At 69.7% G+C, this 57,671-nt stretch carries 47 protein-coding genes (2 of these 47 cut by a window edge); 28 read left to right on the forward strand and 19 right to left on the reverse strand.

Translation table 11 applies throughout. The features are described 5' to 3' along the window. The 4 genes from H9658_RS09700 to H9658_RS09715 all read left to right on the forward strand — a co-directional run. Positions 1 to 506: the final stretch of an OmpA family protein gene (locus tag H9658_RS09700; protein WP_191825192.1), read on the forward strand. Its footprint begins 514 nt before the window's first position; the window shows 506 of its 1,020 coding nt (coding positions 515-1,020); its start codon lies off the left edge, out of view; the stop codon is at positions 504 to 506. Positions 507 to 1,057: 551 nt separating this feature from the next. Next, positions 1,058 to 1,861, forward strand: a complete 804-nt coding sequence (locus tag H9658_RS09705) for a C40 family peptidase (RefSeq protein ID WP_179567529.1) — start codon at positions 1,058 to 1,060, stop codon at positions 1,859 to 1,861. A 198-nt stretch (positions 1,862 to 2,059) separates the two neighbouring features. Continuing rightward, positions 2,060 to 4,321: a methyl-accepting chemotaxis protein gene (locus H9658_RS09710; protein ID WP_191825322.1), complete on the forward strand. Its 2,262-nt coding sequence runs from the start codon at positions 2,060 to 2,062 to the stop codon at positions 4,319 to 4,321. A gap of 423 nt (positions 4,322 to 4,744) precedes the next feature. After that, positions 4,745 to 5,206, forward strand: coding sequence for a hypothetical protein (locus tag H9658_RS09715; protein WP_179567527.1), 462 nt, complete (start codon positions 4,745 to 4,747; stop codon positions 5,204 to 5,206). 37 nt (positions 5,207 to 5,243) lie between these two features. Here H9658_RS09715 and H9658_RS09720 read toward each other — a convergent pair whose 3' ends face one another. Next, positions 5,244 to 5,969, reverse strand: coding sequence for an SOS response-associated peptidase (locus H9658_RS09720; protein ID WP_191825193.1), 726 nt, complete (start codon positions 5,967 to 5,969; stop codon positions 5,244 to 5,246). A 219-nt stretch (positions 5,970 to 6,188) separates the two neighbouring features. Between H9658_RS09720 and H9658_RS09725 the strand changes: the two genes are divergently transcribed. Further along, complete coding sequence (locus H9658_RS09725) at positions 6,189 to 6,830, forward strand: DUF6766 family protein (protein ID WP_191825194.1); 642 nt, start codon at positions 6,189 to 6,191, stop codon at positions 6,828 to 6,830. A 294-nt stretch (positions 6,831 to 7,124) separates the two neighbouring features. Here the strand turns inward: H9658_RS09725 and H9658_RS09730 are convergent, their stop codons facing one another. From H9658_RS09730 to H9658_RS09740, 3 genes are all read right to left on the reverse strand, one after another. After that, positions 7,125 to 8,027, reverse strand: a complete 903-nt coding sequence (locus H9658_RS09730; RefSeq protein WP_191825195.1) for a manganese catalase family protein — start codon at positions 8,025 to 8,027, stop codon at positions 7,125 to 7,127. Between the two features lie 123 nt (positions 8,028 to 8,150). Then, complete coding sequence (locus H9658_RS09735; protein WP_185815178.1) at positions 8,151 to 8,657, reverse strand: YciE/YciF ferroxidase family protein; 507 nt, start codon at positions 8,655 to 8,657, stop codon at positions 8,151 to 8,153. Between the two features lie 53 nt (positions 8,658 to 8,710). Then, positions 8,711 to 9,223 carry a ferritin-like domain-containing protein gene (locus H9658_RS09740; RefSeq protein WP_191825196.1) on the reverse strand — a complete coding sequence of 171 codons (513 nt, stop codon included), beginning with the start codon at positions 9,221 to 9,223 and terminating at the stop codon, positions 8,711 to 8,713. A gap of 279 nt (positions 9,224 to 9,502) precedes the next feature. Between H9658_RS09740 and H9658_RS09745 the strand changes: the two genes are divergently transcribed. Together H9658_RS09745 and H9658_RS09750 are read left to right on the forward strand one after the other, a co-directional pair. Further along, on the forward strand, positions 9,503 to 10,258 hold the full coding sequence (locus tag H9658_RS09745) for a histidine phosphatase family protein (RefSeq protein ID WP_318241282.1): 756 nt from the start codon (positions 9,503 to 9,505) through the stop codon (positions 10,256 to 10,258). Next, positions 10,255 to 11,121 carry an NAD(P)H-hydrate dehydratase gene (locus tag H9658_RS09750; RefSeq protein ID WP_191825197.1) on the forward strand — a complete coding sequence of 289 codons (867 nt, stop codon included), beginning with the start codon at positions 10,255 to 10,257 and terminating at the stop codon, positions 11,119 to 11,121. Before H9658_RS09745 ends, H9658_RS09750 begins: the two co-directional genes overlap by 4 nt. Positions 11,122 to 11,295: 174 nt before the next feature. Here H9658_RS09750 and H9658_RS09755 read toward each other — a convergent pair whose 3' ends face one another. The 5 genes from H9658_RS09755 to fabR form a co-directional block, all read right to left on the reverse strand. Then, entirely contained in the window at positions 11,296 to 12,162 is an 867-nt protein-coding gene (locus H9658_RS09755) for an SDR family oxidoreductase (RefSeq protein WP_191825198.1), read from the reverse strand. A gap of 115 nt (positions 12,163 to 12,277) precedes the next feature. Further along, on the reverse strand, positions 12,278 to 13,879 hold the full coding sequence (locus H9658_RS09760) for a diguanylate cyclase domain-containing protein (protein WP_191825199.1): 1,602 nt from the start codon (positions 13,877 to 13,879) through the stop codon (positions 12,278 to 12,280). Between the two features lie 6 nt (positions 13,880 to 13,885). Continuing rightward, a complete protein-coding gene (locus H9658_RS09765) occupies positions 13,886 to 15,355 on the reverse strand; it encodes an ATPase domain-containing protein (protein ID WP_191825200.1) in 1,470 nt (489 codons plus the stop codon). Further along, positions 15,352 to 15,789: a hypothetical protein gene (locus H9658_RS09770; RefSeq protein WP_191825201.1), complete on the reverse strand. Its 438-nt coding sequence runs from the start codon at positions 15,787 to 15,789 to the stop codon at positions 15,352 to 15,354. The genes H9658_RS09765 and H9658_RS09770 overlap by 4 nt, the downstream gene beginning before the upstream one ends. A gap of 269 nt (positions 15,790 to 16,058) precedes the next feature. Continuing rightward, a complete protein-coding gene (fabR, locus tag H9658_RS09775; RefSeq protein ID WP_191825202.1) occupies positions 16,059 to 16,709 on the reverse strand; it encodes an HTH-type transcriptional repressor FabR in 651 nt (216 codons plus the stop codon). Between the two features lie 94 nt (positions 16,710 to 16,803). On the opposite strand from fabR, the gene H9658_RS09780 reads away from it, so the two are divergent. The 11 genes from H9658_RS09780 (at position 16,804) to H9658_RS09830 (ending at position 28,571) form a co-directional block, all read left to right on the forward strand. Further along, complete coding sequence (locus H9658_RS09780) at positions 16,804 to 17,880, forward strand: ferredoxin reductase (protein WP_191825203.1); 1,077 nt, start codon at positions 16,804 to 16,806, stop codon at positions 17,878 to 17,880. Between the two features lie 11 nt (positions 17,881 to 17,891). Further along, a complete protein-coding gene (locus tag H9658_RS09785) occupies positions 17,892 to 19,022 on the forward strand; it encodes a fatty acid desaturase family protein (protein WP_179567496.1) in 1,131 nt (376 codons plus the stop codon). A 176-nt stretch (positions 19,023 to 19,198) separates the two neighbouring features. Continuing rightward, complete coding sequence (locus H9658_RS09790; protein ID WP_191825204.1) at positions 19,199 to 19,582, forward strand: type II toxin-antitoxin system RelE/ParE family toxin; 384 nt, start codon at positions 19,199 to 19,201, stop codon at positions 19,580 to 19,582. Continuing rightward, on the forward strand, positions 19,566 to 19,868 hold the full coding sequence (locus tag H9658_RS09795) for a helix-turn-helix domain-containing protein (RefSeq protein ID WP_191825205.1): 303 nt from the start codon (positions 19,566 to 19,568) through the stop codon (positions 19,866 to 19,868). Before H9658_RS09790 ends, H9658_RS09795 begins: the two co-directional genes overlap by 17 nt. Positions 19,869 to 20,093: 225 nt before the next feature. Further along, positions 20,094 to 20,534 carry a low affinity iron permease family protein gene (locus H9658_RS09800; protein ID WP_191825206.1) on the forward strand — a complete coding sequence of 147 codons (441 nt, stop codon included), beginning with the start codon at positions 20,094 to 20,096 and terminating at the stop codon, positions 20,532 to 20,534. Positions 20,535 to 20,654: 120 nt separating this feature from the next. After that, complete coding sequence (gene poxB, locus H9658_RS09805; protein WP_191825324.1) at positions 20,655 to 22,364, forward strand: ubiquinone-dependent pyruvate dehydrogenase; 1,710 nt, start codon at positions 20,655 to 20,657, stop codon at positions 22,362 to 22,364. Positions 22,365 to 22,445: 81 nt separating this feature from the next. Further along, complete coding sequence (locus H9658_RS09810) at positions 22,446 to 23,885, forward strand: sensor histidine kinase (RefSeq protein WP_191825207.1); 1,440 nt, start codon at positions 22,446 to 22,448, stop codon at positions 23,883 to 23,885. After that, complete coding sequence (locus H9658_RS09815; protein WP_191825208.1) at positions 23,870 to 25,210, forward strand: sigma-54-dependent transcriptional regulator; 1,341 nt, start codon at positions 23,870 to 23,872, stop codon at positions 25,208 to 25,210. The genes H9658_RS09810 and H9658_RS09815 overlap by 16 nt, the downstream gene beginning before the upstream one ends. 376 nt (positions 25,211 to 25,586) lie before the next feature. Further along, the gene (locus tag H9658_RS09820) at positions 25,587 to 26,387 is read left to right on the forward strand and encodes a hypothetical protein (protein WP_191825209.1); all 801 of its coding nucleotides are present in this window, start codon (positions 25,587 to 25,589) and stop codon (positions 26,385 to 26,387) included. A gap of 94 nt (positions 26,388 to 26,481) precedes the next feature. Further along, entirely contained in the window at positions 26,482 to 27,132 is a 651-nt protein-coding gene (locus tag H9658_RS09825; RefSeq protein WP_191825210.1) for a hypothetical protein, read from the forward strand. Between the two features lie 170 nt (positions 27,133 to 27,302). After that, a complete protein-coding gene (locus H9658_RS09830) occupies positions 27,303 to 28,571 on the forward strand; it encodes an MFS transporter (RefSeq protein WP_191825211.1) in 1,269 nt (422 codons plus the stop codon). Between the two features lie 27 nt (positions 28,572 to 28,598). Here the strand turns inward: H9658_RS09830 and H9658_RS09835 are convergent, their stop codons facing one another. Further along, positions 28,599 to 29,585, reverse strand: a complete 987-nt coding sequence (locus tag H9658_RS09835) for an NAD(P)-dependent oxidoreductase (protein WP_191825212.1) — start codon at positions 29,583 to 29,585, stop codon at positions 28,599 to 28,601. 93 nt (positions 29,586 to 29,678) lie between these two features. Between H9658_RS09835 and H9658_RS09840 the strand changes: the two genes are divergently transcribed. Beyond that, complete coding sequence (locus tag H9658_RS09840) at positions 29,679 to 30,251, forward strand: ANTAR domain-containing response regulator (RefSeq protein WP_100225477.1); 573 nt, start codon at positions 29,679 to 29,681, stop codon at positions 30,249 to 30,251. A 7-nt stretch (positions 30,252 to 30,258) separates the two neighbouring features. Beyond that, positions 30,259 to 31,374 carry a CmpA/NrtA family ABC transporter substrate-binding protein gene (locus H9658_RS09845; RefSeq protein ID WP_191825213.1) on the forward strand — a complete coding sequence of 372 codons (1,116 nt, stop codon included), beginning with the start codon at positions 30,259 to 30,261 and terminating at the stop codon, positions 31,372 to 31,374. Between the two features lie 304 nt (positions 31,375 to 31,678). Here H9658_RS09845 and H9658_RS09850 read toward each other — a convergent pair whose 3' ends face one another. Next, entirely contained in the window at positions 31,679 to 32,785 is a 1,107-nt protein-coding gene (locus H9658_RS09850) for a hypothetical protein (protein WP_191825214.1), read from the reverse strand. Positions 32,786 to 33,218: 433 nt separating this feature from the next. Here H9658_RS09850 and H9658_RS09855 point away from each other — a divergent pair, with 433 nt between their 5' ends. From H9658_RS09855 to cobA, 5 genes are all read left to right on the forward strand, one after another. Further along, a complete protein-coding gene (locus tag H9658_RS09855; protein WP_191825325.1) occupies positions 33,219 to 34,388 on the forward strand; it encodes a nitrate/nitrite transporter in 1,170 nt (389 codons plus the stop codon). A gap of 61 nt (positions 34,389 to 34,449) precedes the next feature. After that, complete coding sequence (gene nirB / locus H9658_RS09860; protein WP_263604325.1) at positions 34,450 to 36,867, forward strand: nitrite reductase large subunit NirB; 2,418 nt, start codon at positions 34,450 to 34,452, stop codon at positions 36,865 to 36,867. A gap of 3 nt (positions 36,868 to 36,870) precedes the next feature. Beyond that, positions 36,871 to 37,236, forward strand: a complete 366-nt coding sequence (nirD, locus tag H9658_RS09865) for a nitrite reductase small subunit NirD (RefSeq protein ID WP_191825216.1) — start codon at positions 36,871 to 36,873, stop codon at positions 37,234 to 37,236. Further along, positions 37,236 to 40,028 carry a molybdopterin oxidoreductase family protein gene (locus H9658_RS09870; RefSeq protein WP_191825326.1) on the forward strand — a complete coding sequence of 931 codons (2,793 nt, stop codon included), beginning with the start codon at positions 37,236 to 37,238 and terminating at the stop codon, positions 40,026 to 40,028. Before nirD ends, H9658_RS09870 begins: the two co-directional genes overlap by 1 nt. 481 nt (positions 40,029 to 40,509) lie before the next feature. Continuing rightward, positions 40,510 to 41,247, forward strand: coding sequence for a uroporphyrinogen-III C-methyltransferase (cobA, locus tag H9658_RS09875; RefSeq protein WP_318241299.1), 738 nt, complete (start codon positions 40,510 to 40,512; stop codon positions 41,245 to 41,247). A 509-nt stretch (positions 41,248 to 41,756) separates the two neighbouring features. Here cobA and glgX read toward each other — a convergent pair. From glgX to glgA, 7 genes are all read right to left on the reverse strand, one after another. Continuing rightward, entirely contained in the window at positions 41,757 to 43,931 is a 2,175-nt protein-coding gene (gene glgX / locus H9658_RS09880; RefSeq protein ID WP_179567463.1) for a glycogen debranching protein GlgX, read from the reverse strand. Positions 43,932 to 43,940: 9 nt separating this feature from the next. Then, positions 43,941 to 44,129, reverse strand: a complete 189-nt coding sequence (locus H9658_RS09885; RefSeq protein WP_179567461.1) for a DUF2934 domain-containing protein — start codon at positions 44,127 to 44,129, stop codon at positions 43,941 to 43,943. 44 nt (positions 44,130 to 44,173) lie between these two features. Beyond that, positions 44,174 to 46,795 (reverse strand): malto-oligosyltrehalose synthase, encoded by a 2,622-nt coding sequence (gene treY / locus H9658_RS09890; protein WP_191825218.1) that lies wholly within the window; start codon positions 46,793 to 46,795, stop codon positions 44,174 to 44,176. Further along, on the reverse strand, positions 46,792 to 48,747 hold the full coding sequence (malQ, locus tag H9658_RS09895) for a 4-alpha-glucanotransferase (RefSeq protein ID WP_191825219.1): 1,956 nt from the start codon (positions 48,745 to 48,747) through the stop codon (positions 46,792 to 46,794). Before malQ ends, treY begins: the two co-directional genes overlap by 4 nt. Before the next feature lie 154 nt (positions 48,748 to 48,901). Continuing rightward, complete coding sequence (gene treZ / locus H9658_RS09900; protein ID WP_191825327.1) at positions 48,902 to 50,638, reverse strand: malto-oligosyltrehalose trehalohydrolase; 1,737 nt, start codon at positions 50,636 to 50,638, stop codon at positions 48,902 to 48,904. A 61-nt stretch (positions 50,639 to 50,699) separates the two neighbouring features. Next, positions 50,700 to 52,949 carry a 1,4-alpha-glucan branching enzyme gene (locus H9658_RS09905; RefSeq protein WP_225209867.1) on the reverse strand — a complete coding sequence of 750 codons (2,250 nt, stop codon included), beginning with the start codon at positions 52,947 to 52,949 and terminating at the stop codon, positions 50,700 to 50,702. After that, positions 52,946 to 54,517, reverse strand: coding sequence for a glycogen synthase GlgA (gene glgA, locus H9658_RS09910; RefSeq protein ID WP_191825220.1), 1,572 nt, complete (start codon positions 54,515 to 54,517; stop codon positions 52,946 to 52,948). Before glgA ends, H9658_RS09905 begins: the two co-directional genes overlap by 4 nt. Before the next feature lie 247 nt (positions 54,518 to 54,764). Between glgA and H9658_RS22925 the strand changes: the two genes are divergently transcribed. Further along, positions 54,765 to 55,112, forward strand: coding sequence for a hypothetical protein (locus H9658_RS22925; protein ID WP_225209868.1), 348 nt, complete (start codon positions 54,765 to 54,767; stop codon positions 55,110 to 55,112). Positions 55,113 to 55,165: 53 nt separating this feature from the next. On the opposite strand, the gene H9658_RS09920 is transcribed toward H9658_RS22925, so the two are convergent. Continuing rightward, positions 55,166 to 55,540 (reverse strand): response regulator, encoded by a 375-nt coding sequence (locus H9658_RS09920; RefSeq protein ID WP_179567453.1) that lies wholly within the window; start codon positions 55,538 to 55,540, stop codon positions 55,166 to 55,168. Positions 55,541 to 55,652: 112 nt separating this feature from the next. Between H9658_RS09920 and H9658_RS09925 the strand changes: the two genes are divergently transcribed. Continuing rightward, complete coding sequence (locus tag H9658_RS09925; protein ID WP_179567451.1) at positions 55,653 to 56,948, forward strand: two-component system sensor histidine kinase NtrB; 1,296 nt, start codon at positions 55,653 to 55,655, stop codon at positions 56,946 to 56,948. 642 nt (positions 56,949 to 57,590) lie between these two features. Continuing rightward, positions 57,591 to 57,671 carry the beginning of a glucans biosynthesis glucosyltransferase MdoH gene (gene mdoH, locus H9658_RS09930; protein WP_179567447.1) on the forward strand. 1,851 nt of this gene lie beyond the right edge of the window, so 81 of the gene's 1,932 nt are visible here — the first part of the coding sequence; it begins with the start codon at positions 57,591 to 57,593; its stop codon lies off the right edge, out of view.

Below are 57,671 nucleotides of genomic sequence, written 5' to 3' on the forward strand. Positions count from 1 at the left end.
AATGGCGCCATTCCAAGCCGTACATCCAGATCGCCGAGGACCTGGTCAACGACGCCGAGGCGCTGGCACGGCAGTGCGGCGGGCCGGAGCGGCCGGACATGCCGGCGGCGGCGCCGATCCCGCTGGTGGCCAACGTGCTGTTCGAGTTCGACCGCGACGGCTACAAGGACATCCGCACCCACTCGCTGGAAAGCCTGGATCGCGCGCTGGCACGCATCGCCGAAGAGAAGCTGACCCTGCAGAAGGTGGAGCTGGTCGGCCATGCCGACCGCATGGACGGCCGTGGCCACGACTACAACCAGGGCCTGTCCGAGCGTCGCGCGCGCACCGTGCGCGAGCTGCTGATCGGCCGCGGCGTCGCCGCCGACCGCATCCGCTACGAATACCGTGGCGACAGCCAGCAGGTGCAGCAGTGCGCCGGCGTGAAGCCGCGCGCGGCGCTGCTGGAATGCCTGCTGCCGAACCGCCGCGTCGAAGTGCGACTGGTGGTCGGTCGCGGCGACTGACGGCACCTAGAGCCCCTCTCCCCCCGGGAGAGGGGTTGGGGTGAGGGTACGGCGCGAAAGCGTCTCGCGGAGTTTGGGTGCACGAGGCTGCGCCCGTCCCCTCATCCGCCCCTTCGGGGCACCTTCTCCCGACGGGAGAAGGGAACAGCGCTAGCCCCTCTCCCCTCGGGAGAGGGGTTGGGGTGAGGGTCCGGCGCGAAAGCGCCTCGCGGAGTTTGGGGGCACGAGGCTGCGCCCGTACCCTCATCCGGCCCTGCGGGCCACCTTCTCCCGCTGGGAGAAGGGAACAGCGCTAGCCCCTCTCCCATCGGGAGAGGGGTTGGGGTGAGGGTACGGCGCGAAGCGTCTCGCGGAGTTTGGTGCAGGAGGCTTTGCCCGTACTCTCATCCGCCCCTGCAGGGCACCTTCCCTCGAAAACGGGCCATGGTCCCGCCGGCAGAAGGAGGCGCGGCCGGCCGGGCAGCGCTCAAGAATTCCCGCGCAGCGCCGCCATCATGGTGAAGCGAAGTCGCTTTCGCCGCCCGGATCGGGCTGTCCATGAGGGAACGCGCATGCTGTCCTTGCCACGCCTGCTGGGTCGTCACCTGGCCAAGTTCCTGTCCAAGCCGCGCCGGCACCGCTCGGAACTGCCGACCAGTCCGCCGCAGCTGCTGCAGGCGACCTTGCGCAAGGGCGACGTGCTGCTGGTCGAGGGCAACAGCCGCTTCTCCACCGCGATCAAGTACCTGAGCCAGTCCACCTGGTCGCACGCCGCGCTGTACATCGGCGATCACCTGGGAACGGCGGCCGACGCGGACGCGCCGACCTTCTGCGACGTGGACATCAACGTCGGCGTGCGCGTGGTCGGGCTGAGCGAATTCGCCGGCCTGCACACGCGCATCTGCCGCCCGGTGGGACTGGGCGCCGACGAGATCGATGCGGTGGTCGACTACATGGTCAGCCGCGTCGGCAACAGCTACGACCTGAAGAACATCTTCGACCTGGCGCGCTACCTGATCCGCACCCCGCCGCTGCCGTCGTCGGTGAAGCGCCGCTTCCTGGAACTGGGCAGCGGCGAGCCGACCAAGGCGATCTGCTCGACGCTGCTGGCGCAGGCCTTCGGCGCGATCCGCTATCCGATCCTGCCGGAGATCGGCAGCGTGCCGGTGTCCGACGCGCAGGATGCGGAGATCCTGCACAACCGTCATTACAGCCTCTACCTGCCGCGCGACTTCGACGTCTCGCCCTATTTCAACGTGGTGAAGCCGCGCCTGCAATCCGGCTTCGATTTCCATCGGTTGGTGTGGCATGGCGATGCCGATGCCGATGCCGATGCAGACGTGGCGCAACGTCAGCGCGTTGCACAGGTTGCCTGAAAGCGGTTGCAGTCTTCGCACCGCTCGGACCTGAATGCGGAGGTTCACCGCCGCGGCAGCGCGAAAACCGGCGATTCGATCACAACGCCTTCAGTTTCCTGCACCGCCAGGCGTCAAGTTTGCGGCGATCGCGGCCGATATCGGTGGATATACATCACCGGCATCGCCCTCAGGATCGCTATGAATCCCGTCCATTTCCTGCGTCGTCGCATCGCCAACCTGCCGATGACGCGCAAGTTCGTGGTGCTGTGCACCCTGCTCGCCATCGGCGTGATCCTGCTCGCCGTCGCCGCCGCGCGTCTGCAATACCTGGACCTGGTGGACGCGCGCAAGCAGACCGTGAAGACCCAGATCGACATGGGCATGAGCGTCATCGAACACTATGCGGCCAAGGCCAAGCGCGGCGAACTCACCGAGGCGCAGGCCCAGGAAGCGGCCAAGTCGGCGCTGGCCGACATGAAGACCAACGGCGGCGTGGACTACTTCTTCATGCTCGACCCGCAGATGCGCATCCTGATGCATCCCAAGCGCAAGGTCGGCACCGACATGAGCGACTACAAGAGCGATGCCGGCGAATACGTGTACCGCGACATCCGCACCGCGGTGACCAGCGGCGACGGCTTCAGCTACTACAGCGCGCCCAAGCCGGGCAAGAAAGAGCAGCTGCCGAAGATCAGTTACGCCAAGCTGTACCCGCAGTGGAACTGGGTGCTGGTGATGGGCGTGTACGCCGAGGACATCCAGGTCGAGGCGCTGGGCTTCACCAAGATCCTGACCGTGATCGGCGCGGCCCTGGTCGGTCTGGTGGTCGGGCTGTGCTGGCTGATCGCCAGCGCCATCGTCACCCCGCTGCGCGCCGCCACGCGCACCGCCGAGGCCATCGCCTCGGGCCGTTTCGACAACACGATCAAGGTGGAATCGCGCGACGAGACCGGGCAGCTGATGACCAGCATGCAGCAGATGCAGACCCAGTTGCAGCGCTTCAACGGCGAGATGCAGACCCTGGTGCAGCTGCAGCAGGGCGACGACATCAGCCACCGCATGCCGGAGGATTTCCCCGGCGATTACGGCACCCTGGCGCGCGGCATGAACACCGCGCTGTTCGAACACCTGGACGCGATCATCGAGGCGATGACGATCATGGGCGAATACGGCCGCGGCGATCTGCGCCGCGACATGCGCCGCCTGCCGGGCCAGCGCGCCGCGCTGCACGAAGCGCTGGATGCGGTGAAGAGCAACCTGTCGGCGATCAACGGCGACATCGCGCGCCTGGCCGATGCGGCGGCGCGCGGCGATTTCTCCGCGCGCGGCGACGAGGCGCGCTACCAGTTCGCGTTCAAGGAAATGGTGGAAGCGCTGAACCGGCTGATGCGGCAGGCCGAAAGCGGCCTGGCCGACGTGGGCCGGATCATGGGCGCGATCGCCGACGGCGATCTGTCGCAGCGCGTGGACGTGCGCTACGAGGGCGCCTTCGGCCAGCTGGCCGAGGCCGCCAACCGCACCGCCGAGCAGCTGACCACGATCGTGCAAGGCATCCAGCGCTCGGCCGAATCGATCAACACCGCCGCCGGCGAGATCGCCAGCGGCAACAGCGACCTGTCGGTGCGCACCGAGCAGCAGGCGGCGAGCCTGGAAGAAACCGCCGCGTCGATGGAAGAGCTGACCTCCACGGTCAAGCAGAACGCCGACAGCGCGCGCCAGGCCAACCAGCTGGTGCTGGGCGCCGGCGAAGTGGCCGAGAGCGGCGGTCGCGTGGTCGAGGACGTGGTCACCACGATGGCCTCGATCAGCGCCGCCTCCGCACGCATCGCCGACATCATCGGCGTCATCGACGGCATCGCGTTCCAGACCAATATCCTGGCGCTCAACGCGGCGGTGGAAGCCGCGCGTGCCGGCGAGCAGGGCCGCGGCTTCGCGGTGGTCGCCTCGGAAGTGCGCTCGCTGGCGCAGCGCTCGGCGGCGGCGGCCAAGGAAATCAAGACCCTGATCTCCGACTCGGTGCAGGAAGTGGAGCAGGGCTCGACCCTGGTCGCGCGTGCCGGCACCACCATGGCCGAGGTGGTGACCTCGGTGAAGCGGGTCACCGACATCATGGCCGAGATCTCCGCGGCCAGCGCCGAGCAGAGTTCGGGCATCGAGCAGGTCAGCAAGACGGTGATGCAGCTGGACGAGACCACGCAGCAGAACGCGGCATTGGTGGAGGAAGCCACCGCGGCGGCGAAGAGCATGGAAGACCAGGCCTCGGACCTGACCCGTGCGGTGGCGGTGTTCCGCCTTGCCGGCGCCGCCAGGCCGGTGGCCGCGGTCGCGCCCAGGCCGGTGACGACCCAGGCCGCGGTCCGTCCGGTCGCCGCCGCACGCGCGCCGATCAAGAAGGCGCCGGCAGCGGCTGCACGCCCGCTGGCGCGGAGCAAGCCCGGCGGCGCGCTGGTGGAAAGTTCGGAGTGGGAAGAGTTCTGAGCCAGCGCCACGACGTCCGTAACGGACGCCATGGCCGATGACGACGCCGATGCCTTAGCGCATCGGCGTCTTCGTTTCTGCGCCGGCCGCTGTCGGCGGCGGCGGCATCACGGTGCGCTCGCGGCGATGTCATGCCACGCCGCGAGCGAGGTGTGGTGCTCCAGCGCAACCCGATCAAGGCGACGCCACTACGTGTGGGAGCGACTTCAGTCGCGACGCGGCGTTGTCGAGGGAGTCTGTCGCGGCTGAAGCCGCTCCTACATGGGGTTGCGCCGTGCCAGTCCGAGCGCATTGCAGGAAGGGTGGCAGCGGTGCTCATGCGGCCCACGCGTTGCGTTGTGCCATCCAGCTGCGCGGCGTGGCTGGCGACTCCGTGGTCGCATCTGCCACACTGCGCCGCCCCGTTCAAGGAAGACTCGCCGGATGCATCTTCGTGCCGTGCTCGCTGCCGTACTCGCCGTGCCCAGTTCCGTCGCCGCTGCGCAGGACACACCCGCATCCGCTGCCGCGCCGCTGCTCACCCAGGTCGCGTTCGCCGGTGGCGACATGCAGTTGGGCGAGCGCGGCGGCCACTGCGCACTGCTGCGCGGCGAGACCGAACTGCTGGCGTTGGCGATCCCGGCGCCGTGCGGGTTCAGTCCAGACCGACACGGCAAGGTGCGCATCGAGCCGTTCAATCGCGGCAGCCGCATCGTGCTGGTCGAGCACATCCGCCCGGATCCGCGACCGCCGCTACGCGGCAGCGTGGGGCCGGAGTGCATCCGCGAGACGCAGGCCGTGCGCGCGATCGGCGGCACGCTGGAGGCCGGCCATGTGATCGCCTCGGCCGGCTGCGATCGCGGCCCGACCGACCAGAAGCTGTTCGTCGCCGGTTTCGGCTGGTGACGGTCGCGCGCGTGACGCGACCGCGCCGGTGCACGTGTCACTCGCCTTCGTCTTCCTCCTCCTCGTCCACTTCGGCATCATCGCCACGCCCGGGTGCATCGGCATCCACCGGTTCCAGCAAGGTGTAGTCGTTGTGCTCGCGGCGCTGGTAGGCCGACGAAACCGGATAGGCCAGCAGCGGCGGCTGCGGCGCCCGTGCCAGGAACGCGGTGGGAAACAGCCGCGGCCCGCGCAGCCAGCTGCGCCAGCGGTCGCCGCTCAGGAAGATCGGCCCGTCCGCGGTCAGCGGCGGCGGAATCGCGGCGTTGGCATGGGTCAGCACGCTGAAGCTGAGCAGTGCCGGTTCGCCGCGTTCCCAGCGTTCCCACAGCCCTGCCGCCAGCAGCACCTGGCCGTCCGCGTGGTGGATGTAATAGGGCTGCGCCGGTTTGCGGCTGCGGTCCCACTTGTAGTATCCGGACAGCGGGATCACGCAGTGCTGGCTCTTCCACGGCGCGGCGAAGATGCGGCTGCGCGCGGCGCGTTCCAGCCGTGCGGTGACGGTGGTGTAGGGCGTGTCCGGCGTCTTCGACCAGCGCGGCACGATGCCCCATTGCAGGCGCTCCACCTGCGCGACGCCGTCGCGGCACAGGAGTGCGGTGGCGAGGTCGCCCTTGCCCAGGTTGTAGTGGTCCGGATAGGCCGCCAGCGCCGCACGCAGCGACGTGTCCAACTGCGCGGGCAGGGCGTCCTCGATGCCGAAGGCCTGTACGAAACGTCTCATCGGTCTCTCGCGTTGCGTGCCTGCAGCTTAGGGCGCACGGCGGGCAAGCGCGGGTGAAGAAGTGGGGCGCGCCGCGATGTGCGCGCATGCGCTCGGCGACGGCGTCGCCGCCGCCGCTGACGGTTTCTTCATGCGTTCTTCCCGCGCGCGCTCGCATATTCCTGGCCCGATATCCGCGATCGCACGACCGTGCGTAGCGCAGGAAGGAGGCAATCGCTCATGTTCTGGAAACGCAATGGCCTGTCGCTGGTGCTGTTGGGGCTGACCCTGCTGTTCATGGGCGGCCAGGCGCTTAGCGGCCACCTCGCCTACAACGACGAACTGCGCCAGCAGGGACTGGCGCCGCTGATGTTCTGGGAATACCTGCACAGCGGCCATTTCGTCGGTGCGCTGTTCGAGAACTGGGAGAGCGAATTCCTGCAGATGGGCATGTATGTGGTGCTGACGGTGAAGCTGCGGCAGTGGGGCTCGGCCGAATCGCGGCCGCTGTCGCCCGAGCAGGAAGACGACAGCGTCGCGCCCGGCACGCCGCCGTGGCCGGTGCGTGCCGGCGGCATCTGGCTGTGGCTGTACGAACGCTCGCTGGCGCTGGCGTTCGGCTTGCTGTTCCTGACCAGCTTCGTGCTGCATGCGCTGGGCAGCTGGCGGCACGAACTGGCCGAGCGGGCGATGCAACGGCTGCCGGCGATCTCGCTTTTCGAGCACGCGACCGGCGCGCAGTTCTGGTTCGAGTCGATGCAGAACTGGCAGAGCGAGTTCCTGGCCGTGTTCGCGCTGGTGGTGCTGACCATCTGGCTGCGGCAGAAGGATTCGCCGCAATCCAAACCGGTGCATGCGCCGCACACGCAGACCGGCGATTGAGCGGGCGCGTGGCTGCCGAGCCTGCTGCGTTCCGAGGCGACGGCGTATTCGTGTGCTGCTGGAGTGCGTCACGCGCGCATGGCCGACACGAGCGAGCTGGCGTATCGGGTTGGAAACAGCTTCGATTCCGATGATGTTAGATATCGTAGGAGCGACTTCAGTCGCGACAGGATGCTATCGAAAGTGCCTGTCGCGACTGAAGTCGCTCCTACAAGTGCCCACGCTGCGGGCGTGTCCCGGTCGGGTCCTGGCGAATCTGCAGCGGCGAAGGACTCGCCGCTGCGGACCGTGTGCTCACAGCTTGATGTCGCCCTTGGTCGAACCGGCGCCCGGACCCGCACCCAGATCGGCGCCGGTGGTCGGATCGCTGTCCTGCTGCGACATGGTGCGCGCCGCAAGCGCCTGCAGCGCGCTCTCCTCGGCCGGACTCAGGCCGACGCTGGGCACGCCGCTGCCGCCATCCACGGCCGCCTGGCGGTTGCGGTCGGAGACCTTTTCCCATTGGCTGCCGCTGTTCCAGGGGCCGTTGATGTCGCCATCGCCCTGCGACATGTCGTAGAACGTGTCGGTGAACGCCGGATCGCCCGGCAGCTTGCCCGGCGGGAAGTTCGGCTCGATCGCGTACAGCGCCTTCTCGAACGACTTCTGGTGCGCTATCTCGCGGGTCATCAGGAACTTCAAGGCATCGACGATGCCCGGATCGTCGGTGACGTTGATCAGGCGCTCGTAGACGATCTTCGCGCGTGCCTCGGCGGCGATATTGGAGCGCAGGTCGGCGGTGGGTTCGCCGATGGAATCCACATACGCCGCACTCCACGGCACGCCGCTGGAGTTCACCAGCGCCGGGCCGCCGCCGTACAGGATCTGCTGGGTCTGGCTGGTGTTGTTGTTCCTGGTCAGGTTGCGCATCTCCTCGGCTTCGACCATGCCTTCGGACAGCACCGCCTTGGGTCCCTGGTTGAGCATGGCGATGATCGAACCGATGATCTCCAGATGGCTCAGTTCCTCGGTGGCGATGTCGTACAGCAGGTCCTTGCGGCCCGGATCGACCTCGCCGATGGCCTGGGTGAAATAGCGCATGGCGGCGGCCAGTTCGCCTTGCGGGCCGCCGAACTGCTCGAGCATCAGCGAGGCCAAGGCCGGATCCGGCTTGGCCACGTGCACCGTGTACATCAACCGCTTGTTGTGCATGAACATGAAAATCTCCTGGAGTGCGCCCACGGCAAAGCCACGACGACCTAGCGATCAGGCGTCGTGGCCAGTGGGCGCGTCTGGGTATAAAAAGCCGCGGCGCCGGCAATCGGCGCCGCGGTCGCGCGGTCAGGCCGCCTTGCGCTTCTGAGCGGCTTCCTGGTTGCCGCCCTGCTCGGCGAGCATGGTCAGCTTCTCGTCGGTGGACTTTTCCTCTTCCAGCGTTTCCAGCAGCAGCTTGAGCGCGTCGGTCTTGCCCAATTGCTTGGCCATCGCGGCCAGCGTGCCGTAGGACGCGATCTCGTAGTGCTCCACTTTCTGCGCGCCGCCGATCAGCGCCGCATCGCGCACCGGGCCGGCCTCGATCGATTCGATCACTTCCTTGCCTTCCTCCACCAGGCCCTCCATCGCCGCGCACTTGATGCGCTTCAGGCGCAGTTCGAGTTTTTCCACGATCTGGTCGATGCGTTCGATCTGGCCCTGGGTCTCTTCCAGATGGGCTTCGAAGGCCGCGCGCAGGGCCGGATTGGTGGAAGCGCGGGCCAGTTTCGGCAGCGCCTTGGTCAGTTGCTTTTCCGCGCTGTAGATGTCGGAAAGTTCGTGCAGGAACAGGTCGTCGATGGTCTTGATAGCCATGTCGGTGGATCTCCGTGATCGGGTAGTGGGATGGTGCAGGGTGGGCGTGCGGACTAGCGCTTGGCGGTCTGGCCCTCGGTCCGTTCGCGTTTCAGGAAGGCCAGGATCGTGGCCTCCTGGTGTTCGATCAGCCACTCGGCCATGGCGATTTCCTGGTCGAGAATGGCGGCGCAGATCTCGGCGATCTGCGTTTGGCCCGCCTCCTTGGCGGCAATGACCAGCGCGCGATAGCTGGCGATTTCCATGTGTTCGAAGGCGTAACTGATCCCGAGGCTCTTGGCCACTTCGTCGCTCATCATCGAATTGCCGGCGGCATGTACCGTCGCCATCACGCTGGCCACGGCCCCCTTGATGGTCGGGATGGAACCGTCGAGCAGTTCGATGCAGCGCTTGACCTGGTCGGACTGGTCGCGGGTCTCGGCGATGTGCTGCTCGATCCGCGCCTTGAGTTCGGGGTAATGCTCCAGGCGGCCGGCGGTGGCGGTCAGCATGGTGTTCGCCTCCTGCTCCATCGCGTAGGCGTCCTGCAGCCATTTCAGCAAACGCTCGGGGTTGCTTCGCGTCATGAACTTCCTCCAAAAGGATTCGTGGATCTTGATAGCGCCGCGCACTCGCGGAGTGCGCCACGTATCGGCTGTTTTTTCCCCTGTGCAGGCCAAGCTAGACGCACGCCCGTTAGCGCGGATGCAATGAAGGGTGAACGCCTTGCGAGGAGCGGAGCGCGTCAACGTCGCGCTGAAAACGCTGAATGCGGCAGCGCTCTCCGCCACCGTCGGGCGTGCGGCGACCGCGCGTTCACGGCGCCCGCGCCAGGCTCGTGCAGGCCATCGATACAGGAGACCCTCGTGCCGAAACTCGATCACGCCGATTGGCCGCAACGTCTGTGGCTGGTGCGGCATGGACAGAGCGCGGGCAATGTCGCCCGCGATATCGCCGAAGCCTCCGGGCAGGAGCTGATCGACATCGCCACGCGCGATGCCGACACGCCGTTGTCCGCACTGGGCGTGCAGCAATCGCAGCAGCTCGGGCAGTGGTTCGCGGCCTTGCCGGCGACGGCGCGGCCCCAGGTCCTGCTGACCTCGCCGTTCCTGCGCGCGCAGCAGACCTGCGCCGCGATCGGCGCGGCGCTGCAGGTGCCGCCGATGGCGCAGCTGCTGGACGAGCGCCTGCGCGAGAAGGAGTTCGGCATCCTCGACCGCTACACCCGGCACGGCATCGTCAGCCGTTTCCCGGAACTGGCCGAACAGCGCGCCTCGGTCGGCAAGTTCTACTTCCGCCCGCCCGGCGGCGAAAGCTGGTGCGACGTGATCCTGCGCCTGCGCAGCGTGGTCGAGGAACTGCGCCGCGATCATGCGGGCCAGCGCGTGTTGATCGTCGCCCACCAGGTCATCGTCAACTGCATGCGCTACCTGCTCGAACGCCTCGACGAGGCGGCGATCCTGGACATCGACCGGGGCGGCGACGTGCCCAACTGCAGCGTCACCGAATACGGCGTCGGCGACGCCGACGGGACGCTGCATTTCGGCCTGGTCCAGGCCAACGCGGTGCCGTTCGAGGTGCCGGTGACCACCGCGGCCGACCAGCCGGGCGGGCCGCGGTGACCCAGGCGCGCGCGATCCCGGTGACCGCGACGCTGTTGCGGCGCTGGCCGTTGCCCAGCGCCGCGGGCATCGCCGGCAAGGAGCAGCGCGGGCGCGTACTGGTGATCGGCGGCAGCTGCGAAATTCCCGGCGCGGCGTTGCTGGCGGCAGAGGCGGCGTTGCGCGCCGGCGCCGGCAAGCTGCAGGTGGCCACCGCGCGCCCGGTGGCCACGGCGATGGCGATCGCCCTGCCCGAGGCCAGGGTGGTGGGCCTGACGGCGGCCGCCGACGGCGAACTGCGCATCGGCGGCCAGGCGCTGCACGCCGATGCCGCGCGCGCCGACGCGCTGTTGCTCGGTCCCGGCATGCGCGCCCGCCCAGCGTTGCGCAAGCAGATCGCGCGGCTGCTGGAGGACACGCGCTGCGGCGTGGTGCTCGATGCCGGGGCGCTGGTCGACACCCGCGACATGGCCGATCCGGCGCGCATCGTGCTGACCCCGCACCATGGCGAGATGTCCGCATTGAGCGGCGTGCCGATCGAGCGCATCGCGGCGGACCCGGCGACCATCGCGCTGCGCTACGCACGCCGCAGCGGCGCGGTGGTGGTGCTGAAGTCGGCGACCACGGTGATTGCCGCGCCGGATGGCACGCACTGGGTGCACCGCGGCGGCAGCGCCAGCCTGGGTACCTCCGGTTCCGGCGACGTGCTGGCCGGCATCATCTGCGGCTTGCAGGCGCGTGGCGCCGGCAGCACGCAGGCGGCGGTGTGGGGCGTGCACCTGCACGCACGTGCCGGCGCGCTGTTGGCGCGGCAGATCGGCCCGCTGGGGCCGCTGGCGCGCGAGATCGCGACGCGGATTCCGGGCCTGCTCGCCGCCGGATGAGGTTGAGGCCGGGCGAGAGCGAAGTGTCGCGGTGCGAGGTGCGCGCGTGGCGCTCGCGCGTAGGCAACGCCGCTGCCGCGCTCACGCGGCGGCGGCGCGGTGGCGGCTATCACTAGTCGGTACTGCGTTGTCGCAGCGATCCGCCAATCGCAGCATGGCCGCCGTTACGGCCCATCACAGCGTCGCGGCACCGCCGGCGATGGTGAGCAGCGTGCCGGAGGTGTAGCTGGAGGTGTCGGCAGCGAGCATTACATAGGCCGAGGCCAGTTCCGCCGGCTGTCCGGGGCGGCCGAACGGCGTCTGCGAGCCGAACTCCTTGACCGAGTCTTCGTCCATGCCGGCAGGAATGAACGGGGTCCAGATCGGCCCCGGCAATACCGCGTTGACCCGGATCTTCTTGTCGGCGAGCAATCCGGCCAGGCCGATGGTCAGATTGGCGACCGCGCCCTTGGTGGTGGAGTAGGGCAGGATGTTGGGCGTGGGCTTCTTCGAGTTGACCGAGGCGGTATTGATGATCGAACCGCCTTCGGGCATATGCGGCACCGCCAGCTGCACCAGATGGAACGGCGCATGCACGTTGGTGGCGAAGGTCTTCTCCCACTCGTCCAGGGTGATTTCCTCGAAGCTGTGGAAGTAGCGTTGGTAGGCGGCGTTGTTGACCAGTACGTCGAGTCCGCCGAAACGCTCGGCCACGGTCGCGATCAGCGCCTGCGCCTGTGCGCGGTCGCTGACGTCGCAGGGGTACAGCAGCACGCGCACGCCGGCGGCCTCGACCAGCTTGCCGATGCGTTCGGCATCGTGCTGTTCGCTGGGCAGGTAGGCGATGGCCACGTCGGCGCCTTCGCGTGCATAGGCGATGGCCACCGCGGCGCCGATGCCGCTGTCGCCGCCGGTGATCAGCGTGCGCTTGCCCTGCAGCAAACCGTGGCCGACGTAGCTGTCCTCGCCATGGTCCGGCTTCGGATCCATCTTGTCGGTCAGGCCGGGGAACGACTGCTGCTGCGGCTTGAAGGGCGGATAGGGATAGTTCGGAACCGGCATGGCGATGTCCTGCTTCGGGGGGAAGGGACACCTTGCGCGTCAGTGGGTAAAGGCCCGGCCAAGATCGCGTCGTCGTCGTGTGTGCAGCGATGCCGCGCGCCGCGCGCGTGTCGGGTTACAGCGGCAGCGACACGCTGAACACGCTGCCGCGGTCCTGTCCGTCGCTGCTGGCGACCACCGTGCCGCCGTGTGCGGTCACGATCTCGCGCACCACGGTCAGTCCGATGCCCAGGCCGCCGCTGTGGAAACCGATCGCATGCGTGTCCTGCACGAACGGTTCGAACACCAACGGCAGCGCCTGCGCGGTGATGCCGATGCCGGTGTCGGAGACGATCAACTGCGCCTGGTCCTCGCTGTGCTGCAGCTCCAGCGCCAACCGGCCGTGCTCGGGCGTGTACTTGGAAGCGTTGTCCAGCAGATTGCGCACCACCTGCGACAGGCGGACGCGGTCGCCGTGCATCCACAGCGCATGCTCGGGCATGGTCAACGCCAACGTCTGCTGGCGCGCGTCGATCGCCGGGCGGCAGGCATTGGCCGCCTCCTCGATGATCTCGCACAGATCCATCGCTTGCTTGATCAGGCGCAGCTTGCCGGTGCGGACCCGAGAAACGTCCAACAGGTCGCCGACCAGGCGGGTCATGTGCGCGACCTCGTGTTCGATGATCTGCTGCATGTTCAGCAGCTCGGCGGGCGCCAGGGTGGTCAGCATCGAGCCAGCGATGCGGATCGGCGTCAGCGGATTGCGCAGCTCGTGCGCCACGAAGGCCAGGAACTCGCCCTGCCGCTGGTAGGCCTTCTCGGCGCCGGCCTGCAATTCCTGCGCGCTCAGTGCCGCCAGCACCAGGTGTTGGTTGGCCTGGCGCAGCTGCGCCTGCTGTTCGCTCTCACCCGCATCTGGTGCCGTCGTTGCGTCGATCGCGCGCGCTTTCGCGCCCAAGGCATTGCGGTGCGCATGCAGTTCGGCGACGCGGCGCGGATCGTAGAATTCGAAGCGGGCCGTCGACAGGCGCTTGGCGCAATACATGGCGTCGTCCGAATGTGACAGCAGGGCCTCCGCGTTGTCGGCATCGTCCGGATACAGGCTGATGCCGATGCTCACCCCCAGCCGCAGCGCATCCTCGCCGGCGACCGCCGGCCGTTCGAAGGCTTCGATCAGCGCCGTCGCTGTCGCGGCGGCGTAGGCGTTGGTGCTCAGTCCGGTCAACACCACGACGAACTCGTCGCCGCCATAGCGCGCCACCGTGACATGCGCGTCGACGATGCCGTCGATGCGCTCGGCGGCCAGGCGCAGGAACCTGTCGCCGGTCGCATGGCCGAGCAGATCGTTGACCTGCTTGAATTCGTTCAGATCCAGGAACAGCACGGCGATCCGGCTGTGCTGCGCGTGCGCCGTGGTGATGGCCAGATTGAGCCGTTCGAACAGCAGTTCGCGGTTCGGCAAGCCGGTCAACGCGTCGCGCTTGGCATGGCGCGTGGCGTCCTGCAGCGCCGTTTCGTAGCTCGCCACTTGCGCCTGGGCGCGTAGCGTGGAGAACACCAGGCGTTCGTTGGCCGCTTGCAGATCGGTCGCCAGTCCGAGCGGCGCACGTTCTTTCAGCGTACTCAGGTCCGCTTGCAACCGATCCAGCTCCAGCCGCGCGACCAGCGACTGGCGGCGCAGGTGCGAGAGCTCGAGCCGGGCCGCGTCGATCGCGTGCTGGTCGGAGGGCGTCTGCATGCGCGGTCAACTCGTGTCGAGGGCGTCATGCACGCCGTATTTGCGCATCGGCCGGCCGCCGAGCAGGCCTTCCTGCTGCGGCAACGCCGCGCCGATGCGAATGCCGCTGTCGTCGATATGGAATTCCCGCAGCGCGTCCGAGTGCGCGCTCGCGCGCACCTTGACCACGGCCATGACCCGGCGCAGCCGGCTGTCCACCTCGATGTAGCGCTGCACGATGATCGCATCGGTCATGAAGGCGGTGCCGTAGGGGCTGAAGCGCAGGTCGGTGTAGCGGTCTTCCAGTTCCGAGGTCATCAGCACGGTGACGCCGGTCGCGGCCAAGGCCACCACCATGCGCGACAGCGATTCGCGAAAGTCTTCGCGAAACGTCGGCGCCAACGCCAGCTCGAACGCCGACAGCGAATCGATCACCACGCGGGTGGCGCCGAGCCGGTCGATTTCCGCGACCAACAACTGCAGGATCTCGTCGATCGACAGGTCCGGCGCACGGCTGTCCACCACGCCGACCTGGCCGCTCGCGATCAATGCCGCCAGCGCGGGCGTGCGCGAGCGCTGCGGCTGCTGCTCGAAGACGACCAGCACGCCGTTGTCGCCATAACGCGCGCCTTCGGCGAGGAACGCCGCGGCGAGCAAGGTCTTGCCGGAGCCGGAGGGGCCTGCGACCAGCAGCGAATAGCCTTGCGGCAGGCCGCCGCCGAGCATCGCATCCAGCTCCGGCACGCCCATCGGCAAGCGCGCGCCGGTGCGCGGCGATGGTGCGCCTAGTGGCAGCACCGGCACCGGCGCGAACACCCGCATGCCGGAATGGTCGATGCGGAACGTGTGCAGCCCCGGCAGCGACGGGCTGCCGCGCATCTTCATGATCTCCATCTTGCGCACCATCGAGTTGCGCTGCACGCTCTGCCGCAACCAGATCAGCCCGTCGGCCACGGTGAACACCGGATTGGGATCGGATTCCACGAAGTATTCGCCGATCAGGAAGGTGGTGGCCTGCCAGCTGGTCATCAGCATGCCCAACTGCTGGATGAAGCGTTGCAGGCTGTTGTGCAGGTTGCCGTCGGCGGTGCTGGCCAGCGCCACCGAGCGGAACGAATCGACGAACACCAGCGCTGGGCCGTGCGCCTCCACTTCGGCGACCATGCGCGCCAGCACCCGGTCCAAATCGCCGGCCAGGGTTTCCTCGGAGAGGTTGACGAAGTGGATCGTGGCGTTGATCGCCGTTGTATCGAAGAAGTCGAACTGCTGCTGGTAGCGCAGCATCTTCAGTGGCGGCTCGCCGAGCACGCTGAAGTACAGCGCCGGACGCTCGGGCGTGGCCAGCGCGAACATCATCTGGTGCGCGAGCGTGGTCTTGCCGCAGCCGGGCGGCCCGGCGATCAGGTTGAACGAGAATTCGGGCAATCCTCCACCCAATACCTTGTCGAGTCCGGGGACGCCGGTCCGCAGGCAATGAATGGCGACTTTGCTGCTCATGGGGAAGTGTCCTGCGCGGGAGGTCCGCTGGAAGAGGCGACCCACACCGACTGCAACAGCCGTTCGGTGAGGGTTGCGCCGATCATGCTGTCCAGCACGCCATGAAAGGTCGAAAGGAATGTGCCGCCGCCTGCGGCCGCGGTGGTGGCGCTTTGCTGGCCCAGCACCAGGCCGAAGCTGTCTAGCGCGGCGTGTTCGCTGGACGCCTCGGTCGCGACAAAGGCCTCTTCCAGCCACGGGAAGCGGTCCTTGGTCAGGAACAGGGCGCGTTTGAACAGTGCGGCGACGCCGCGTGCGCCCAGGATCGGGATCAGTGCCTGTTCGATCTGCCGCCACGTCGAAGTGACGGATGTCGCGATCGTCGACGCCTCGGCGCCGTCGGCTGCTTGTCGTGCGAGCGCGGCTACCGTCGCAGATAACGCGGGGTTCTCCATTGCCTTGCGCGTACCTGCGGATTATGTGTCCCCACTGTATACCTTCGGTCACGCAACGCGCGTGGCGTTGTACTCATGCGTCCGGCAACCGCCGGTAAAAGCGGGGCGATGCTATCGGCGGCGGGTACGGCAGGAGCGCGCCGAGGCATTCCGCCCATCGCAACGCCCTGCCGATCAAGGCGGAAGGCGGGTTATGGACGGATACGTAGACAGCGAATAAACAGTTCAGGGCGCAATGGCGTCGAGCCCATGCGCCGGCGCGGAAGCGATTACGCCGAAGCGGCGATCGTGCGCGAGCCGAGGATGATCATGCGCAGCATCGCGCTGATCTGGCGGATCAGTTCCGGGTCTTTCTCCGGCGGCAGGTCCATCGCGGTGGCGCCCATCGCGAACACCAGCCGGGTGATCGCCTTGGACACCAGCGCCGGCTCGTGTAGCGGCGCATTGTCGATCGCGGCCAGGCGGATCAGGTCCACGCGCAGCTCTTCCTCGAAGTAGTTCAGCTCGCGGTCCACCGCGTGCTTGAACGCGTCCGAGCCGACCGTGCCCTCGCGCAGCAGCACGTGCAGCAGCTTGTCGTCGGCGCGCAGCTGCTCCATGAAGGTTTCCACCGAACTGAGGATCACGCTGCGGTTGCTGCCGGCCGCGCGCTGCCGCGCCTGGCCGATGATGGTGCGCAGCGAACTGCCGGCCAGGTCGATCAGTGCCACCGCCAATTCGTCCATGTCGCGGAACTGGCGATAGAAGCTGTTCGGGGCGATGCCGGCCTCGCGGGTCACTTCGCGCAGGCTCAGCGTGGACACGCTGCGGTGCGGCCCGATCAGCTTCAGCGCCGCCGCCAGCAGGTCTTCGCGCGAGATCGCGCTCTTGCGCGCGGGCAGCGCGTCCTCGGACAGGGGCAGGGGAACGATGGACGTCATGGGCGGACTGGGCGAGACAAGGCCGCGATCATACCCCTCTTCGTGAATATACAACTGTATAGACATCTGTATCTGCGCCTGTATAGTGGGCGCCATGAACGCTGCCCGCCGTCCTGCCGCCACCCGCTCCGCCACCCGCGCCCTGCGCGCCTGGGTGCAGCCGGAGGTGTTCGATTTCTGGTCCACGCGGATCCATCCGCTGTGGACCTGGCAGCGCCCGCGCGCGCGGCTGCTGCAGCGCGAACGCGCCAGCAGCGACGCGGTGACCCTGATCCTCAAGGCCAACCGCCACTGGCGCGGCCTGCGCGCCGGCCAGCACGTGCAACTGGGCGTGGAGATCGACGGACGTCGCCTGACCCGCAGCTACAGCCCCACGCCGCTGCCGGGCGGGCGCCTGGCGATCACCGTCAAGACGATCGACGGCGGCCGCGTCAGCCAGTACCTGGCCGACGCCGCACGGATCGGCGAGACCTTCGAACTGGGCCAGGCGTTCGGCGACATGGTGCTGCCCGCCGCGCCGCAGGGACGCTGGCTGCTGCTGGCCGCCGGCAGCGGCATCACCCCGATGCGCGCGCTGCTGCGGCAGCTGGCCGACGCCGGCATGCCGGCCGACGTGGACCTGATCTACTGGGCGCGGCGCCGCGACCAGGTGTGCTTCGTCGACGAACTGCAGGCGCTGGCCGCCGCGCACCCGCGTTTCCGCCTGCAGCTGGCGATCACCGGCGAAGGCGATGCGCCGGCGCCGCGCGTGGACACGTTGCCGCTGGCGCACCTGGCCGGGCTGGAGCAGGCGCAGGTGCTGGCCTGCGGTCCCGGCGGCTTCGTGCAGGCCGCGCGTGCGCGTCTGGAAGGCAGCGTCGCGCGCTTCCAGGCCGAGGCGTTCAGCACGCCGCTGCTGGCCGATGCCGAACACGGCACGGTCGCGGTGACGCTGGCGCGTAGCGGCCGTGTGCTACAGCTGCCGCGCGGGCAATCGCTGCTGACTGCGCTGGAAGCCGAAGGCCTGCGCCCGAAGCACGGTTGCCGCATGGGCATCTGCAACAGCTGCGCGTGCGGCAAGCAATCCGGGGCGACCCGCGACCTGCTCACCGGCGCGCACGCCACCGAACCGGGTTCGATGCTGAAGCTGTGCATCAACAGCGCCAGCAGCGACCTGATCCTGGACCTTTGAAGGACTTCCCCATGGCTGCTCCCCGCAACCGCGCACTGACCCCGGCCGAACTGCAGGCCTTCGGCGACGAACTCGATGCGCTGCGCGTGCGCACCGTCGCCACCCTGGGCGAGGCCGACGCGCGCTACATCCGCCGCATCGTCGCCGCGGTGCGCTACACCGGCCTGGCCGGGCGCGCGCTGCTGTTCCTGGGCGCGTTCGTGCACAGCGTGCTGTGGCCGGCGTGGATCGCCGGCGTGGCGCTGCTGACCCTGTCCAAGATCCTGGAGAACATGGAACTGGGCCACAACGTGATGCACGGCCAGTACGACTGGATGGGCGATGCCCAGCTCAACGGCAACACCTACGAGTGGGACATCGTCGCCACCGGCGACAACTGGCGCAAGACGCACAACTTCAAGCACCACACCTACACCAACGTGCGCGGCATGGACGACGACATCGGCTACGGCCTGCTGCGCATCTTCCCCGAGCAGCGCTGGCGTCCGTTCTATCTGGCGCAGCCGTTCATCGCGGTGGTGTTCGCGCTGCTGTTCGAATGGGGCGTGGCGATCCAGGACCTGCGCCTGGGCCGCTGGTTCGCCGGCAAGATGAAGCGCGGCGAGCTGCGCCGCACCTTCCTGCCGGTCGGCCGCAAGATGGGCCGGCAGATCCTGAAGGACTACGTGATCTTCCCGGCGCTGGCCGGCCCGTTCTTCCTGACCGTGCTGCTGGGCAACCTCGCCGCCAACGTGCTGCGCAGCATCTGGACCTTCGTGATCATCTTCTGCGGCCACTTCACCGCCGATGCGGAGACCTTCCCGAAGGAGTCGATCAAGGGCGAGTCGCGCGGCCACTGGTATCTGCGCCAGCTGCGCGGTTCTTCCAACCTGGCCGGCGGCAAGCTGCTGAACGTGCTGTCGGGCAACCTGAGCCACCAGATCGAGCACCACTTCTACCCGGACATCCCGGCCAACCGCTACGCGGCGCTGGCGGTGGAGGTGAAGGCGATCTGCGCGCGCTACGGCCAGCACTACAACACCGGCTCGCTGCCGCGCCAGTTCGGCCAGGTGATGTGGCGGATCGTGCGCCACGCCTTCCCGAGCCGGCCGCGGCCGGTGCGCCAGGTACGCCAGCACGAGGCGATGCAGCAGACGGGTTGATCGCGCCGGACGACGCGTGATGCCAACGAAAGCAGGCCAGTCTGGCCTGCTTTTTTTATGCCGACTCCTTTGGGCTTGCGGCCGTAGTCTTGTGCAGACGGGAGGAAATGGCGGGGTGCAGGCGCTGCCAGGATATGGAAATATGTACCCGTTTCGGGTATGTTTTGGAGGCAAGGATGACTCGCACGTTCAAGCGAAGGGATTTTGCGCGGTGGCAGGCCGGCGAAAAGCTGTCCGGCACCGTTCTGTGCAAAGCGGTCCAGGAGATGGAAGCCTGGCTGATTGACGTGGATCTGGGCGGTCAGCTCTACAAGAAGCGGGTGGCCCGTCCTGGCGGCGGCAAGAGCGGTGGTTACCGCACGTTGTTGGCCGCTCGCATCGGCAGTCGCTACGTGTTCCTGCATGGGTTCCCCAAGAGCGGCAAGGCGAACATCGCGCAGGAAGAGAAGAAAGCGCTGCAGTTCGCCGGCAAGGTGTTTCTGGAACTGTCCGGGGAAGCCTTGCTGAAAGCCTTGCAGTCGGGCGTATTAGTGGAGGTGCGGTGTGAGCAAAATCATTGAATCGCTGCGTGGTGATCTGGCCGCGCTCCACGAAGCGGGAGCGATCGGCAAGGTGACGATGCGCGAATTCGACGCGATCTGTCCGCCGCCGGTGCGAGCGTTCGGCGCGGCCGACATCAAGCGTCTACGCGAAGCCCTGAAGTTCAGCCAGCCAGTATTCGCGCATCACCTGCATACCACGGCATCGACGGTGCGCAAGTGGGAGCAGGGCGAAACCCGTCCTGCCGGGCCAGCGCTCAAGCTGCTCAACGTGATCGCCGACAAGGGGCTTCAGGCGATCCTGTAACGCGTGCCATGCGTTTCCGGCGCAGTGCTACAGCAGCGCGGTGCAGGTGGCTAAGCGTTGGCGCACGGCCAAGCGTGGCGACGGGACATGCACACGGACTGGCGGGAGAACCCGCCGGTTTTGTGCCTGACTTTCCACGCATCGCTCACGCGGCGGCGCAGATCATCCGCGCTGCCCGCGCATCACGCCTGGTGCGCCGGTCCATTCGACTGCGCGAGGTGTGCGATGAAGGCTGCAAACCTGTTCAATGCCGTCGCCAAGAAAGCGTCGTACGCGGCCGGCACGCCGTGGACATTCTGCATCGCGCTCGGCATCGTGGCGCTATGGGGCGCCAGCGGCCCGGTGTTCGGCTTCAACGATACCTGGCAGCTGGTGATCAACACCGGGACCACCATCATCACCTTCCTGATGGTGTTCCTGATCCAGCATACCCAGAACGCCGACACCGCGGCGATGCAGATCAAGCTCGACGAGCTGATCCGCGCCACGCGCGAAGCCAACAACGAGCTGCTGAACCTGGAAGAGCTGGACGAGAAGCGCCTGGAACAGATCCGCAAGCAGTACGAAGCGCTGGCGCGTGCGGCCGGACGCGAGCAGCAGGCACGCACGGGCAGCGGCGGGCAGCAGGCGACGGCCGCCGCGCCGGATGTCGACACCGCCGAGTGAGCGGCTTCGCACGCCGCGCCGCGCGCGTGCGCCCGGCGGCTCCGTGACGCCGGACTTACGCCTCGCGTGGGACGCTGTCGCTCCCCCTCCCGCGGAGCAGCGCACGTGTCGAAACTCAGCATCGCCCGGCATCTGGCCGAAACCCTGGAAAGCGCCGGTGTCGAGCGCATCTGGGGAGTGACCGGCGACAGCCTCAACGGGCTGACCGACGCGCTGCGGCAGATGGACAGCATCGAATGGATGCACGTGCGCCACGAAGAGGTGGCCGCGTTCGCCGCCGGCGCCGAGGCCGCGCTGACCGGCAAGCTCGCGGTCTGCGCCGGCAGCTGCGGGCCGGGCAACCTGCACCTGATCAACGGCCTGTTCGACTGCCATCGCAGCCACCAGCCGGTGCTGGCGATCGCCGCGCATATCCCGTCTTCCGAGATCGGCCTGGGCTACTTCCAGGAAACCCATCCGCAGGAGCTGTTCCGCGAGTGCAGCCACTATGTCGAACTGGTCACCAATCCGGCGCAGATGCCGGAGGTGCTGCACCGGGCGATGCGCACCGCGATCCTGAAACAGGGCGTGGCGGTGGTGGTGATTCCCGGCGACGTGGCGCTGCAGGAGCTGCCCAAGGGCACGCCGAGCGCCTGGCCGGCGCTTGCGCCGCCGCGGATCCTGCCGGCCGACGCCGACGTGGAGCGCCTGGCCGAGCTGCTGCAGGCAAGCGAGGCGACCACGTTGCTGTGCGGCAGCGGCTGCGCCGGCGCGCACGACGAGCTGGTGGCGCTGGCCGACCTGCTCGGCGCGCCGATCGTGCACGCGCTGCGCGGCAAGGAGCACGTGGAATGGGACAACCCGTTCGACGTCGGCATGACCGGCCTGATCGGTTTCAGTTCCGGCTACCAGGCCATGCTCAACTGTGACACGCTGTTGATGCTCGGCACCGATTTCCCGTACCGCCAGTTCTATCCGAAGGACGCGGCGATCGTGCAGGTCGATCGCGATCCGGCCGCGCTGGGCCGGCGCACGCCGCTGCAACTGGGCATCGCCGCCGACGTGCGCGAGACCATCGCCGCGCTGCTGCCGAAACTGCAGCGGCGCGAGCAGCGCGGCTTCCTTGACAAGTCGCTGGCGCATTACTGCAAGGCGCGCGAAGGCCTCGACGAACTGGCCGTGGCGGCCGCGCCCGGCGAACCGCTGCACCCGCAGTTCGTGACCCGGATGATCGATGCGCTGGCCGACGAGGATGCGATCTTCAGCTGCGATGTCGGCACGCCCACGGTGTGGGCGGCGCGCTATCTGACCATGAACGGCAAGCGCCGCCTGCTCGGTTCGTTCAACCACGGCTCGATGGCCAACGCGATGCCGCAGGCGCTGGGCGCGCAGGCGCAGTTCCCGCGGCGGCAGGTGATCTCGCTGTCCGGCGACGGCGGCTTCACCATGCTGATGGGCGATTTCATCTCCCTGGCGCAGCTGGGGCTGCCGGTGAAGGTGGTGGTCTACAACAATGCCTCGCTGGGCTTCGTGGCGATGGAGATGAAGTCGGCCGGCTATCTGGATACCGGTACCGACCTGAGCAATCCGGACTTCGCGGCGATGAGCAACGCGATGGGCATCCTCGGCCTGCGCGTGGACGAGTCGGCGCAACTGGAGCCGGCGCTGCGCCAGGCCTTCGCGCATCCGGGGCCGGTGCTGGTCGATGTGCGCGTGGCCACCCAGGAGCTGGTGATTCCGCCGGCGATCAAGCTGGAGCAGGCCAAGGGCATGGGCCTGTATCTGTTGCGCGCGGTGATGAGCGGGCGCGGCGACGAGGTCGTCGAACTGGTCAAGACCAATCTGCGCTGAGCCGTGAACGGCAGCAGTGCGTCCGCGCATGCGCGGTGTTGCGCGCTGCTATCTTTCAATTTTCGCGTCCCCCGGTGGACCATGCCCCGTTCGCTGTTGCGGCAGCTGCTGCTGATCTGGATCGTCATCCTCGCCGCGTGCGTGGGCATGGCGGTGGTGCTGTTCGGCCTGTACCGGCACAGCGAGGGCGTGCGCGTCAGCGAGGCGCAGGCGCGGTTGCAGGGCGAATGCGCGCGCATCGTGCAGCGCTACAACGGCGCCAGCACCGCGGCGCGCGGCAGCGACGGCGCCGGCCTGGCCGCGGTGGTGCTGCAACTGGTGCTGGCCGACGCCGCGGGCGTGGAAGGCGGGGTGTGGGAGCGGCAGCGCGGTTTCGTCGCCTATGCCTATCCCACCTACGACGGCAGCGACCACAAGACCGATGTGCCGACCGCCGAACAGAGCGCCATCGTGGCTACTGCGCAGCGCGGTGTCGCCAAGCAGCAGGCGGTGCACTACCGCCGCGATGGCCAGCGCGAGACGCTGTTGATCGCGGCCTGCCCGCTGGATCGCAGCACCGCGGCGTGGACGATGGCGCGGGTCACTGCCACCGGCGAGGCCTCGGCCAGTCGTCCGCTGGCGGTGGGCGTGGCGCTGATCCTGGCGCTGGTGGTGGTGTCGGCCATCGCGCTGGGATGGGTGGTGCGGCGCTGGAGCCAGCGCCTGCACGGCATCCAGCAGGCCTTGGCGACGCCGGCGGAGGTGCCGACGATTCCGGCCACCGGCGCGCCGGAACTGGACCGCCTCGGCGCGGCGGTCACCGACTATGCGCAGCGCAGCGTGCAGGCCCTGGCCGAAGCGCGCCGGCTCGGCGAGGAACTGTCGCGGCACGAACGGCTTGCTGCGCTCGGGCGCATGACCGCGACCGTGGCGCACGAGATCCGCAACCCGATCGCGACCTTGCGCCTGGCCCTGGAAAACCAGATCGCCGCCGGCGAGGGTGGTTTCGACGAGGCGCAGGCGCAACTGATGCTGGCGCAGATCCAGCGCCTGGACGGCGTGGTCGAAAGCCTGCTGGGCATGGTCCAGCCGATCCGCCTGCAGCGCGAGACGGTGGCGTTGCAGCCGTGGTTGCAGGCGCTGCTCAATCCGGCCGACTGGGATCCGCTGGCGCCGCCGATCGCACTGCAATTGGCGGAGGCGCCGAGCGAATGGATCCTGGATCCGCAGCAGGCGGCGCGGGCCTTGCACAACCTGCTGCGCAACGCGCTGCAGCACGCCGCGCCCGGCACCGCGGCGACGCTGACGGTCGCAGCCGACGCCGACCTGCTGCGGCTGACCGTGGCCAACCAAGGCCCCCCGGTGCCCGCGCCGGTGGCCGCGCACCTGTTCGAGCCCTTCGCCAGCGGCCGCAGCGACGGCAACGGCCTGGGCCTGGCGCTGGTGCGCGAGATCGCCCGCGCGCACGGCGGCGAGGTGCGCTACGCGCACCACGACGGCGTCACCTCCTTCATTCTGGAACTGCCATGGCGCGCATCCTGATCGTCGACGACGACACCGCCTTCCTGAGCACGCTGCAGGCCACGCTGCGCTCGTTCGGCCACGAGGTGATCGCCGCCGGCGACGGCGAGGCGGGACTGGCGCGATTGCGCGACGGCGGCATCGACCTGGCCTTCGTCGATTTCCGCATGCCGGGCATGGACGGCATCGCGCTGATGCGCGCGCGCCAGGCGCATGCGCAGGCCGCGGCCGTACCGCTGGTGATGCTCACCGCCTACGCCTCCAGCAGCAACACCATCGAGGCGATGAAGCTCGGTGCGTTCGATCACCTGGTCAAGCCGGTGGGCCGCGCCGACATCGTCGCGGTGGTGGAGCGCGCGCTGCAGGCGCATGCCGGCGGCGACGGCAGTGCGGCAGCGCCGCAGGCGCCGGCCGAGGATGCCGGCGCGCTGCTCGGACACAGCGCGGCGATGCGCACCGTGCACAAGCGCATCGGCCTGGCCGCGGCCTCGGACCTGCCGGTGCTGGTCAGCGGCGAGACCGGCACCGGCAAGGAGCTGGTGGCGCGCGCGCTGCATCGCGCCAGCGCCCGCGCGGGCGCGGCGTTCGTCGCGGTCAACTGCGCGGCGATCCCGGCCGAACTGATCGAAAGCGAATTGTTCGGCTACCGCAAGGGCGCCTTCTCCGGCGCCGTCGCCGATCGTCCCGGGCTTATCCGCGAAGCCGACGGCGGCACCTTGTTCCTGGACGAGATCGGCGACATGCCGCTGCCGATGCAGGCCAAGCTGCTGCGTTTCCTGCAGGAAGGCGAGGTGTCGCCACTGGGCGGGCGCGGCGCGCAGAAGGTGGACGTGCGCGTGGTCGCCGCCACCCATCGCGAACTGGCGCAGTTGGTCGCCGACGGCCGTTTCCGCAGCGACCTGCGCTACCGGCTCAACGTGGTGCCGATCGAATTGCCGCCGCTGCGCGAGCGCGGCGACGACATCGTGCTGCTGGCCCAGCATTTCCTCGAGGAGGGCGCCAGCGCGCCACGCACGCTGTCGGCAGCGGCGCAGGCGCGGCTGCGCGCGTATCCGTGGCCGGGCAACGTGCGCGAGCTGCGCAACGCGATGCAGCGCTGCCAGGTGCTGGTGCGCACGCCGACGATCGAGGCGCACGACCTGGACGAGGTGTTGGCCGGCGATGCCGCGGCGACGTCCGCCGAGACGCCGGCGCTGACCCTGCCCGACGCGATCGCGCAACTGGAGAGGCAGATGATCCAGGCGGCACTGACCCAAGCGCAGGGCAATCGCGCCGAGGCCGCACGCCGGCTCGGCATCCACCGCCAACTGCTGTATCGCAAGCTCGACGATTACGGGCTGGGCTAGGCGCAGCGCCACCGGCCAGCCACGACGCGGCCCGACGCCCGCCCAATATCCGCCGCAATCGCAGCCGCAACGCCCGTGTAGGAGCGGCTTCAGCCGCGACAGACACTCCCCGCAACGCGCCTGCCAACCCGAACAACCCCATCCGCCAGACAGCGCTCCCCAGCGGCACCCGGCAGCAAACGAAGCAACCGCTCCAAGCGTCCGCTCGCAGACACCACAGCTGTCCGCAAAGCGGACGACAGTGGATGAAGCGCAGACACCCATCGTGGCCGTTTCCAAGTGCTATGTATTTAAAAATCAATAACTTAAAACTTGGCACGGATGCTGCGATGACAGCCATACAGGCGGACTCCCTCGCCGCCCTGGAGAACTTCCGATGATCCGTCGTAGCGCACTCGCTTTCTCGCTGGCCATCGCCGCCGCCACCGCCGCCGCCCAGGTGCCGGCTCCCCCCGCGGCCCCTGCCGCCGCCGCTGCCGGTATCGCACCGCCGCCCGCGCCGCCCGCACCTCCTGCGCCACCCGCGCCGATCGCCGCCGCGCAGGTCAGTGTCCGAGGCACGGTCGACCGCTTCATGCTCAATCCCAACGGCGACGTCGATGGGCTGTGGCTGCGCGACGGCACCCAGGTCGGCTTCCCGCCGCACCTGTCGGCCGACCTGCAGGCCGCGGTGCGCCGCGGCGATGCGGTGACCGTGCAGGGCTATCGCCTGGGCACGCTGCCGCTGCTGCAGGCCAGTGCGATCAGCGCGCGTCGCAGCGGCAAGCAGGTGGTGGACCGCCCGCCGAACCCGCTGGCCGGCCCGCCTGCGCCGCCGACCCCGCCGGCGTTGAATCCGATGCAGGCCGAAGGCCGCATCGAACGCCTGGTCTACGGTCCGGGCGGCGACACCGCCGGGGTGCTGCTCAGCGACGGCACCGTGGTACGGATGCCGCCGCACGTGGCGGTGCAGTACGGCACGCTGTTGCGCGTCGGCGCGCCGCTGAGCGTCAGCGGTTTCGGCGTGGCGACCGCGGCCGGTCGCGCGCTCGAGGCGACCCAGCTCGGCCGCGACCGCGCCTCGCAGCGCACCCTGTTCGCGCCGCCCGCACCGCCGGTCCCGCCGGCTGCGCCGCCGCCGCCGGGCGGTCCCGCCGCACCCGCCGCACCGCCGGTGCCGCCGCCCGCGCCGCGCTGATCGGCCTGGCCATGTGACCCGGCGCCCGCTGCTTGCCGCGGCGGGCGTCGCTACCGGCGCGACGCCGGTTCCCCACGTTCATTGGAGTAACGCTATGCATTGGGTCGATCCCGATTACCTGCCGGAAACCCGCGGCACGCTCGCCCGCTTCCTGCTCAATCCCAAGGCCGAGGTCGATGGCCTGCTGCTCGACGACGGCACCGAGGTGCATACCGCGCCGCACCTGTCGGCGCAGTTGCTGAAAACGCTCAAGCCGGGCATCGCGCTCGGCGTGCGCGGACTCAAGCCCTACGGCGTGGACATGCTGGTCGCGCTGGCGATCGATCCCGACGGCGGCAAGCGCATCGCCGATCGCGGGCCGCATGGGCCGCACGCCGATCACAAGCCGGGCAAGAAGCCGGAGAAATCCGCAAAACCCGAGAAGCACGAAAAGCCCGCCAAGACCCAGCACAGCGGTGTGATCGCGCGGCTGCTGCACGGCCCGCACGGGCAGGTGCACGGCGCGCTGCTCGAAGACGACAGCACCGTGCGTTTCCCGCCGCATGCCGCCGCGCCCTTGGCCAAATGGCTGGCGGTGGGCAAGCCGCTGGCGGTGGAAGGCCACGTACTGGCTTCGCCGCATGGCACGGTGATCCACGCGCAGGCCCTGGGTGCGAAAGCGTCGGCGTTGCAGCCGATCGCGCCCAAGCCGCATCCGCCCAAGCCGCACGACGCCGACAAGCCGAAGCCCAAACCCAAGCACTGAACCGGGCAGGACGGGGGCGGTCGCGGTGACGCGGCGGCCCCTGCGTCGCGTATCGTTTCGCGTCCGTCGCGGTGTCCGCGGCGGCGCTTTCAGGACCTCGCCATGTCGCTTTTTCGCTGTGCGCCTCGCTATGGTTTCCCGCTTGTTTCCGCCCGCGTGGCGGTGCGGCGATGAGCGCGCCCGCGCCCGCCGCGCCTGGTGCCCGCCCGCGTGGCACGCGCGCGCTGGAAGCGCTGAACTTCACCCTGGCCGACGTGCAGGACGGGCTCGGTCCGTTCCTGAGCGTGTTCCTGCAATCCAAGGGTTGGTCGCTGGGGGCGATCGGCTCGGTGATGAGCATCGGCGGCATCGCCGGCATGCTCGCGACCACGCCGGGCGGCGCGTTGGTCGATGCGACCCGGCGCAAGCGCAGCATCGTGGTGGTCGGCTGCACGTTGATCCTGCTGGCCTCGGCGCTGCTGTGGTGGTCGCCTAGCTTCGCCGGCGTGGTGACTGCGCAGGTGATGACCGCACTCGCCGCCGCGGCACTGGGCCCGGCGCTGTCGGGCATCACCCTGGGCCTGGTGCGGCAGGCCGGGTTCGATCACCAGATCGCGCGCAACCAGGTCGGCAGCCATGCCGGCAACGTGGTGGCGGCGGCACTGGCCGGGCTGCTCGGCTGGAAATTCGGCTTCGGCGCGGTGTTCGCGCTGACCGGTTGCTTCGGCGTGCTGGCGATCGCCTCGGTGCTGCTGATCCCGCGCGATGCGATCGACCATCGCGCCGCGCGCGGCCTGGCCGACGCCGGCGCGCACGGCGCGGACCACGCCAGCGGCTGGTCGGTGCTGCTGACCTGCAAGCCGCTGCTGGTTTTGGCGTTGGCGCTGGCGCTGTTCCACCTCGGCAATGCGGCGATGCTGCCGCTGTACGGCATGGCCGTGGTCGCCGCGCACCAGGGCGATCCCAGTGCGTTGACCGCGACCACGATCATCGTCGCGCAGGCGACGATGGTGGTGGCCTCGCTGCTGGCGATGCGCCTGATCCGCGTGCGCGGGCATTGGTGGGTGATGCTGCTGACCTTCCTGGCGCTGCCGTTGCGCGGGCTGATCGCGGCCAGCCTGATCCATGCCTGGGGTGTGTTCCCGGTGCAGATCCTCGACGGCGTCGGCGCCGGCCTGCAGAGCGTGGTGGTGCCGGCGCTGGTGGCGCGGTTGCTGCAGGGCACCGGCCGGGTCAACGTCGGCCAGGGCGCGGTGATGACGGTGCAGGGCATCGGCGCGGCATTGAGTCCGGCGCTGGGCGGCTGGATCGCGCAGGACTTCGGCTACCGCACCGCGTTCCTGCTGCTCGGCGGCATCTCGCTGCTGTCGCTGGCGCTGTGGGTGGGTTTCCGCAAGCAGTTGCTGCAGGTGGCCGGGGTGCCGACGGCGCAGGGGGCTGTGGCGCCAGCGCCGGCTTGATTCGCCGTCGCGACCGCGCCGCGCCGATCAGTCCAATGCCACGCCCGCGACCACGTCGCAGGCGATGCCGGCAGCGGCCAGTTGCGCGGCCAGCTGTGCATGCGGCCACTGGCGGAACGCATCGCCGGGTTTCAGGCTGACCACGCGCTGCCCGGCCTGCACCTGCGCGATCAGCAACGCCAGGTGCGCGTCGGCGTCGGCCGGCAGCGGCTGGCGTGTCGCATCGCGGCGCGCCAGGCTCAGCACCGCGGCGTCCACTGCCGGATCGCACAGCAGCAGATCGGCCTGGTTCAACGCGCGCAGCGCCTTCAGCGTCAGCGCGCCGGGATCGCCGTTGCCGGTGCCGACCAGCCACACGCTGCCGCGGCGCGGCACGTCCTCCGCGCTGCGCTGCAGAGCATCGTGGAACGCCTGCTCGGCGGCCTGGGTCTGCCCGCCCTGCAGCAGCACCTGCACCGGGCCTTCCAGTACCTGTTCGAACCAGCGCCGGCGCTGCGCCAGCTGCGGCAGACGCGCGCGGATCGCCTCGCGGTGGCGCGCGAACAACTGCGCCAACTGCGCGTAGGAATGGTCCAGCTCGGTTTCCCAGCGCTCGCGCAGGCGCCGCGCCAGCATCGGCGCCGCGCCGCTGGAGGAGATCGCCACCAGCAGCGGATCGCGGTCGATGATCGCCGGCACCTGGAACGTGGACAGCTCGGCGTCGTCGACCACGTTGACCAGCTTGCGGCGTTGCCCGGCCTGCGCGGCGAGTTCACGGTTGAAGGCGTTGTCGTCGGTGGCCGCGACCACCAGCCAGGCGTCGTCCAGCCATTGCGGATCGAACGCGCCATCGACCCGCTGCAGCCGGCCCTGCGCCAGCCACTGCGCCACCGTGGCGTTGAGCGCGTGCGCGTACACCAGCACCTGCGCGCCAGCGTGCAGCAGCGCCTCGATCTTGCGCATCGCCACCTCGCCGCCGCCGACCACCAGCACGCGGCGCCCGCCCAGGTCGGCGAACAAGGGATACAGCGGCATGCAAACTCCTGCGGGGTGGGGGACGGCTCGCGGCGGACGCGTGTTGCATGGCACCATGCGGCTCAGCCAACTTCCGCTAGCCAGGCCCGAATGCTGCGCGTCCTGCTGGTCAACGATACCGAAAAGCCGATCGGGCAGCTGCGCCAGGCGCTGCTCGACGCCGGCTACGAGGTGTTGGACGAAGTGGCGGCGGCGCCGGCGCTGCTCAAGGCGGTGTCCACCCAGCAGCCGGACGTGGTCATCATCGACGTCGATTCGCCTTCGCGCGACACGCTCGAGCAACTGGCGCTGATCCATCGGCAGGCGCCGCGTCCGGTGGTGATGTTCTCCGCCGACGGCGACGACCAACTGATCCGCGCCGCGGTGAGCGCCGGCGTCACCACCTACGTGGTCGACGGCCTGGCGCCGGCGCGGCTGGCGCCGATCGTGCAGGTGGCGCTGGCGCGCTTCGAGCAGGAAGCGGGCATGCGCCGGCAACTGGACGAAGTGCAGGGCAAACTGCGCGACCGCGAACAGATCGACCGCGCCAAGCGCCTGCTGATGGACAAGCGCGGGATGAGCGAGAACGAGGCCTACGCCGCGCTGCGGCAGCAGGCGATGAAACAGGGACTGAAGCTGGCCGAGGTCGCCCAGCGCATCCTCGCGATGGCCGACTTGCTGGGATGAGGAAGCGATGAGCGCACCACTGCACCCCGAACCGCGCACCTTGCGCCTGGGCTACCTGCCGCTGATCGACTGCGCGCCGCTGGTTGCCGCGGTGCGGCTGGGCCTGGACCGTCGCCACGGCCTGCGCCTGGACCTGCAACGGCAGGCCTCGTGGGCGGCGGTGCGCGACAAACTGCTGTCCGGCGAACTGGACGCGGCGCACGCATTGGCCGGCCTGGTCTACGGCGTGGAATGCGGCATCGGCGGGCCGCAGGCGGACATGGCGATCCTGCTCACGCTCAACCAGAACGGCCAGGCGATCACCCTGGCGCCGGCGCTGGCCGACGCGCTGGCGCAAGGCACGCCGCTGCGCAGCGCGCTGGCTGCGCTCGGCCGCGCGCCGGTGTTCGCGCAGACCTTCCCCACCGGCACCCACGCGATGTGGCTGTACTACTGGCTGGCGGCGCAGGGCGTGGATCCGATCGGCGGCATCCAGGCGGTGACCCTGCCGCCGCCGCAGATGCCCGATGCGCTGGCGCGCGGCGAACTGGACGGCTACTGCGCCGGCGAACCGTGGGCGGCGCAGGCCGAAGCGATGGGCGTGGGCCGGCGCGCGATCCGCAGCGGCGAGCTGTGGCCCGGCCATCCGGAAAAAGTGCTGGCCTGCCGCCGCGCTTTCGCCGCGCTGCAGCCGGAACTGGCGACCGCACTGACCGCCACGCTGCTGGACGCCTGCCGTTGGCTCGACGATGCCGCGCATCGCCGCGAAGCGGTGGCGTGGCTGGTCGATCCGGAGGTGATCGGCTTGCCGGCCGAGCGCATCGCGGCGTGCCTGCTGCCGGGCGGCGCCGCCGACGATGGCGCCGATCCGCAGGGTCTGCGTTTCCACGCCGGCGGCCTGGCGAACATGCCGTGGCTGTCGGATGGGCGTTGGTTCCTGCAGCAGTTCCGGCGTTGGGGATGGTTGCCGGCGAGCGAGGTGGGCGCCGAGCAGGAGGCGGCGCACGATGCGCAGATCGTGGCGCGAGTGCATCGGTTGGAGACGTATCGTGCGGCGGCTGCGCAGTTGGGGATCGCGGTACCGGAGCACGACGAGCGCGAGGATGGGTTGCCGGATTGGGGGGATGCGCGCGCGCCTGCTTAGCTAGGCAACACGCTGTTGTCTTGCACTGGGTATCCGGCGTATGGCAAGGAGCATATCGTCGCGTTCTTGCTCTGCGTAAGCGATCTCCCGCAGAGGCACGGGTTCATGGCCGTCGATTCTGTGGTGTGCAGGTTGATGCTGCGCTGCGAGCCGCAACAGCTGATCGTCCGCAGCTCCGCCGGGTCTGGGCAACGCTGTTAGGTTTGGCGAATGCGGGAAGAGGCAATGGCTACTTTGGGCGGGAAACGAACTTGCAGGCGTGGGGTGACAGGGTGACCAGTGTGTATCAGTCCACCCGGCAAAATTAGCGCTGCGTGCGTTCCATCTTCAGCCGTGCCTGCGACTTATCGTCTCCCAGCGCTGCGGCGCGTTCCAGTAACGCCAGCGCGGTGGTGCGGTCGGCATCGCCGCCGCGTTCCAAGCGCATGAGCGCGGCGTTGTAGGCGGCAATGGCGCTGCCCTTGGCGGCGGCGCGTTCGAAGCCGGCCAGCGCCTTGTCCGGGCACAGGAACAGGACGTCCCAGCCGGCCGCGGCCTGCGTCAGCAGCGTGGGGTCGGTATCGCCGATGTCGCCCTCCACGAACGTGGGCCAGCCCGCCACCAGGGGAACGAACAGCTCTGCGCCAGCGGGCAGGAAATAGGAGCCGGCGCCTTCGCGCACGGTGTAGGCCTGGTGCGTGGTGCGGCGTGAGCCGTCCTTGGAAAGCCACAGGAAGCCGTCTTCGCCCTTCACCGGAAAACCGTCCAATGCCTTGGACACGCGATCGGCCAGCGACGGCACGCCCGGCCCTGGCGACACGCCGGTCCACGAGGCCAGCAGTTCCACGCGCTGCACGTTTTCGTCGCGTTGCGCGCGAATGGTCGCGGCGAGGTCGTGGGGGGTGAGAATGCGCCACTCTCCGTCGTACATGCGCCAGGGGCTGGCCTGCAGGCCGATGGTGAAACTCGCAGCGCTGTCCGGCACGGCTTCCATGTAGTCGTAAAGCGCCCGGGCCGAATAGACGCAGCCGGCGGCCCCCTTGCTCGGCGAGCAGGTTGTCACGCTGACCGAGCCCGACAGCGGCAGGTGGTTGTCGCACGCCCACGCGGCAGGGCTGAGCAGAAAGACGGCGAGCAGGGCGTGTTTCATCTGATGGAAAAAGGATGGCCGACAGGAAGACGGCAGCGTGCCGATTCCCGTGCGGTCCAGCAAGCCGGAGTGCACGATTGTCGGCGGTAGCCGCTTTTGGCCAAGTGCGGCCGCCGCGGACGCTAGCGATGCCGCATCCGGATGGCGCTGGCCGGCGAGCTGGAGAATGCTGTGGTGGCGCTGGAATCGCAGTGCCTGGGGCGTGGCGCATCCAGCATCGGCGGATCGGGATTCGGTGCCATGGACGCAAGGCATGTTCGAATCCTCCAGTACCTTGTCCATGGCAACCACACGCGACTCGCCACGATTGCCGCGACGCACAATAAAGGTGCGTTGCGCACCACTTGTGTTCGTTGGCGCGTGGCGCGGCCGGCGGTCGGCGGCGCTGCAACTTGCTGATGAACTAGCCAACGCCTTGAATTCTCGGATGATTCGGCCGCGCCGCCGCCGCCGCGAACACTTGGCACGCCGATTGCGATAGCTCCAGCGCGGACGCAACGGGGTGTCCGCACCAACTCGATTCGGCAGGCGGGCCAACGGCGGCCCATCTGCCCAGACAACGGCGTCTTCCGGTGCGAACCGGACGGCGCCGTTTTCGTTTTTCCCTCACCTCGACTACCGCGCGCTGCGGGTGGTGTGCAGCGCTGCGGCCCAACGTTTCTCGGAGATGGCGCGGATGAACCGATCGTTCTGGCAAGCCGGGCATACGCCCACGCTGTTGTCGGCGTTCCTGTATTTCGACCTGAGTTTCATGGTCTGGTACCTGCTCGGTCCGCTGCAGGTGCAGATCGCCGCGGCGTTGCAGCTGGATACGCAGCAGCGCGCGCTGATGGTCGCGGTGCCGATCCTGTGCGGGGCGGTGCTGCGGCTGTTCCTGGGCATGCTCGCCGATGTGATCGGCGCCAAGCGCGCGGGGATGCTGGCGCAGGTGCTGGTGATCGTGGCGCTGGCGGTGGCGTGGCAGCTGGGCGTGCGCAGCTTCGCGCAGGTGCTGCTGCTGGGGCTGATGCTGGGCGTGGCCGGGGCCTCGTTCGCGGTGGCGCTGCCGCTGGCCTCGCGCTGGTATCCGCCGCAGCATCAGGGCACGGCGATGGGCATCGCCGGCGCCGGCAATTCCGGGACGGTGTTCGCGGCGCTGTTCGCGCCGGTGCTGGCCACCGCGTTCGGCTACCAGGCGGTGTTCGGGCTGGCCTGCATCCCGCTGCTGTTGACCTTGCTGGTGTTCGCGGCGTTCGCCAAGGACGCGCCGGTGGAGGTGCCGCGCAAGCATCTGGGCGACTACGCGCGGGTGCTGGTCGGCAACCGCGATTCGTGGTGGTTCATGCTGTTCTACGCGATCACCTTCGGCGGTTTCGCCGGGTTCGCCAGCGCCTTGCCCGGCTACTTCCACGATCAGTTCGACTTCTCGCCGAAGCTGGCCGGCTGGGCTACCGCGGCGTGCGTGCTGGCCGGTTCGGTGATGCGTCCGCTGGGCGGCGCGCTGGCCGATCGCATCGGCGGCACGCGCACGTTGCTGTCGATCTATCTGCTGGTGGCGTTGCTGGTCGCCGCTGCGGCGATCGGCGTCGGCGGCCCGGCGGCGACGGTGGCGCTGTTCGTGCTGACCCTGCTGTGCCTGGGCACCGGCAACGGCGCGGTGTTCCAACTGGTGCCGCAGCGTTTCGGTCGCGACATCGGGCTGATGACCGGGCTGATCGGCATGGCCGGCGGCATCGGCGGTTTTCTGCTCGCCGCGGGGTTGGGCATCGTCAAGCAGCACACCGGCAGCTATGCGCTGGGGCTGTGGCTGTTCGCCGGCTGCGCGCTGCTGGCCTGGGGCCTGCTGTCCAACGTCAAGCAGCACTGGCGCAGCCAATGGGCCGCGGCCGGCGCGGCGCGCGTCTGATCCTCTCCACCGAAGCGAGACTCGCATGAACAAGCCAAGATTGGTGGTGGTGGGCAACGGCATGGCCGGCATCCGCACCGTGGAAGAACTGCTCAAGCTGATGCCGGGGATGTACGACATCACCGTGTTCGGCGCCGAGCCGCATCCGAACTACAACCGCATCCTGCTCTCGCCGGTGCTGGCCGGCGAACAGCGGTTCGACGAGATCGTGCTCAATCCGCTGGCCTGGTACGCGGAGCACGGCATCCGCCTGCATGTGGGCAAGGAAGTCACCCGCATCGATCGGATCAGGCGCAAGGTGATCGCCGCCGACGGCACCGAGGCGCCGTACGATCGCCTGCTGCTGGCCACCGGCTCGCTGCCGATCGTGCTGCCGGTGCCGGGCAAGGAGCTGAAGGGCGTGATCGGCTACCGCGACATGCACGACACGCAGACCATGATCGACACCGCCACGCGCAAGCGCCATGCCGTGGTGATCGGCGGCGGCCTGCTCGGCCTGGAGGCGGCGAACGGGCTGAAGCAGCGCGGCATGCAGGTGACCGTGGTGCACCTGGCCGACTGGTTGCTGGAGCGCCAGCTCGACCCGGTCGCCGGGCAGTTGCTGCAGCAATCGCTCAGCGAACGAGGCCTGGAGTTTCGCCTCGGCACCTCCACCACCGAGCTGGTCGGCAATGCCGACGGCGAAGTGGTGGCGGTGAAATTCTCCGACGGCAGCGAGGTGCCGGCCGACCTGGTGGTGATGGCCGCCGGCATCCGTCCCAACATCGCGCTGGCGCAGGCCGCCGGCATCCACTGCACGCGCGGCATCGTGGTCAACGATACGCTGCAGACCTTCGACCCGCGGGTGTACGCGGTCGGTGAATGCGCCAGCCACCGCGGCATCGCCTACGGCCTGGTCGCGCCGCTGTTCGAGCAGGCCAAGATCTGCGCCAACCACCTGGCCGGGTTCGGCATCGGCATCTACCGCGGGTCGGTGGCCTCGACCAAGCTCAAGGTCACCGGCATCGACCTGTTCTCGGCCGGCGATTTCATGGGCGGGGAGGGCAGCGAGGAGATCGTGCTGTCCGATCCGGCCGGCGGCGTCTACAAGAAGCTGGTGCTGAAGGACGACAGGCTGGTCGGCGCCTGCCTGTACGGCGATACCAACGACGGCGCCTGGTATTTCCAGTTGCTCAAGGATGCCAGCCCGATCGGCGAGCGCCGCGAGCGGTTGATGTTCGGCGAGAGCGCGCTCGGCGACGCCGGCACCGCCGGCCAGGACCGCGCCAGCGCGATGCGCGACAGCGACGAGGTGTGCGGCTGCAACGGCGTGTGCAAGGGCACCATCGTCAAGGCGATCAACGCGCAAGGCCTGTTCACCGTGGACGAGGTCAAGAAGCAGACCAAGGCGGCCAGCTCCTGCGGCTCGTGCACCGGCCTGGTCGAGCAGATCCTGATGAACTGCCTGGGCTCCAACTTTCAGCAGACGCCCAAGACCAAGGCGGTGTGCGGCTGCACCGACCTGAGCCATGGCGAGGTGCGCCAGGCGATCCGCGAGGGCAGGCTGCTCACGCATGGTGCGGTGTACGCGCAGTTGCAATGGCGCAGTCCGAACGGCTGCGCCACCTGCCGCCCGGCGATCAACTACTACCTGCTGTCGACCTGGCCGCGCGAGGCGGTGGACGATCCGCAGTCGCGCTTCATCAACGAACGCGCCCACGCCAACATCCAGAAGGACGGCACGTTCTCGGTGATCCCGCAGATGAAGGGCGGGGTGACCAACGCCTCGGAACTGCGCCGCATCGCCGACGTCGCCGACAAGTACGCGGTACCGATGGTCAAGGTCACCGGCGGCCAGCGCATCGATCTGCTCGGCATCCGCAAGGAAGATTTGGTTGCGGTGTGGAAGGACCTGGGGATGAATTCCGGACACGCCTATGGCAAGTCGATCCGTACGGTGAAGACCTGCGTGGGCAGCGAGTTCTGCCGCTTCGGCACGCAGAACAGCACGCAGATGGGCATCGACCTGGAAACCATGCTGGCCAACATGTGGAGCCCGCACAAGGTGAAGCTGGCGGTGTCCGGCTGCCCGCGCAACTGCGCCGAGTCGGGGATCAAGGACGTGGGCATCATCGCGGTGGAGTCGGGCTGGGAGCTGCATATCGGCGGCAACGGCGGGATGAAGACCGAGGTCGCCAAGTTCCTGGTCAAGGTCAGGACCGCCGAGGAGGTGAAGGAGTACACCGGCGCGTTCCTGCAGCTGTACCGCGAGGAGGCCTACTACCTGGACCGCACCGTGCACTACATCGAGCGGGTGGGCATGGACTACATCCGCCAGCGGGTGATCGAGGACGCGGCCAACCGGCGCGCGCTGTACGAGCGCCTGCTGTACGCACTGGAAGGCCTGCCCGATCCGTGGGCCGAGCGCATCGCCGGCGCCAGGCAGCGCGAATTCCAGCCGTTGCGCGTGGCCGCGCCGCTGGCGCTGGTGGAGGACTGAGCGATGAACGCAGCCGCTTCCGATCCCGTCGCGTCCGACGCCAGCGCCCGCCGCTGGATCCGCATCTGCCGCATCGACGAGATCCCTTCGCTCGGCGCGCGCGTGCTGCAGATCGACGGCACCGACCCGATCGCGCTGTTCCGCACCGCCGGCGACCGCGTGTTCGCGCTGGTCGATCGCTGCCCGCACAAGGGCGGTCCGCTGTCGCAGGGCATCGTCGCCGGCGACAGCGTCACCTGCCCGCTGCACAACTGGAACATCGCGCTGGACAGCGGCCAGGCCTGCGCGCCGGACGTGGGCTGCACACGTCGCTATCCGGTGCGCGTGGACGATGGCGACGTGTGGCTGTCGTTGCAGGGCGCCGCGTGATGGACGGCGCGCACGTGCCCGGCGCGAGCGCAGTCGCGGACAACGTGGCACGGCGCACGCTGACCCGTTCCACCTGCTGCTACTGCGGCGTCGGCTGCGGCGTGCTGATCGAGACCGAGCACGGCGCCGACGGCGCGGCGCGCATCGTCGGCATCGAAGGCGACCCGCAACACCCGGCCAACTACGGCCGGCTGTGCAGCAAGGGCCGCACCCTGCCGGAGACCGTGCGCAGCCTGCATGGCCGCGCGCTGCAGCCGGAACTGCGCACGCATCGCGACACGCCGCGGCGCGCGGTGGACTGGGCGGTGGCACTGGACAGCGTGGCCGAGCGCCTGGCCGGCATCGTCGAGCGGCACGGGCCGGACGCGGTGGCGTTCTACCTGTCGGGACAGCTGCTGACCGAGGACTACTACGTCTTCAACAAGCTGGCCAAGGGCCTGATCGGCACCAACAACATCGACACCAATTCGCGGCTGTGCATGTCCAGCGCGGTCAGCGGCTACAAGGTGGCGCTGGGCGCGGACGGCCCGCCGACCTGCTACGAAGACCTGGAGCTGGCCAGGACCGTGCTGCTGGCCGGCAGCAACATGGCCTACGCGCATCCGGTGCTGTTCCGCCGGCTCGAGGACGCGCGCGCGCGCGATCCGGACGTGCGCTGGATCGTGGTCGATCCGCGCCGCACCGACACCGCGGCGATGGCTGACCTGCATCTGCCGATCCAGCCCGGTACCGACGTGGCGCTGTTCAACGGCATGCTGCACCACCTGATCTGGGAAGACCGCATCGACCGCGGATTCATCGCCGCGCATACCCAGGGCTTCGCCGAATTGCGGCAGACGCTGCGCGAATACACCCCGGCGATGGCCGCCGACCTCTGCGGCATCCCGGTCGCCGACCTGGTGCAGGCGGCGGAGTGGTTCGCTCGCGACCTGCCGGCACTGTCGCTGTATTGCATGGGCCTGAACCAGTCCGCGCACGGCACCGACAAGAACCTGGCGCTGATCCATCTGCATCTGGCCACCGCGCAGATCGGCAAGCCCGGCGCCGGCCCGTTCTCGCTGACCGGGCAACCGAACGCGATGGGCGGGCGCGAGGTCGGCGGCATGGCGACGATGCTGGCCGCGCACCGCGAGATCAGCAGCGCGACCGATCGCGCCGACCTGGAGCGGCTGTGGCAGCTGCCGGCCGATCGCCTGTCGGCGCGTCCCGGCCTGCCGGCGGTGGCGCTGTTCGATGCGTTGCGCCGCGGCGAGGTCAAGGCGGTGTGGATCGCCTGCACCAATCCCGTGCACTCGATGCCGGACATCGCACAGGTGCGCGATGCCTTGCGCCAGGCCGAGCTGGTGATCGTGCAGGAAGCGTTTGTGCACACCGACACCGTGCCCTACGCCGATGTGCTGCTGCCGGCGGCGAGCTGGGGCGAGAAGGACGGCACGGTGACCAATTCCGAGCGCCGCGTCTCGCGCGTGCGCAAGGCGCTGCCGGCAGCGGGCGCGGCCAGGCCGGACTGGTGGATCGCCAACGAAGTGGCGCGGCGGCTGGAAGCACGGCTAGATGCGTCGTCGGCCGGTTCGCGTTTCGGCTTCGCCGATACCGCGGCGGTGTTCGACGAGCACCGTGCACTGACGGTCGGCCGCGACCTGGACATCGGCGGACTCGACTACGCGCGGCTGGATGCGCAAGGCCCGCAGCAATGGCCGCTACCGGCCGGCGCCGCGCATGGCCAGGCGCGGCGCTATGCCGATGGCGTGTTCGCCACCGCCGACGGGCGTGCGCGTTTCCATCCCACGCCGTACAAGCCAGTGGCCGAACCGACGTCGGCGCGGTTTCCGTTGCGCCTGCTGAGCGGGCGCCTGCGCGACCAGTGGCACGGCATGTCGCGCAGCGGCCGGGTGCCGGGGCTGTTCGCGCACAGCCCGCAGCCGGGCCTGCGCATGCATCCGCAGGACGCCGCGCGGCGCGGACTGCGCGCCGGCGACCTGGTGCGCATCGTCAGCAAGCGCGGCAGCCTGGTGTTGCCGCTGGAAGCGTGCGAGGAAATGCGTTCGGGCGACGTGTTCGCGGCGATGCACTGGAACGCGCAGTTCCTGCACAGCGGCGGCATCAACGAACTCAGCCTGGGCGCGGTGGACGCGCGTTCGCAGCAGCCCGAGCTCAAGCACGCGGCAGTGCGTGTGGAGAAGGCCGAGTTCGGCTGGCATCTGTTGCTGGCCCGGCGCGGCGATGCACTCGCGCTGCAGGCGGCGGCGCAGCCGTGGCTGCGCGACTTCGGCTATGCCGCGTTGAGCCTGCAGGCCGAGGCCGGCGAACAGGATCAGGCCTGGCTGGTGCTGCGCGCCGCCGCCGAGCAGGCGCCGGCGCCCGCGCAGCTGGAAGCGCTGGCCGCGGCGCTGGCGCTGGCCGGCGGCGACGCCGATACCCTCGAATACCGGGACGCGCGCCGCGGCCTGCTCAAGCGCGTGGCCTGGCGCGGCGCCGCGCCGCTCAGCCATCTCGACGGCCTGCTGCTGGCGGGTGCGCAGCGCGATGCCGGCGGCGAAGCGTTGCTCGAGCGTGCATTGAGCGGCGACGCCTGGCACGGCGCGCGGCTGGCGGCATTCGCGCAGGCCGGCGGCGCGGCGCGCGATCCGGTGGTGTGCCAGTGCACGCAGGTGCGCGAATCGGCGATCCGCGCCGAAGCCGCGGGCGGCGCGGCGCCGGCCGAGATCCGCACGCGGCTGGGCTGCGGCAGCGTGTGTGGCTCGTGCATGCCGCAGGTGCTGCGGCTGTGCGCCACGGCCGCAAGCGCATGAACGGCTGTGGCTTCCAGGCTGCCCTTGTGCCTGCCGCGGAGTGTGCAGGAAATGCCGCAGGCGTCGGCCTTCCGCGTCAGGCGGGCGACAACGCGCAGCGACGCGCCGGTGGCCAGCGCCTGCCGCAGCTGCGGCGGTTGGGTAACGCAATGGGACTGGCGCTCGCGAGATCTTCCCGCGTCGCACACGCCGCCGCCGCTGCGAGAGTACGCGGCAACCGCGTGCACATGAGTGGTCGCGGCGCGAGCGCCGCCCTGGTGTCAGCAGCGAATGGCGCGACGAACGTCGCATGCGCCCGCGGCCCGCGCCACGCCGCCGGCAGGGCGCGGCGAGCGCGCGCGTCGCGGGCGCAGGCAGACGGCATTGCGGATGGGCGCAGCCGGGCACAGGCGGGTGCGATGTCCCTGGGGTTGTTCCTTCTTTCTGGCTGGAGTCTGCGATGAACGATGCAAGCGCGTCCGGTGTGTGTGGCGGCGGCGAAGTGGTGTTGTTGTCGGCCGGTCCTGGCGACCTGGAACTGCTGACGCTGAAGGCGGTCAAGGCACTGGCGGCGGCGCAGGTGCTGCTGCTCGACGATCTGGTCAATCCCGACATCGTGCAGTTCGCGCCGCAGGCGCGGGTGATCCGCGTCGGCAAGCGCGGCGGTTGCCGTTCCACGCCGCAGGATTTCATCTGCCGGCTGATGCGGCGCTATGCCCTGCAGGGCGCCAATGTGGTGCGCGCCAAGGGCGGCGAAGCGTTGCTGTTCGGCCGCGCCGGCGAGGAGATCGCCTTCCTGCGCGCGTCGGGCGTGGCGGTGCGGATCGTCAATGGCGTCAGCGCGGGGTTCGCGGCGGCGGCCGGGCTGGGCATGTCGCTGACCCATCGCGACCACTGTCACGGCATCACCTTCGTCACCGCGCACACCCAGGACCATGGCGAGCCGGACTGGGCGGCGCTGTGCGCCACCCGCACCACGCTGGCGATCTACATGGGCATGGGCCGCATCGCCGCGCTGACGTCGGCCTTGCTGCGCCACCTGCCCGGCGCCACGCCGGCGGCGGTGGTGCAATCGGCGAGCCTGCCGCAGCAGGCGCAGTTGCTGACCACACTGGACCGCTTGGCCGCCGATGTCGAAGGTTTGGGCATCGGCGCGCCGGGGGTGATCCTGATCGGCGGCGCGGTGGGCGAAGCGCAGGCGCAGCCCGCGCAGTTGCACGTACTGCAGGCGATAGCGTGATTCCTTGTGGGAGCGACTTCAGTCGCGACGGGCTTTACCCGAGGAGCCCGTCGGACTGAAGTCGCTCCCACAACTGACAACATGGGCATCGAAAATTCGCCAACGCTCCCTGTAGGAGCGACTTCAGCCGCGACGAGCGGAGTCGAACTATCTCGGCATCGTGTAACGTTCCGAAGTCGATGACCCCGAACCACCGCGACATCCTGAATCCAGATGGGCCACCGGCTGCGGATACAGTCGCGGCTGAAGCCGCTCCTACAGTGCACCGCCTTGGAATCTGCCGCGATCCTCTGTAGGAGCGGCTTCAGCCGCGACGAGCGGAGTCGAACTATCTCGGCACCGTGTAACGTTCCGAAGTCGATGACCCCGAACCACCGCGACATCCTGAATCCGGATGGGCCACCGGCTGCGGACACTGTCGCGGCTGAAGCCGCTCCTAATAAGCGGGCTTGTCTGTGCTGAGAGCGGCCCAACAATCGATCTGGGCCGCTGTCTGCCACCGCTTCGCGTTACGCCGCCGGTGCCGGCGGCGGCGCCGCATTCTGGTGCTGGGCGGCGGCGACCTTGCCGTCGCGTTCCGCGGCCAGCAGGGTCAGCGAGCGGCAGATGCCATGCCATTGCGAGCCGCCGGGCAGGCCGTGTTCGTGGTCGCGTTCGGCGGTGTCGATCAGCACGCGCCAGTGCTCGCCTTCGACCATCGGCAAGGTGAAGGTCACGTCCTCGGTGGCGCCGTTGACGATCATCAGCAAGGTCACGTTCGACGCGGCCTGGCGCAGGCCGCTGGACGGCGCCTTGCCGTCCAGGCGCATCATCAGCGCGCGTGCGTGCGGATCGTGCCAGGATGCATCGTTCATTTCCTCGCCGTCCGGCGCCAGCCAGCTCACGTCTTTGATGCCCAGTTCTTCGTCGTAGACGCCGTCGAAGAAGCGTGCGCGGTGCAGCAGCGGATAGTGCGCGCGCAGGTGGGTCAGGCGCGTCACGAACGCGGTCAGCCGCTGCGCGCGCTCGCCGCTTTCCCAGTTCAGCCAGGTCAGCTCGTTGTCCTGGCAGTAGGTGTTGTTGTTGCCGCCCTTGCTGCGCCCGAACTCGTCGCCGGCCAGCAGCATCGGCGTGCCCTGCGACAGCAGCAGCGTGGCCAGCATGTTGCGCATCTGCCGCAGGCGCAGCGCGTTGATCTCAGGGTCGTCGCTCTCGCCCTCGACCCCGTAGTTGGCCGAGATGTTGTTGTCCGAGCCGTCGCGGTTGTCCTCGCCGTTGGCTTCGTTGTGCTTGTGCTCGTAGCTGACCAGGTCGTGCAGGGTGAAGCCGTCGTGGGCGGTGACGAAGTTGACCGAGGCGGTGGGGCGGCGGCCGCGGTGGTTGAACAGGTCGGCCGAGCCGGTCAGGCGCGTGGCCAGTTCCGCCAGCTGGCCTTCGTCGCCGCGCCAGAACGCGCGCACGTTGTCGCGGAACTTGTCGTTCCATTCCGACCAGCCGGGCGGGAAGCCGCCGACCTGGTAGCCGCCGGGACCGACGTCCCACGGTTCGGCGATCAGCTTGACCTGGCTCAGCAGCGGATCCTGGCGGCAGGCGTCGAGGAAGCCGCCCTTGGGATCGAAGCCGTGGTGTTCGCGGCCAAGGATGGTGGCCAGGTCGAAGCGGAACCCGTCCACGTGCATCTCCGACACCCAGTAGCGCAGCGAGTCGTTGACCATGCGCAGCGCGCCGGCATTGGTCAGGTCGAAGGTGTTGCCGGTGCCGGTATCGTTGATGTAGAAGCGGCGGTCCTGCGCCAGGCGGTAATAGCTGGCGTTGTCGATGCCCTTGAACGACAGCGTCGGCCCCAGTTCGTTGCCTTCGGCGGTGTGGTTGTAGACCACGTCCAGGATCACCTCCAGCCCGGCGTGGTGCAGGCGCGCCACCATCTGCTTGAACTCGGCGACCGTGCGCGTGGCCATGTAGCGCGGCTGCGGCGCGAAGAAGCCGATGGTGTTGTAGCCCCAGTAGTTGCGCAGGCCCTGCTTGAGCAGGTATTCGTCGTCGACGAAGGCGTGCACCGGCAGCAGTTCCACCGCGGTCATGCCGAGCCGCTTGATGTGCTCGACCACCTCGTCCACCTTGAGCCCGGAGAAGGTGCCGCGCCAGGCCTCCGGCACCGACGGATGGCGCATGGTGGTGCCGCGCACGTGGGTCTCGTAGATCACCGTGCGGTCCCAGGGCGTCTGCAGGCGCTGGTCCTTGCCCCAGGTGAAGGCCGGATCGATCACCGCGCACTTGGGCACGTAGGCGGCGCTGTCGCGGCGGTCGAAGCTCAGGTCCGCATCCTTGTGGCCGATGGTGTAGCCGAACAAGGCAGGCGCCCATTTCAGCTCGCCGACCAGTTGCTTGGCGTAGGGATCGAGCAGCAGCTTGTTGGGATTGAAGCGGTGCCCGGCATCGGGTGCGTACGGACCGTACACGCGGTAGCCGTACAGCTGGCCGGGGCGCGCATCGGGCAGGTAGCCGTGCCAGATCTCGTCGGTGTACTCGGGCAGCACGATGCGCTCGACCTCGCGGCCGCGCTCGTCGAACAGGCACAGTTCGACCTTGGTGGCATTGGTCGAGTACAGCGCGAAATTGACGCCCAGGCCGTCCCAGGTGGCGCCGAGCGGATACGAGCGGCCTTCGCGGATGCGGGAGCGGCGGGCGAGCTTGCGAAGCGGCATGCGAAATCCTTACGACGTGGCGGGGCCGTTGCCGGCTGGGGAAAGCGAGTGGTCTTGCGGATCGGCGCGGGCTTCGGCGTCGACCAGGCGTTCGGCCATGGCCCAATGACGGGCGGCGCGGCCGTCGGGCCGGCCTTCGGCTTCCCAGATTTCGTGTGCGAGTTGTTCGATGCGGCGCTGGCGTGTTTCTGCGTCCATGGCGGTCTTGTCGGGGGAAGGTGGCCAGCACGGCCACCGGCATGTCAGGGAACGGCGGCCAGCACGGCCACCGGGAAGTCGGCGAGCAGGTCCGCCACCGGCATCGAGGCCGATGCCGCGAGGTCGCGCCCGCTCAGCACGTGCCGGTACTGTGCCGCGGGCAGCGTCAGAAAGGTGTTACGCCAATCCAGCTGCGCGCGCAGCGGCGCCGCCGCATCCAGCGGTTGCGCCGCGGCGGTCAGGCGCGGCACCACCACCAGCAGGGTCAGGCCCTCGTGTTCGCGCGCGAAGCCGAGCACGTGTTGGGCGTGCGGACCCTGCGCCTGCAGCGGGCGATAGCGGCCATGCGCGAACAGCGCCGGATGCGCGCCGCGCAGGTGCAGCAGCTGCGCGGTCAGCCACGCCTTGACATGGCCGCTGTGCCAGTCGCGCAGCAGTGCCGACGGCGCGGTGGCGTCGTGCAGCCAGGCCTGGCGCAGCGCGTAGTCCACCGGGCGGCGGTTGTCCGGATCGACCAACGACAGGTCCCAGCCTTCGCTGCCTTGGTACAGGTCGGGCACGCCTGGCACGCTCAGCCGCAGCGTGGTCTGCACCAGGCTGTTGAGCGCGCCGGCCGGGGCCAGCGCGGCCGCGGCCTGGGCCAGCGCCTCGCGCAGCGGCGCGCCGGCCGGCGCCAGCAGCGCCGCGTCCAGCAGTGCGCGCGCGCCGCGTTCGTAGGCCTCGTCCGGCCAGGTCCAGTAGGTACGCAGCTTGGCCTCGCGGGCGGCCTTCAGCTGCCAGGCGCCGATGCGCTCGGCGTAGTCGGCCAGGCCGGCGGCGTCGTCGCTGGCCAGTTCCAGCGGCCAGGCGGCGACCAGCATCTGCCACAGCATCAGCACGTCGCCGGGCAGCGGCGCGGCGCTGCCGGCCGGCAGCAGGTCGGCGGACAAGGCCTGGAAGCGCGCCACCTGTTCGGCCCACCACGGCGCCTGCGCGCTGAGCGCGGCCAGGCGCATGCGCACATCTTCGCCGCGCTTGTGGTCGTGGGTGGCGGTGGCCAGCAAGGCGCGCGGATGGTGCTGCGCGCGCGCGGCGTTGGCGGCGTGGAACGCGTCCGGCGCCAGCGCGAACACGTCCGGGTCGCTGCCGACCTCGTTGCGCGACAGCAGCACGCCGTGGCGATAGAACGCTGTGTCCTCGACCGACTTGGCGTTGAGCGGCGCCGACAGCTGTTCGATGCGCCGGCGCACGATGCGCCGCAGCGCGATCTGCGCCTTGCCGGTGCCGCGGCCGTCGCGGCTCCAGCGCTCGATCGCGTCGATCGCCGCGCACACCCGCGGCTCGGCGCCGGCGCGCGCGTGCTGCGCGGCCTGCGCCAGGCGCGCCGCATCGGCTTCGTCCAGGCCATCCGGCCCGGCGTAGGTGCGGTACACCTCGAAGTGCCGCAACAGCGCCATCAGGCCGCGCGCCAGCATCTGCGGGCTGAACTCGCGGGTGGCCGGGTCCAGGTGCGCGGCGGCGGCCAGCGCCTGCACGGTGCGCACGAATTCGGTCTGCAGCGACCCTTGCAGGATCTCGTCGCGCGCGGCGCGCTGTTCCTGGCCGAAGTCGCCGCTGCGGCTGGTCTCGCGGCGCCACAGCGCGGTCAGCGGTGCGGCGCCGGCCGGGTCGTGCAGCACGCCGGCGACCTGGTCCATGAAGTCGTAGCCGGTGCTACCGTCGCACGGCCAGTCGCTGCGCAACGTCTCCTGCGGTGCCAGGATCTTCTCGATGTACAGCGCGATGCCGCCGGCGGCGATGCCGCGGCGGCGCCCGGCGCGGTCCAGCTGCGCGCGCAGGCGCTGCACGTAGCCGGTGGGATCGGCCAGGCCATCGACGTGGTCCACGCGCACGCCATCGAGATGGCCTTCGGCGACCAGCCGCAGCGGCAGTTCGTGCACCGCGGCGAACACGTCGTTCTGCTCCACGCGCAGTGCCGCCAGCGAGGTGATGTCGAAGAAGCGGCGGTAGTTGAGCATGTCGTTGCCGACCCGCCACCAGGCCAGCCGGTAGCACTGGCGTTCGATCAGCCGATGCAGCGCGTCGTCGCCCAGCCGCGCGGCGTCGTTGAGCCGTGCCGCCCAGGCCTGGCGTGCGGCCGGCGGATCCTGGGCCACGGCGCCTTCCAGGCGGATCGGGAAGCGCTGGTCGTGGTGTTCCAGCTGCACCTCGCCGTCCTCGGCCACGCGCAGTTGCAGCGCGCCTTCGCTCAACGCCTGCGCGTAGGCGCGGTCCAGCACCGGCAGCCACAGCTTGCCGTCGCGTCCGGGCGCGCGCCAGTCGATGTCGAACCAGCCGGCGTGGCGGCTGCGCCGGCCATGCTTGAGCACGTCCCACCACCATGGATTGGCCGCGTGCGCGGCCATGTGGTTGGGCACGATGTCCAGGATCAGGCCCATGCCGTGCGCGCGCACGCGCTCGGACAGGTGCAGCAGCGCGGGCTCGCCGCCGAGTTCTGGGTTGACCTGGCGTGGATCGGTGACGTCGTAGCCGTGGGTGGAGCCGGGCACGGCGGTGCCGATCGGCGACAGGTACAGATGGCTGATGCCCAGGCCGGCGTAGTAGGGCACCTGCGCGGCGGCGTCGAGCAGGGTGAATCCGGCGTGCAGTTGCAGGCGCGCGGTGGCGCGCAGCGGAGTGAAGCTCATGCGTCGGTTCCTTGCGCGGCGGAGGCGGTGCGGCGCGCGTGCGCGAACGCCCCCAGGCGGGTGGCGAGCGGCGCGCCGGCGGCCGCCGTGTCCGCCGCCGGCAAGCGCCGGCGCCAGTTCGGGTGGCCATCGACGGTGCCGGGCAGATTGGGTTGCTGGTCCAGGCCCAGCGCGTCCTCGGCCGGCAGCAGCGCCAGCGGCGAGGGCGTGGCGGCGACGAAGCGCAGCGCATCCAGTTCGGGGTCGTGCGCCTGCGGCAGCGCTGCGGCGACGGCGGCGTCCATGCGCGCCACGTCGGTGATGCGGGCCAGATGGTCGGCGCGTTGCTGCGCGGCATCGGACAGCTGCAGGCGGTGGCGCCAGTCGATGTCCTCGCCGCGGCGCCAGCCGCGCAGCGTCGGCAGGTCGTGGGTGGTGGTGGTGGCGATGGCATCGCCGCGCCATTGCGCCGGCGCCAGGAACGCGCCCTTGGCGTCGCGGGTGAACAGCAGCACGTCGATGCCCATCACCCCGCGCTGCGACAGTTCGGCGCGGATGCCGTCCGGCACCACGCCCAGGTCTTCGCCGATCACGATCGCGCGGTGCCGCCACGATTCCAGCGCCAGCAGGCGCAGCAGGTCGTGCAGCGGATAGCGCAGGTACACGCCGTCGGCGGAACGGGCGCCGCGCGGGATCGTCCACAGCCGCAACAGGCCGAGGATGTGGTCGATGCGCACGCCGCCGCGGTCGCGCATCACCGCACGCAGCAGCTCGATGAACGGCGTGAAGCCGCTGGCGCGCAGCCCGGTCGGCGAATAGCCGCCGATGCCCCAGGCCTGGCCATCGCCGTTGAACGCATCCGGCGGCGCGCCCAGTTCCAGCCCGGCCAGCACCGCCTGCGGCCAGGCCGCGGCCTCGGCGCCGCCGGGATCGAAGCCCACCGCCAGGTCGGCGATCAGGCCGATGCCCATGCCGGCATCGCGCGCGTGCCGCTGCACGCCGGCCCAACTGCGCGCGGCCAGCCACTGCGCGAAGCTGTGCAGGGCCGGATCGGCATCGCCGAAATCGCGCGCGGCGAACGCGGCGTAGTCGTGCAAGGCGGCGCCGCGTTCGTGCTGGAACGCGGCGAAATCGGCATGGAGCGCGGCGTCGGCCTGGGCGAAGTCGGCGTGCAGCTGGCGCAGCCACTGCCACTTCGCGGCAGACGAGGCCGGCCAGTCGATCAGCGCGCGGGTCTGCGCTTCGGCGAAGGCCTGTTGCAGCCCGGCGGCCTGCAGGGCGCGCTGCGCCATGGCGGTACCGAGCACGCGTGCCGGGGCGGCCTGCAGCGGATCCAGGAAACGGCGGTCGCCCGGCGAATACGGGCTGTAGTGCGTGCCGATCGGTCGCGCCGCATGTACCGGGCTCAACGCGATCGCATCGCCGCCGGCACGCGCGATGCGCTCGGCCCAGGCGGCGACGCCGTCCGCATCGCCGATGCCGGCGTCGTCCGGGCCTTGCGCCGAATACACCTGCAGCGACAGGCCCCAGCGCCGCGGCGCGTCCTCGCCGACCGCCTCGGCGACGCCGTAGCAACGCACCGGCGCCACCGCCAGCGTGGTGTGGCGGTCGCCGTGCTGCAGCGTCCAGTAGCCGTGCGTGTCGAGCGCGGCGAGGCGGCCCTGCGCATCGAAGCGGCCGTCGCGGCGGCTACCGTCCTCGTGCTCGAGCCGGTACGCCGCACCCGGCGTGCCGCCGGCGTCGATCGGCGTGCCGACGTCGGCGGTCAGCAGCGGCGCGGCGCTGCCGCCGCTGGCCTGCAGCTGGCGCAGGCTGTCGCGGCAGGCGGCATCGTCGCGCGCGTCCAGGCCGAGCGCACCGAGCACGCTGCGCAGCGTGTCCGTGCCGACCGTGCGCGGCGTGTCGGATGCGTCGATCCAGTCGACCAGCAGGCCGGCGGCGGACGCCAGGGTGTGCAGGGGGGTATCGGTCATGGGCGAGTCGGGGCCGCGGCAATGGGGAAAGAAGGACGCACCGCCGTCGCCGCGAGCGCCGCGCACCTGTCAGGCAGGCGCACGGTCGCGGGCGACGCACGGGAGGGGCAGCGTGCCGGAAGCGCTGTCGCGATGGCGTCGCGACAGCCCGCGCTCACGCGGCGGAACCGGCCCGGTAGCGGGCGACGAAGGCGTTCGGCGGCAGCTGCGCCGGATCGTCGCCAGCGTTTTCGGCATGGACCGTCGCGCCAGGCAGATCCAGCGCCACCGGCGTATCGCCGAAGTTGGCGGCCACGTGCCACTCGCCGCCGCCCAGGGTCCAGCCCGCGGCCACCGCCCTCGGCCCCAGCATGCGGGCGCCCACGGCGCGTGCCTGGGGCAACGCCGGTACCAGATGCTGGCGGCGCAGCGCCATCAGCGCCACGAACCAGTCGCGCCAGCGCGCGCCGTCGCCGTGGGTGGCATCGCTGATGTCGGCGATGGACGCTGCGAACGTGCTCGGCGCGTTCGGGTCGGGAATGGTCGCGCGCTGCTCAGGATCGGCGAACGCGGCGAAATGCGCGAACTCGCGGCGCCGGCCTTCGCGCACCGCCTCGTCCAGCGGCGGCGCGAAGTCGGTGAAGAACAGGAACGGGGTGCGGCTGCCCCACGGCTCGCCCATGAAGAACAGCGGGATCATCGGGGTCAGCGCGGTCAGCGCCAGCGCCGCGCGCAGCGCCGGCTCGGACACCTGGGTGATCAGCCGGTCGCCGCGCGCGCGGTTGCCGATCTGGTCGTGGTTCTGCGCGAAGATCACGAACTTGTGCGGCGGCAGCTGCGCGCTCGGCTCGCCGCGCGCATGCCCGCGGTGGTCGGCCTGGCCCTGGTAGGCGAAGCCTTCGCCCAGCACCCGCGCCAGGTGTTGCGCCGGCGCGTCGGCGAAGCCGGCGTAGTAGCCCTCGTTCTCGCCGGTCAGCAGCACGTGCAGGCTGTTGTGGAAATCGTCGTCCCATTGCGCGCTGTAGCCGCGCTCCAGCACGCCGGCCTGATTGGCCTCGTTCTCCAGCACCAGGTGCACGTGGCGCCCGGCCGGCACGCTGGCCATGATCGCCTCGCGCAGCGTGTCCAGGAACGCGTTCGGCACGATCGCGTGCACCGCGTCCAGGCGCAGGCCGTCGAAGCGGTACTCGTGCAGCCACATCAGCGCGTTGTCGATGAAGTAGCGCTGCACCGGCGCGAGCCGGAAGTCGATCGCCGCGCCCCACGGGGTCGGCGCGTCTTCGCGGAAGAACGCCGAGGCGTACTGGCCGAGGTAGTTGCCGTCCGGGCCGAAGTGGTTGTAGACCACGTCCAGGAACACGCTCAGGCCCAGCCCGTGGGCCTCGTCGATCAGCGCCTTGAGTTCGTCCGGATGGCCGTAGGCCGCGGCCGGCGCGTACGGCAGCACGCCGTCGTAGCCCCAGTTGTGACGGCCGGGGAACGCGGCCAGCGGCATCAGTTCGATCGCGGTGACGCCCAGCGCCGCCAGCGTCCGCAACTGCGCGCGCAACCCGGCGTAGCCGCCGCAGGCGCCCACGTGCAGTTCGTAGAACACCGTTTCCGCCCACGGCCGGCCGCGCCAGGCGGCGTGCTGCCAGCGATAGCCGTCGCTGGCCAGCACCGCGCTGGCGCCGTGCACGCCGTCGGGCTGCCAGCGCGAGGCCGGGTCCGGCACCGGTTCGCCGCCGTCGACGGCGTAGCGGTAGCGGGTGCCGGCGGCGCAGGCGATGGTCGCGGCGAAATAGCCGTCCGCGGCCGCGGCTAGCGGCTGCCGGCTGCCGTCGTCGAACACGATGTCGACGCTGCTCGCGTCCGGTGCCCACAGCACGAAGGCGACTGCGCCGTCGGCGGTGGGCCAGGCGCCCTGGCGCAGTGCCGCGGGCGAAGCGGTTGCCGCGTCGCCGGTCGGCGTTGCGCTCGTTGCGATGTTCAAGTCAGTGCTCCGCTTGCAACCAGAGGGTGGACAGCGGCGGCAAGGTCAGCGCCAGCGATTGCGCGTGCCCGTGCATCGGCTGCGCGATGCTGCGCAAGGCGCCGCCGTTGCCCTGGTTGGAGCCGCCGTAGTGGCCGCTGTCGGTGTTGAGGATTTCGCGCCACAGCCCGCCGCGCGGCACGCCCAGGCGGTAGTCGTGGTGCACGTTCGGGGTGAAGTTGCTCACCGCCAGCAGCGGCGGCGCGCCGCCGGCGCGGTCGTGGCGCACGAAGGCGAACACGCTGTTGCGGTGGTCGTCGGCCACGCTCCATTCGAAGCCTTCCGCCGCGCGGTCGCTGCGGTACAGCGCCGGCAGCGCGCGCAGCTGGCGGTTGAGGTCGCCGACCAGCCGCGCCACGCCGCGATGCTCCGGGCGCTGCGCCTGCGCCCAGTCGAGCGCGCGGTCGTGGTCCCATTCCTGCCACTGCCCGAACTCGCCGCCCATGAACAGCAGCTTGCGTCCCGGGTGCGCCCACATGAAGGCCAGATAGGCGCGCAGGTTGGCGAAGCGCTGCCAGGTGTCGCCGGGCATCTTCGCCAGCAACGAACCCTTGCCGTGCACCACTTCGTCGTGCGACAGCGGCAGCACGAAGTGCTCGGAGAACGCGTACACCAGGCCGAAGCTCATCTCGCTGTGGTGGTGCTGGCGGTGGATGGGATCGCGCCGCATGTAGCTGAGCGTGTCGTGCATCCAGCCCATGTTCCACTTGTGGCTGAAACCCAGCCCGCCCTGCTCCGGCGGTGCGGTCACGCCCGGCCAGGCGGTGGATTCCTCGGCGATCACCCGCACCCCGGGGAAGCGTTGCGCGATCTCGGCGTTGAGCCGGCGCAGGAACGCGATCGCCTCCAGGTTCTCGCGCCCGCCCTGGGCGTTGGGCACCCATTCGCCCTCGTTGCGGCCGTAGTCGCGGTACAGCATCGCCGCCACCGCATCCACGCGCAGGCCGTCGACATGGAAGCGCTCGATCCATTCCAGCGCGCTGCCGATCAGGTAGGCGACCACTTCGGCGCGGCCGTAGTTGTAGATCAGCGTGTTCCACTCGCGGTGCACGCCTTCGCGCGGATCGGCGTGTTCGTACAGCGCGGTGCCGTCGAAGCGCTGCAGGCCGTGCGCGTCGTCGGGAAAGTGCGCGCCGACCCAGTCCAGGAGCACCCCGATCCCGGCCTGGTGGCAGGCATCGACGAAGCGCGCGAAACCGTCCGCGTCGCCGTGCCGCGCGGTCGGCGCGTACAGGCCCAGCGGCTGGTAGCCCCAGGAGCCGCCGAACGGATATTCGGTGATCGGCAGCAGTTCGATATGGGTGAAGCCCAGTTCCTGCACGTAGGGGATCAGCTGCGCGGCCAGCGCGTCCCACTGCAACGGCTGGCCGTGCGCGTCGTGGCGCCAGGAGCCGGCGTGCAGCTCGTAGATGCTCATCGGCTGCGCGGCACCGGCGCGGGTTTCGCGCTGCGCCAGCCAGGCCGAGTCGTGCCAGGCGAAATCGGCGGCGCTGGGCACCACCGACGCGGTGTCCGGCGCGCGCGTGCTGTGGCGGGCGACCGGGTCGGCCTTGCGCGGCAGCGGCGTGCCGTCGGCGTCGAGGATCTCGTATTGGTAGTGCTCGCCGCCGCGCAGCCCGGGCACGAACAGTTCCCAGACGCCGGCCTGGCGATGCAGGCGCAGCGGATGGCGGCGGCCGTCCCAGCCGTTGAAGTCGCCGACCAGCGCGACCCGCCGCGCATGCGGCGCCCACACCGCGAAGCGCACCCCGTCGACCGTGCCGATACGGGTGTGGTGCGCGCCCAGCGCGGTGCGCAGCGCGGCGCCGTCGCCCTCGGCCATGCCCTGCAGCCAGGCCTCGTCCAGCACCGGGCCGAACGCGTAGGGGTCGTCGATTTCCTGCACGGCGTCCGGCCACACGATGCGCAGCCGATAGGCCGTCGTGGTCTTCAGTTCGCCTTCGAACACGCCTTCGGCCTCCGGGTGCGCGCGCATCCGCGCCACCAGTTTGCCGTTGCCGTCGAGCAGGCCCAGCGCATCGGCGCCCGGGACCAGCGCGCGCACCCGGATCGTGCCGTTCTCGTCGGCGTGCGGGCCCAGCCAGGCGAACGCGTCCACCGCTTCGCCGCGCGCCAGCGCCTGCAGGGCGAGGCGTTCGCGTTCGTCGTTCGCCGCTTCCAGCGGCGCGTCCCACACCGGGATCGCGTCCGGCGCCTGTTCCCGTTCGCTCATGCCACCGCCGGCGATAGCGGAGCGGTGCGGTCGTACAGGGCCATGTACTTGCGTCCGGCCAGGTCCCAGCCGCTGGGCCGCAGCATCGCCGCGCGGCGCATCGCCTGCAGCAGGCCCGGCAGGCGGAAGGTGCGGAACACCCGCTGCAGGCAGCGGCGCAGGCCGTCGGCCGAGGGTTCCTCGAACAGGAAGCCGGTCACGCCATCGTCCACGGTATCGATCAGGCCGCCGGTGGCGTGCGCGATCGGCAGGCTGCCGAAGCGCTGCGCGTACATCTGGCTCAGCCCGCAGGGTTCGAAGCGCGACGGCATCAGCAGGAAGTCCGAACCGGCGAACATGCGCCGTGCCAAGCGCTCCTCGAAGCCGATATGGGCGCCGACATGGCCGGGGAAGCGCCGCGCCAGCGCCGCCACCGCCTGCTCGATCTGCGGCTCGCCGCCGCCGATCACCACAATCTGGCCGCCGGCGGCGACGATCTGCGGCGCCACCTCGCAGATCATGTCCAGGCCTTTCTGGTGCACCAGCCGCGACACCACCGCGAACAGCGGGCCGTCGCTGTCGATCAGGCCGAACGCGCGGCGCACCTGGGCGGCGTTCTCGCGCTTGCCCTGGACCTGGTCGATGCCGAAATGGGTGTGCAGATGGTCGTCGGTGCGCGGGTCCCAGCTGGCGTCGATGCCGTTGACGATGCCGCTGAGGCGGCCGCTGGCGGCATGCCGGGCCAGCAGCGTGTCCAGGCCGCAGCCCTGCGCCGGTCCGGTGATCTGCGCCGCGTAGCTGACGCTGACCGTGTTGACGTGGTCGGCGTGGACGATGCCGGCGCGCAGGAACGACATCTGCCCGTAGAACTCCAGGTCCTGCAGGCCGTTGTCGGGGATGCCCAGCGTGCCGGCCATCGCGTACGGGAACAGGCCCTGGTAGGCCAGGTTGTGGATGGTCAGCAGGCACGGCGTGTTGCCGCCGGACCAGCGCACATAGGCGGCGGCCAGCGCGCACGGCCAGTCGTTGAGATGCAGCAGGTCCGGATTCCAGTCCAGCCCGGCGCGGCCGCCGGCGATCTGCGCGGCGGCGTGCGACAGCGTGGCGAAGCGCAGCGCATTGTCTTCCCAGTCGCGGCCTTCGCTGGAGACATACGGCGAACCCTGGCGTTCGAACAGCTGCGGGCACAGCAGCACGTACACGCACAGGCCGTCGGGGCGGTCCGCGCGGCCCAGCGCGCAGGCCGGCAGCCCGGCGTGGGCGGCGACGTGGCCGACGATCTCCAGCGGACCGGTCTTGCGCAGCACCGCCGGGTAGCCGGGGATCAGCACCCGGATGTCGCAGCTGCCGCGCAGCGCGCGCGGCAGCGCCGCGGCGACGTCGCCCAGGCCGCCGGCCTTGATGAAGTCGGCCATTTCCGAGGTCACGAACAGGCTGGCGCGGCGCGGCGCCGGTTGCAGCTTGACGGTGACCTCGGCGGTGCGGATGAAGCGTCCGCGCGCATCGCGGTGGCGGCGCCGGGGCGCGCGCAGCACCGGGTGGGTGTCGCGTTGTCTATCGGGCAGATCGGCGGGCGGGGGAGGCGACATTGGCGATTCCGTCGGGGAGGGGGGGACGGGCACACGGAAAACGACTGCCGTCGCGTGTCCGCAGCGGGCGCGCGACGTGAAACCAGAAAAATGAAGGACAGCAGATACCGGCGGGTCAGCGCCTCTTCAGTAATGTACGAACGCAGCGATAAAAGGGGCGTGAAACGCGCGGCTTGTCTACGCTGCGCCCGCCCGGTTACCGCATAGTGATTTCGCCGCAATACAGTGGGTTAGACCCGCACAGCCGATGAACCGTTTAGTTTCCTTTCCGGTGCCGCCATCCGCCACGCCGCTCGGCCTGAATGCGCAGGTTGCGCTGTCTTCATCGGGCCTGTGCTGCAATGCCGGCATGAACCCATCGGACCCAAGGATGCGACGCGAGCTGGACGGCTTCGTATTGGATGCCGTCCTCGCCGCGGCGCCGGACGGCGTGCTGCTGCCGCAGATCCGCATCTCGGACGCGAAGGGTGCGGTATTGAGCCGGCATGCGTTCGATGGCGTGTATTTCGGCGATGTTCGCGCCGGGGAGCACTTCGTCGCCGAACGTCTGGCGGCGATCCGTTCGGCGCAGTATGGGAAATTGGTGTTCGGCTGAGCCGCGGCGTGCTGTCCGCGGGCCTCGGGCGCAGGCCGTGCATCGGCCCTGCGTCAGTGCGCCGGCTGCAGGCGCTGCAGCGCCGCCAGCAAGCCGGCATGGCTGTAGGGTTTGGGCAGAAAGCCGGTATGCGTCGGCAGCGCCGCGGTGTCGGGATGTTTCATGCCGGAGGTGAGCAGGGCCGGAATCGTGACCGCACGCCGGCGCAGTTCGCGCACCATGGTCATGCCATCGCCGCCGGGCATCTGCACGTCGCTGAAGATCAGGTCCACATCGGGATCCTGTTCGAGCATGGCGAGCGCCTCGTGGGCGGTGCCGGCGGACAGGACCCGATAGCCGTCGGCATCGAGCATCATCCGAGCCAGTTCGCGAATCGTCTGGTCATCCTCAACCAAAAGAATGGTGGTGAGGGCGCAAGTGCCACGCATAATGCTGATACCGCCGCGTTTTCAATACTGGCAGCTTCACGATTCGGCGGTGAAGCGCTGGTGACGCTGCGGTGATGCCGATATGCTGAACCCACTCATCGCGAGACCCCGCTTGTCCACTCACGCCCGCTATCGACAGATCGTCGAACTCTCGCACGATTGCATCAAGGAGATCGGCCGCGACGGTGTCGTGCGATCGATCAACACGCGCGGCCTGCGCCTGCTCGGCGCGGCCGAGCCCAAGCACGTCGTCGGCCGCGCGTGGCAGGATCTGTGGCCGGAGGAGATGCGGCCGCTCGCGGAAGCGGCGTTCGCCGCCGCCTTGCGCAACGAGCAATACGAATTCTGGGCGCAGCGCGAAACCTTCGACGGCCGGCCACGCTGGTGGCACGTGCAGGCCAGCCCGCTGACCAACGTCGACGCCGAAGTGGAAAGTGTGCTGGTGATCAGCCGCGACGTCACCCAGCACCGCCAGATCGAGGAGGCCCTGCGCACCCTGGGCGACCTGCCGCAGACCGGCGCCGGCGTGCCGGTGCAGCGCGTCAGCGAGACGCTGGGGCAGCAGTTGCAGGCCGAGCACATCGAGCTGCGCGGGCAGCTGGACATCGCCCTGGCCGCGCAGCGCGTCGCCGAGCGGGCCATGACCCAGGCGCAGAAAGGCGAGGCGATCGGGCAGATGCTCGCCGGCATCGTCCACGACTTCAACAACATGTTGCAGACCGCGATGACCTCGGTGAGCATGGTCGCCGAGCATCCGCAGCGCCTGCAGCCGGACCAGCGCAAACTGCTCGGCATCGCCGGCGAGGCGCTGCAACACGGCGCGCGGATGACCCGGCGCCTGCTCGGCTTCGCCCGTGCGCACCCGGTCAAGCCGCAGTGGCTGGATCTGTGCGAGGTGGTCGCGCACATGCAGCCGCTGCTGGCGCAGGCGTTGGGCGGCGAGATGAAGTTGCAACTGACCAGCCTGGCCGGCGGCGCCACCACCTATGCCGACCGCAGCTCGGTCGAGCAGGCGGTGCTGAACCTGGCCTTGAACGCACGCGACGCCTGCCAATCCGGCGACGTGGTATCGATCCGCTGCGGCAACCTGCAGGTGCCGCCGGGTCAGGCTGCGGCGATGCGCCAGCCGGGCCGCTACGTGACCCTGTCGGTCAGCGATCAGGGCGAGGGCATGTCCGAGGACACCAAGTCGCGGCTGTTCGAGGCCTATTTCACCACCAAGCCCGAGGGCAAGGGCACCGGCCTGGGCCTGGCCCAGGTCTACGGCCTGGTGCGCCAGGCCGGCGGCTTCGTCGACGTGGACTCCGAACTGGGGCGCGGCACAACCATCACCCTGGCGTTCCCCTATGTCGCCGAAGCGCCGCCGGGCGAGGGCGGCGACAGCGCGGCATTGCCCTCGCCGGCCTGAGCCAGAGGCTTGGCGTGTCGGCAGCAGTTCGCTCCGCCTGACCGCTTGCGCGCGGTATAGCCGGCGCACCACGCTGCTGGCGCGACGCGTGCAAACCGCGCCAGCAGCGGCGCCCGATGCATTCGGCCGCCTGCGGCAGCACCGAGTCGAACCCGGCACCGGCGTTGCCGCGCAACGATTGCGTCGGGCGTCGCGCGGTCCTTCAGCGCGGTCGCGCGCCGGCACGGCAGGCCTGGCGGCTGCGCCGGTGAGGTAACGCGACCTTTTGCACGAGGCGCTTGCTGGAGCGCGCATCTCTCCGCTGTCCGCGGCGAATCGCGGCTTCGATCCGCCGCGTTTCGGACCGCATGGCCTGCCCGTCGCACGCTTCTGCGCATGCAGCGAAGCGCCGCTTGGCGCTGGCGAATGGCTGAACGGACCTGCTGGCGGCGGCGTGGCGCGCGCTCGGCCATCTTTGCGAAAGCTTACTATTTAGGGTTTACAGTGGCGGCCGTATTTTGCCCGCCCGACAGGAGAGAACGTGGGTACGAGTGGCAATGACAGCAGAACGGTGCCGATTACGGCGCCAGCGCGCGCGGTGGCGCGCCCGTGCGGAATTCCCAGGTCGCGTCGCTGCGCTGTCCGACGAGGCTGGCGGAACGCATGAGCATGGTCGCCCCCACACCGACCCTGCCCGATTCCGTTGTGCTCGATGCCGGCCATGCGGTGCTGCCGCCCGAGGCG

Origin of the sequence: Xanthomonas bonasiae, from assembly GCF_014836395.1 — a bacterium.
GTDB classification, from domain to species: domain Bacteria; phylum Pseudomonadota; class Gammaproteobacteria; order Xanthomonadales; family Xanthomonadaceae; genus Xanthomonas_A; species Xanthomonas_A bonasiae.

Coding starts and splice junctions, on each gene's coding strand:
- H9658_RS09705 (WP_179567529.1), top strand. CDS start 1,058: ATGCTGTCCTTGCCACGCCTGCTGGGTCGTCACCTGGCCAAGTTCCTG.
- H9658_RS09715 (WP_179567527.1), top strand. CDS start 4,745: ATGCATCTTCGTGCCGTGCTCGCTGCCGTACTCGCCGTGCCCAGTTCC.
- H9658_RS09720 (WP_191825193.1), bottom strand. CDS start 5,969: ATGAGACGTTTCGTACAGGCCTTCGGCATCGAGGACGCCCTGCCCGCG.
- H9658_RS09725 (WP_191825194.1), top strand. CDS start 6,189: ATGTTCTGGAAACGCAATGGCCTGTCGCTGGTGCTGTTGGGGCTGACC.
- H9658_RS09730 (WP_191825195.1), bottom strand. CDS start 8,027: ATGTTCATGCACAACAAGCGGTTGATGTACACGGTGCACGTGGCCAAG.
- H9658_RS09735 (WP_185815178.1), bottom strand. CDS start 8,657: ATGGCTATCAAGACCATCGACGACCTGTTCCTGCACGAACTTTCCGAC.
- H9658_RS09740 (WP_191825196.1), bottom strand. CDS start 9,223: ATGACGCGAAGCAACCCCGAGCGTTTGCTGAAATGGCTGCAGGACGCC.
- H9658_RS09755 (WP_191825198.1), bottom strand. CDS start 12,162: ATGCCGGTTCCGAACTATCCCTATCCGCCCTTCAAGCCGCAGCAGCAG.
- H9658_RS09760 (WP_191825199.1), bottom strand. CDS start 13,879: ATGCAGACGCCCTCCGACCAGCACGCGATCGACGCGGCCCGGCTCGAG.
- H9658_RS09765 (WP_191825200.1), bottom strand. CDS start 15,355: ATGAGCAGCAAAGTCGCCATTCATTGCCTGCGGACCGGCGTCCCCGGA.
- H9658_RS09770 (WP_191825201.1), bottom strand. CDS start 15,789: ATGGAGAACCCCGCGTTATCTGCGACGGTAGCCGCGCTCGCACGACAA.
- fabR (WP_191825202.1), bottom strand. CDS start 16,709: ATGACGTCCATCGTTCCCCTGCCCCTGTCCGAGGACGCGCTGCCCGCG.
- H9658_RS09780 (WP_191825203.1), top strand. CDS start 16,804: ATGAACGCTGCCCGCCGTCCTGCCGCCACCCGCTCCGCCACCCGCGCC.
- H9658_RS09785 (WP_179567496.1), top strand. CDS start 17,892: ATGGCTGCTCCCCGCAACCGCGCACTGACCCCGGCCGAACTGCAGGCC.
- H9658_RS09790 (WP_191825204.1), top strand. CDS start 19,199: ATGACTCGCACGTTCAAGCGAAGGGATTTTGCGCGGTGGCAGGCCGGC.
- H9658_RS09800 (WP_191825206.1), top strand. CDS start 20,094: ATGAAGGCTGCAAACCTGTTCAATGCCGTCGCCAAGAAAGCGTCGTAC.
- H9658_RS09810 (WP_191825207.1), top strand. CDS start 22,446: ATGCCCCGTTCGCTGTTGCGGCAGCTGCTGCTGATCTGGATCGTCATC.
- H9658_RS09815 (WP_191825208.1), top strand. CDS start 23,870: ATGGCGCGCATCCTGATCGTCGACGACGACACCGCCTTCCTGAGCACG.
- H9658_RS09820 (WP_191825209.1), top strand. CDS start 25,587: ATGATCCGTCGTAGCGCACTCGCTTTCTCGCTGGCCATCGCCGCCGCC.
- H9658_RS09825 (WP_191825210.1), top strand. CDS start 26,482: ATGCATTGGGTCGATCCCGATTACCTGCCGGAAACCCGCGGCACGCTC.
- H9658_RS09830 (WP_191825211.1), top strand. CDS start 27,303: ATGAGCGCGCCCGCGCCCGCCGCGCCTGGTGCCCGCCCGCGTGGCACG.
- H9658_RS09835 (WP_191825212.1), bottom strand. CDS start 29,585: ATGCCGCTGTATCCCTTGTTCGCCGACCTGGGCGGGCGCCGCGTGCTG.
- H9658_RS09845 (WP_191825213.1), top strand. CDS start 30,259: ATGAGCGCACCACTGCACCCCGAACCGCGCACCTTGCGCCTGGGCTAC.
- H9658_RS09850 (WP_191825214.1), bottom strand. CDS start 32,785: ATGGACAAGGTACTGGAGGATTCGAACATGCCTTGCGTCCATGGCACC.
- nirB (WP_263604325.1), top strand. CDS start 34,450: ATGGCCGGCATCCGCACCGTGGAAGAACTGCTCAAGCTGATGCCGGGG.
- nirD (WP_191825216.1), top strand. CDS start 36,871: ATGAACGCAGCCGCTTCCGATCCCGTCGCGTCCGACGCCAGCGCCCGC.
- H9658_RS09870 (WP_191825326.1), top strand. CDS start 37,236: ATGGACGGCGCGCACGTGCCCGGCGCGAGCGCAGTCGCGGACAACGTG.
- glgX (WP_179567463.1), bottom strand. CDS start 43,931: ATGCCGCTTCGCAAGCTCGCCCGCCGCTCCCGCATCCGCGAAGGCCGC.
- H9658_RS09885 (WP_179567461.1), bottom strand. CDS start 44,129: ATGGACGCAGAAACACGCCAGCGCCGCATCGAACAACTCGCACACGAA.
- treY (WP_191825218.1), bottom strand. CDS start 46,795: ATGAGCTTCACTCCGCTGCGCGCCACCGCGCGCCTGCAACTGCACGCC.
- malQ (WP_191825219.1), bottom strand. CDS start 48,747: ATGACCGATACCCCCCTGCACACCCTGGCGTCCGCCGCCGGCCTGCTG.
- H9658_RS09905 (WP_225209867.1), bottom strand. CDS start 52,949: ATGAGCGAACGGGAACAGGCGCCGGACGCGATCCCGGTGTGGGACGCG.
- glgA (WP_191825220.1), bottom strand. CDS start 54,517: ATGTCGCCTCCCCCGCCCGCCGATCTGCCCGATAGACAACGCGACACC.
- H9658_RS22925 (WP_225209868.1), top strand. CDS start 54,765: ATGAACCGTTTAGTTTCCTTTCCGGTGCCGCCATCCGCCACGCCGCTC.
- H9658_RS09920 (WP_179567453.1), bottom strand. CDS start 55,540: ATGCGTGGCACTTGCGCCCTCACCACCATTCTTTTGGTTGAGGATGAC.